The sequence below is a fragment of the Streptomyces camponoticapitis genome (assembly GCF_014646115.1).
GTDB lineage: Bacteria > Actinomycetota > Actinomycetes > Streptomycetales > Streptomycetaceae > Streptomyces > Streptomyces camponoticapitis.
In genome coordinates this window covers 1-55,326 of the sequence record NZ_BMMV01000019.1, presented here as the reverse complement: position 1 = coordinate 55,326, position 55,326 = coordinate 1, and the positions used below count along the sequence as shown (strand labels likewise).

Below are 55,326 nucleotides of genomic sequence, written 5' to 3'. Positions count from 1 at the left end.
GTACACACCCTCGGCGGCAACGGCCTCACCCGCGAGTACGGTCTGGCGTCCCTCATCACGGCCTCACGCGTGGCCCGTATCGCGCCCGTCAGCCGCGAAATGATCCTGAACTACATATCCCACCAGTCCCTGGGTCTCCCCAAGTCGTACTGAGACAGGCCATTCTGTCCGTCCACGCGTCGAAGGGGTCGTCGTCATGATCTTTCACAGCGAGTACGCGGATGTCGCACCGGTCGACCTGCCGATCCACGACGCGGTTCTCGGCCGCGCGGCGGAGTTCGGCGAGACCGTCGCCCTCGTGGACGGTACGAACGGCACCACCGTCACCTACGCCCAACTGGACCTCTTCCACCGCCGTACCGCCGCCGGCCTGCGGGAGGCCGGTCTGCGCGAGGGCGACGTACTGGCCCTGCACAGCCCCAACACCGTCGCGTATCCGGTCGCGTTCTACGGGGCCACCCGCGCCGGGGCCTCCGTCACCACCGTCCATCCGCTGTCCACCGCCGAGGAGTTCGCGAAGCAGCTCCGGGACTCCTCCGCGCGGTGGATCGTCACGGTGTCGCCCCTGCTCGAAGTCGCCCGCAGATCGGCGGAGTTGGTGGGCGGCATCGAGGAGATCTTCGTCTGCGACCGGGCGCCGGGCCACCGTTCGATCCTCGACATGATCGCCACCGATACCGGCGTGGCCGTCGACATCGCCATCGACCCCGCCGAGTCCATCGCCGCCCTCCCGTACTCCTCCGGCACCACCGCCTCCCCCAAGGGCGTCATGCTGACGCACCGCTCGATCGCCACCAACCTCGCGCAGCTCGACCCCGTCATGCCCATGCGCCCCGGCGACCGCATACTCGCGGTGCTCCCCTTCTTCCACATCTACGGCCTCACGGCCCTGATGAACGCTCCCTTGCGGAAAGGCGCGACCGTCGTCGTACTGCCGCGCTTCGAACTCGACCAGTTCCTCGGCGCGATCGAGACGCACCGGATCAACGGCCTGTACGTCGCCCCGCCGATCGTCCTCGCGCTCGCGAAGCACCCGGCCGTCGCCCGCTACGACCTCTCCTCCCTCGACTACATCGTCAGCGCCGCCGCGCCCCTCGACGCCCGCCTCGCCGCGGCCTGTTCGGCCCGGCTGCGGCTGCCGCCCGTCCGCCAGGCGTACGGCATGACCGAGCTGTCACCGGGCACGCACGTCGTCCCGCTCGACGCCGACGACCCGCCCGCCGGAGCCGTGGGCAAGCTCCTGCCCAGCACCGAAATGCGCGTGGTCTCCCTCGACGACCCCGGCAAGGACGCCCCCGTCGGCACCGACGGTGAAGTACTCATCCGGGGCCCGCAGGTGATGAAGGGCTACCTGGGCCGCCCCGAGGAGACCGCCCACATGATCGACACCGATGGCTGGGTCCACACCGGCGACATCGGCCGCGTCGACGCCGACGGCTGGCTGTTCGTGGTCGACCGGGTGAAGGAGCTCATCAAGTACAAGGGCTTCCAGGTCGCCCCCGCCGACCTCGAAGCACTGCTGCTGGCCCACGAGTCCATAGCCGACGCGGCGGTCATCGGCGTCCAGGACGAGGACGGCAACGAGATCCCCAAGGCGTACATAGTCCGCCAGTCCGGAGCGGCCGGACTGACGGAGGCGGACGTCATGTGCTACGTCGCCGAACACGTGGCCCCGCACAAGAAGGTGCGCCGGGTCGAGTTCATCGGGGGAGTCCCCCGGGCTGCCTCCGGCAAGATCCTCAGACGCGAACTGCGGACACGGGAGGAGCGCGAGAGTCAGCCGGAGACCACGTGACGGCCCACGGGGTTGTCCGGTGAGTCCAGCCAAGCCCGCTCGCCGTCGGAGTCCACGGTCAGGCCGAACCGGTCGAAGCCGGGTCGTTTCTGCTCCACCCACCACCTGTGCGCGGCTTCCACTTCGTCCCACAGGCGCCGGGGGCCCGATTGGTACACCTTGGCTTCCTTCCGGCCGTCGCGGAACACCACGACCGCCCACGACGTGTCCGAGAGTCCGTAGAACCACACGGCCCGCCTGCCGTCACGTTCGCGGTCGACGGTGTGCGCGACGTCGGGCACGCGCAGGCCCAGAGCGAATCCGGTCACGTCGAAGGGTCCCGTGCCCCGGAGTTGGGCCTCGGCCATCGTTGTGAACGACGTGTCCGCGGCGTCCATCGCGCCCGCCGGTACGTGGGCGTCATGCCGGGGCCACACGAACCGCTGAGAGCGCATGCGCATGAATGCCACCGGCCGGGAGAACGGTCCTGACGCACTCCGGCGGTCTTCGGCGACCACCAGGCGGGCCGTGGCTTCGCCAGGCCCGTAGTAGGTCCCCCAGGGAACGAGGATCACCCCTTGCGGGCTGGACTGCTCCACCCACGCGAACGGAATCCTTCGCAGACCACAGATGGCGATCAGACGGTCGTACGGGGCCCGTTCCGGGTACCCGAGGAAGCCGTCTCCGTGCACCACTTCCACCGGGAGTCCGAAGCGGTTCAACGACTCCTGTGCCCCGGCCGCGACGGCGCGGTCCACTTCCACGGTGACGACGTTCCCGGCACCGAGACGATGGGCGAGAAGCGCCGCGTTCCATCCCGTGCCCGCGCCGATCTCCAACACGCGCTGGCCTGGCCTCACATCAAGGTCGGCCAGCATGGAGAAGACCAGGCTCGGCATGGACCAGGACGAACTGAACACCTTTCCGGGCTCGTTGCCGTCGTGCGCGCCCTCGTCCCATTGGGTGACGATGGGGGCGTCCGAGTCGGCGTACCTCTGCCAAGCCTGTGGGTCCTGCCCTTTGTCGACGGTGACATTTCGGCCGGTAGTCATGTCGTGCGGCCACATCACGTCCGGCAGGAAGCGGGAGCGGGGCACGTCCTGATAGGCCCCGGCCCAATCGGGCGCCACAGAACCCTCGTTCAGGAGGAGACGGCCCAACTCCTCACGGGTGGGCCGCCCCGCCTGCTCATCGGAGGTCGTCACTTCCGGTGGTCTCCGTCGCCGGGAGGCGTCGTACCGTCCGGGTGCGGCTCGTCGGTCGGTGACCACGGCTGACCGGGGTGCCCGTCCCCTTCGCCCTCGTCTCCGCCCTGCCCGCTGCCGTGTGCGAATTGGGTGCTCAGTCGAATGTTCACTGTTCTCCTCCGTGCGAGGCATGGAGCCTCATTGTGTGGTCCTCCCGTACGCCGACGAGACCTTCGCGACTACGGGTGTTGACGTCGGCGACGCGGGCGCTGAGCAGTTCGGCCGGGGTCAGCAGCCGGACGTGGGCGGGGTCGGCGTCCCACTCGCGTCCGCCGCCGAGCGGGCGGAGCTGGACGTACGGGCCCTGGCGGGCCATTACGACGCCGACGCGGTCCCGGGCCGTGTCGTGGACGGTGTCCCCGACCCGGACACCGTCTGTCACCGGCCGGCGCCTTCCACGATCACTGCCGCGAGCGCGAGGGCGACGGGTGCGGAGCAGACACCGAGATGGACCAGGGCGTAACGCGTGGCTTGTCCGGCGTCGCTGTCGTCGGTGACCGGCCACGGCGTACGGACATCCATCGCGGGCAGTTGAATACCGACGCTCGTCAGCGCCGCTGCCGGCACATCCCGCGCGTCGACCGCCTCCTGAATCTTGTCGGTGGCGACGCGCTGCGGGGTGCGGCGGGGGAGCGGGGGCTTGGAAGTCGCTGGCGTCATGGGGGGGGGGCTCCTTCGGCTGATCGTTGTGCGGTTTCTCCGCCCGGCACGCTTGACGTGAATTACCGTGCGTGAGGGTCTCGTTACGAGGATGTGCCCGCCGGGGCCCCGACATCGCCGTTGGCCTTCGCTGCTTCCGGCGCGGGCGGAGCAACTTCCACACCTTCCACGGAGGGCAGCGCCATGCCGACCAGACGAGTGGTCACGGGCCGCAGCAGGGAACCCCCCGCGCGGTTCGCCGAGGAACTGCGCTTACTGCGCACCGCGCGGGGTCAGAGCCTGCGTCAGCTCGGCGAACGGCTGGGCTGGGACTGGTCGTTGTTCGGCAAGATGGAGAAGGGCGAGACGCTGGGCGGCCCGGAGGTCGTCCAGGCGCTCGACACGTACTACGGGACCCCGGGGTTGCTGCTCGCGCTGTGGGAATTGGCGGTGAGCGACAAGTCGCAGTTCCGGGAGGGCTATCGGCGCTACATGGCGCTGGAGGCGGAGGCGACGAGCCTGTGGCACTTCGCGGTGAGTGTGCTGCCGGGGTTGTTGCAGACGGAGGGCTACGCCCGGGAGTTGCTGGCGGCGGGTGGCCTCAAGGGCGAGGAGCTGGACCAGCAGGTTGAGGCGCGGATGGGGCGGCGGGAGCTCCTGGAGGGGGACAGCGCGCCACCGTTCCGAACGATCCTGTCGGAGTCGGTGCTGCGGACGCCGCTGACGGATGTGGGGGAGTGGCGGGGGCAGTTGGAGTACTTGGGGGCGATGTCGGAGCGGGCAGGGGTGACGGTTCAGGTATTGCCGTTCGGCGCAGGGCTGCATGGCCTGGTGAGCGCCGACATGTGGTACCTGCGACTTCCGGACGGTCGCACGGTGGCGTACACCGAGAACGGCTACCGGGGTGAACTCATCGAGGAAACAGCGCCTGTTGAGCGGTTGCAGCTCACGTACGATTCAGTACGCGACCTCGCGCTGTCCCCGGCAAAGTCGAGGAAACTCATCCTGCGTATGTTGGAGGAATTCTCGTGCGAACCGTCGACCTGACCGCCGTGACTTGGCGTAAGAGCAGCTACAGCAACCAGGACGGTGGCGCCTGTGTGGAGGTTTCCGACGACCTCGCCCCCGTCGTCCCCGTCCGCGACAGCAAGAACCCGCACGGCCCGGTGCTCATCTTCCGCGCGCCCCGCTGGGGCGCGTTCGTCGCTGCCCTGAAGCACGGCGCCTTGGGCGCCTGACCTCCCGGGCCCGGGCCCGGGGGTCGGCGTCGTTGAGTTACTCGCGGACCTGAGCGTTCAGTGTGGGATGCGCGTCATCGGTGTCCGGACCCAGGCTCGCGAGCAGGCGCAGTCCGTCCTCGGTGGGGCTGCCGGGGGCCGCGGAGAGCACCAGCAGCTCCATGCCTGATTCGTCCGGTAGCGCGAAGTTCTCCTGGTGCAGTTCCAGCAGTCCGACCAGCGGGTGCCGGTACGCCTTGCGTCCATGGGTGCGGGCGCGCACGTCCGCGCGGGCCCAGAGGCGGCGGAAGCGCTCACTGCCCATCGCCAGCTCGCCGATGAGTGAAGCCAGGCGGGGGTCATCGGGGTATTTTCCGGCGGCCAGGCGCAGATGCCCGACCACGTCGAGGGTGCATGTCTCCCAGTCCGCGTAGAGGCCGCGCTCGGCCTCATCGAGGAAGATGTGCCGGGCGGTGTTCAGGCCCGGCAGCGGTCGGCCGTAGAGGAGCCCGGCGAGGCGGTTCCCGGCGAGCACGTCCAGGCGGTGGTCCATGATCAGCGCGGGTGCGTCGGCGACCAGGCCGAGGACGCGCAGCAGCTCCGGCCGGACCCGCCCGCCCGGCGCCTTCGCGCGGCGGCGGCGCTGCCGCGCGAGCCGGTCAAGGTGCCCGCGTTCCGTCTCGTCGAGGCCGAGGACGCGGGCGAGCGCGTCGAGGACCTGCTCGGAGGGCTGGGTGGCGCGGCCCTGCTCCAGGCGTACGTAGTAGTCGACGCTGACTCCGGACAGGTGCGCGACCTCTTCACGGCGCAGCCCTTCGACCCGGCGGCGGCTGTCGGTGGGGATGCCGACGGCCGCCGGGTCGACCCGGGAACGCCTTGTCCGCAGGAAGCCCGCGAGATCGTCCATGTCCCGAGTATGGCTCCGGTAAGGCACGTGAAGGTGGCCCTGAAGGTGGTCCTGCCGGTACCAGGAAGTCCCGTCCGATGGAAGAGGCGCCCCTGTACGACGCGGCCTCGGCGGCCGAGCATCTGTGGCGACACCTTGTTGAAGGGAACAGCCATGAAGACGCTCATTGTCCACGCCCACCCCGAGCCGCATTCGCTGAACGGCTCACTGAAGGACCTCGCCGTGTCCACTCTCGAAGCCGCCGGGCACGAGGTGCGGGTGAGCGACCTGTACGCGATGAACTGGAAAGCCGTGGTGGACGCGGCGGACTTCGGCGAGCACGCCACGAGCCCGCTGCGGGTGGTGCCGAGTTCGGCCGGGGCATACGACGCCGGCGCGCTCACACTCGACGTGGCGGCCGAGCAGGAGAAGCTGCTGTGGGCCGACACGGTGGTCTTCCAGTTCCCGATGTGGTGGTACACGATGCCGGCGATCCTCAAAGGCTGGGTGGACCGGGTGTTCTCCTTCCACTTCGCGTACGGAGTCGGAGTGCACGACGAGACGCGGTACGGCGAGCGTTTCGGTGAGGGGACGCTACAGGGGCGGCGGGCGATCCTGTCGGTGACCGTCGGGGGTCCGGAGTCCCACTACACCGATCGCGGGATCAACGGCCCCATCCAGGACCTGCTGTTCCCGATTCACCACGGGATCCTGTACTACCCGGGATTGGAGGTGCTGCCGCCGTTCGTGCTGTACGGCGCCGACAAGATCACCGGCAGCGACTTCGAGGACGCCGCGAAGGCGTGGACGGAGCGGCTGCTGTCGCTGGAGACGACCGAGCCGATCGCGTTCCGGCGCCAGAACTTCGGTGACTACGAGATCCCGTCACTGCGTTTGAAGGAGGGCCTGGAAGTGCCGGGCCGCAAGAGTTTCGGCCTGCACGTGCGCGGTTAGCCGACTCGCCCAGGACCGCTGACCAATACCGTCCAGCGACACCGTTCAGCCCCCACGCTGATCACCGGGGCGTACGGAAGGAGCCGGTGTGGGGCGGGACTTGGGTCCGGTCGGGTCGGCGGGGCGGGAATACCGTGGGCTCGCTTGATTGATTCCGCGCACGCTGTCACTCTCTGAACCTTCGCATCCGGACCGCGAAAGGGAGACGGAGACCACGTGACGCTGGTCGCGACCGCGCACGAGCGCGGTATCACCACCTTGACCATGGACGCGCCCGCGAAGCGCAACGCCCTGTCGGCGCGGCTCGTCGACGAGTTGGCCGACGGGCTCAGTGGCTGCGCCGGGGATCCGTCCGTACGGGCCGTGGTGCTCAGCCACACCGGTACCACCTTCTGCGCGGGCGCCGATCTGAAGGAGCCGCCGAACCCGTACACCTTCGTCGCGCTCATGCGGCAGATCGTCGCGCACCCGAAGCCCGTCGTCGCCCGTGTCACCGGCCATGTGCGGGCCGGTGGCCTGGGGCTGCTCGGGGCGTGCGACATCGTGATCGCGTCCAGCGACTCGGACTTCGCCTTCACGGAGGTGCGGATCGGCGTCGCGCCCGCCGTCATCTCGATGCCCCTGCTGCCCCGCATGGCGCCGCGCGCCGCCGCCCGCCACTACCTCACCGGGGAGACCTTCGGCGCGGCCGAGGCCCTGACCGACGGGCTGATCACCGAGGTCGCCGACGACGTGGACACCGCGCTCGCCCCGCTCCTCGACGCCCTGCGAAGAGGCTCCCCGCAGGGCCTGGCCGAATCGAAGAAGTTGCTCAACGCGCGGGTGCTGGAGACCTTCGAGCAGTACGCGGAGGATCTCGTACAGCGCTCCGCGTCGCTCTTCGCCACGGCCGAGGCCCGCGAGGGCATGGCGGCGTTCGTCGAGCGGCGGGACGCGGCATGGGTTCGGTAGCCGCGCCCAAGCAGGACCGCAGCCGTGTCACCCGCAGGCGACTGCTGGAGGCCGCGGTGGCATGCCTGGCCGAACACGGCTGGGCCGGTTCGACCGTCTCGGTCGTCGCCGAACGCGCCGGGGTGTCGCGCGGCGCGGCGCAGCATCACTTCCCCACCCGCGAGGACCTGTTCACGGCGGCCGTCGAGTACGTCGCCGAGGAGCGCACCAGCGCCCTGCGCGGCCTCGTGCCGACCGGGCCCGACCGCCGCCGCGAGGTGGTCGAGGAGGTCGTGGCGCTCTACACCGGCCCGCTGTTCCGGGCCGCGCTGCATCTGTGGGTCGCCGCGTCCAACGAGGAGCAGTTGCGGGCCCGCGTCACCGAACTCGAAGGGCGCGTCGGGCGCGAGGCGCACCGGATGACCGTCGAACTGCTGGGCGCGGACGAGTCGGTGCCCGGCGTGCGCGAGACGATCCAGGGGCTGCTGGACATGGCGCGGGGGCTGGGCCTGGCCACCCTGCTGACGGACGACACGCAGCGGCGGAAACGGGTGGTGGCGCAGTGGGCGAGCATCGTGGACACGGCGCTCGGCTGACGGCTCCTCATGTCCGCTTGCGGTCAGGTTGACGAGGCCGCCCTTCCGGCGGGCTGGTACCTGCTCGACGCCTGATCCGGTCGGATACGCCGGAAGGCACCGCGCGCCACGCGGTGCCTTCCGGTCGGTGACCGAGGACGTCTCCGTCAGGACGCGATGTCTTCGTAGCCCTCGATCTCACGCGGGTCGCGCGGCCCCGGACCCACGTACCGCGCCGACGGCCGCACCAGCCGCCCCGTCCGCTTCTGCTCCAGGATGTGCGCCGACCAGCCCGCCGTACGCGCGCAGGTGAACATCGACGTGAACATGTTCGCGGGCACCTCCGCGAAGTCCAGCATGATCGCCGCCCAGAACTCCACGTTCGTCGCCAGCACCCGGTCCGGACGGCGCGCGTGCAGCTCCTCCAGCGCCGCCTTCTCCAGTGCCTCCGCGACCTCGTAACGCGGCGCGTCCAGCTCCTTCGCCGTACGCCGCAGCACGCGGGCGCGCGGGTCCTCCGCCCGGTACACGCGGTGGCCGAAGCCCATCAGCCGCTCGCCCTTGTCGAGCGCCTGCTTCACATAGGCCGTCGCGTCGCCCATCCGCTCGATCTCCTCGATCATGCCGAGGACGCGCGACGGGGCGCCGCCGTGCAGCGGGCCGGACATCGCGCCGACGGCTCCCGAGAGGGCCGCGGCGACGTCCGCGCCGGTCGAGGCGATGACGCGGGCGGTGAAGGTCGAGGCGTTCATGCCGTGCTCGGCCGCCGACGTCCAGTACGCGTCGACCGCCTTCACATGCCGGGGGTCGGGCTCCCCGCGCCAGCGGATCATGAAGCGCTCGACGACGGACTCCGCCTTGTCGATCTCGCTCTGCGGCACCATCGGCACGCCCTGCCCGCGCGCCGACTGCGCCACGTACGACAGGGCCATCACCGCGGCCCGCGCCAGGTCGTCGCGGGCGGTGCGCTCGTCGGTGTCGAGGAGCGGTTTGAGGCCCCAGACGGGGGCGAGCATGGCGAGCGCCGACTGGACGTCTACGCGGATGTCGCCGGAGTGGACGGGGATGGGGAAGGGCTCGGCCGGCGGCAGCCCGGGGTTGAAGGCGCCGTCGACGAGCAGGCCCCACACGTTCCCGTACGAGACGCGGCCGACCAGGTCCTCGATGTCGACGCCCCGGTAACGGAGGGCGCCGCCCTCCTTGTCCGGTTCGGCGATCTCCGTCTCGAAAGCGACGACTCCTTCGAGCCCGGGTACGAAATCGGACATCAGGCGGCTCCTCTGGTGTGACTGACGCGGAAGCGGTCGGCTGAACCGGACGACGGCTGACGGCCTACGGCCCGCGCATCCGATGTCAGAAGTTGTCGGAGCCGATACGGATCCACGGTCGAACTCGTACGACTCGCGGTCCGGAACGGTCATCCGTTACCACCGTCCTGCCCAGCACGGACATCGAATCAACCATGCCACGGCTCCGGCATTGCGGGAGTATGGGTCGCGTGCCTCACACTCCGTCCGCCGAGACCCCCGACCCCGCCGTGATGCGCGAGCAGTACCGCGCGGCCGCCTTCCTGGAGACCGACCTCGCCGCCGAGCCGATGGACCAGTTCGCGAGCTGGTTCAAGGACGCGGTGGCCGGCGGTCTGCACGAGCCCAACGCGATGGTCGTCTCCACCGCGACCCCCGACGGCCGCCCGTCGTCCCGCACCGTGCTGCTCAAGGCCTACGACCGGCGCGGCTTCGTCTTCTTCACGAACTACGGCTCCCGCAAGGGCAGGGAGATCGAGGCGAACCCGTACGCCGGCATCCTCTTCCCCTGGCACGCGCTGGGCCGCCAGGTCGTCGTGACCGGTACGGCGTCCCGTGTCGGTCGCGCGGAGACGGCGGCGTACTTCCGCACCCGCCCGCACGGCTCCCAGCTCGGTGCCTGGGCGAGCGAGCAGTCCTCGCCGGTCGGCTCGCGCGCGGAGCTGCTGGAGCGGTACGAGGACCTGGCCGCCCGCTACCCGGCGGGCGAGCCGGTGCCGGTGCCGCCGTACTGGGGCGGCATACGGGTCGTCCCCGAGACGGTCGAGTTCTGGCAGGGGCACGAGAACCGGCTGCACGACCGGCTGCGGTACGTGGCGGAGTCCGGCGGCTGGCGGGTGGAGAGGCTCTGCCCGTAAGCGTGCCGTCACGGGCGGGGCTCCTGGGCGGGAACGCAGACGACCCGCGTGCTCAGGTTCCTCCGGGGAGGAGCCGGCCGGACTTACCGGCGAGCACGCGGGTCGGGTGACTGCTTGGATTGGGCCGGTGGTTCACCGGCACCGCACGAGTGCGACGACGGGCGTCAGCCCGCAGCCACCTCACTTGTCCGGATTGAAATCACTTCCGAACCACCTCCCTTCTAGTGTGCTCACCACCCTAGGAAGTGGTCCCGCGCCCCACAAGTGATTATTTGGATTTCCACCGCACAACGATTTCGGTGAACAAGGTGTGTGCTGGGTCACCCTGGAGTTGAATGATCGTAGGTATGACCGAGCAGGCGGCAGGGGGTGCCAGGGATGAGTGCTTCCCGGAGTGAGACCACTCGCCCGCCCGGCTCCGACGGACCGGAATCCGGCGCGGCCGAGGTGGAGGGCCCGGGCGGCGGGCCCGGCGCGGATCTGCTCGCCGCGCTGCTCGACGGGATGGACGCGGCGCTCTGCGCGTTCGACGCCGACGGCGTCATCACGCACTGGAACCGCGAGGCCGAGCGGATACTCGGCTGGTCCGCCGACGAGGCCGTGGGCCGGCGCGGATTCGCCGGCTGGGCCGTGCGCAGTGCCGACGCGGACGAGGTGCACGGGCGCCTGATGTCGGCGATGGGCGTGCCGGGACGGGTGGTGCACGAGTTCGCTCTGCTGCGCAAGGACGGCAGCCGGGTGCTCGTACGGACACAGTCGGCCGGTGTGCGCGGGGCGGACGGCAGGCCCGCGGGGGTGTACTGCGCGTTCAGCGAGGTGCACGCGCTGATCGACCTGGAGCGGTCCATCGCGCTCAGCGAGGCGCTGTTCGACGACGCGCTGTGGGGCGTGGTCCTGGTCGACGTGGATCTGCGCCCGACCGTCGTGAACGGGCATGCCGCGCGTGCGCTCGGCTCGGGCCGTACGGCGCTGCTCGGGCGGCCGCTCGGCGAGACCGTCGTGCAGGGTGTCGAGGAGCTGGAGGGCGCGCTCCACCACGTACTGGCGGAGGGCGCGCCGCGCTCGCTCGCGGAGCTGTGGGTGACGCTGCGCACGCAGGACGGGAGCGAGCGGCGGCGGTGCTGGCGCAGCGGCTTCGTCCGGCTGGCCTCCCCGCTCGCCGAGGAGCCGGTGCCGCTGGGGGTCGGCTGGCTCTTCCAGGACGTCACGGAGGCGAGGCTCGCGGCGCAGGAGGCGGACAAGCTGCGCTTCCGCACCAGCCAGCTGCACCGCGCGGGGCGGGCCGCGGGCGAGTGCGAGGACCCGATGGAGGCGGCGAGGGTCTGCCTGGACTTCGCGCTCGTGGGCTTCGCGGACCACGCGCTGATCGATCTGGTCCTGGACGGACCGGCGCCGGCCGCGCCCTACGGCGCCACCTCGACCGGCGACGTGCCGCCCACCCGGCTCGTACGGGTGGCGGCGACGCCGGGCGGTTCGGCCGGGCCCTGTCTGCCGGTCGCGGCCGGCGGGATACCCGTGCGGTACCGGGAGGGGCACCCGGCCCTCCAGGCGGTGGCCCGCACGGGCTCGGTGCGCGCGAGCGCGCCCACGGGCGCGTCGACGACCCCGACCTGGTCGGTCTCCCGCCAGTGGCCCCCCGACTCCGTGCACGCGCTCTGCACGGTGCTGCGGAGCCGGGGCAGGACGCTGGGCGTGGTCACTTTCCTGCGGGGCGCGACCCGCCCGTCGTTCGAACGCCAGGACGCGGTGTACGCGGAGGACGCGACGTCCCGCATGGCAACGTCCCTGGACCTCCTGTCCCAGCTCCACCCGGAGGGCCGTCCGGACACCTGAGAGCGCGGGAGCGGGGCCCGTGTCCACCGGCCAGGAACGCCTGACGGCCGCGAGCCCGGCGCTCACCGGTGAGCCGGCCGGACGCCGATCCGGCTGGTGCCCCGCCCACCGGCCTCAGTGGCGGTAGAAGATCCGGTCCCCGTACTCCGTCATCACCCGGCCGTTCCACGCGTGGCCGCCGTCCACGTTGCCCGAGCGCAGCAGTGGCGGTTCGATGCCGCGTTCGACCAGGCCGCCTGCCGCCGTCGCCACCATCGCCTGCATCAGCGCGCTCGTCACGACCGTCGACGCCGGCGCGAACGGTGCCTCGATGCCGTCCGCCGACAGCTCCGCGTCGCCCACCGCGATCTTGCTGTCGAGGACGATGTCGCAGTGGTCCTTGAGGTATGTCCCGGACGCGTGACGGGACTTCGTCTCCGTCGCGTACGCCACCGACGTCACGCCGATCACCTTCAGACCCAGCGCCCGCGCGTTCAGCGCCATCTCCACGGGGAGCGCGTTGCGTCCCGACAGCGAGATGATCACCAGGACGTCGCCGGAGGTCGCCGGGCTGGAGTCCAGCACCGCGCTCGCCAGACCGTCGACCCGTTCCAGCGCGGAGCCGAGCGTCGCGGGCATCACGTCGACGCCCATCACCCCCGGCACGTTGAGGAGGTTCATGACGGCGAGACCGCCCGCCCGGTAGACGACGTCCTGCGCGGCGAGCGAGGAGTGCCCGGCGCCGAAGGCGAAGACACGGCCGCCGGAGGCCACGGTCTCGGCGATCGCCTTGCCGGCCGCTTCGATGTTCGCGGCCTCCTCGTCGCGTACGCGCTCCAGCAGACCGATCGCGGCGCCGAAGAACTGACCGGCCAGCGTGCTCTCGCTCATCGAGAGACCCTTCCGTAGGGGGCGGAGAAAAGGGCGGAAAAGGAAGACGGACAGGGGAGGGAATGCCTGTGCCGCGGATCACGTTGCGGTCTGGACCTTTACCGTGTCAATACGGCTTCGCCTTCGGCGGCTTCCCGCACGGCACGGTTGTCGGTGCGATGCGTCAGAATTGAGCACGGGGCCTGCGCACGGTTGTTTTCATGTCACAGCATCGAGGGGCACGTATGTCCGGACTGATCGACACGACGGAGATGTATCTCCGCACCATCCTCGAACTCGAAGAGGAAGGTGTGGTCCCCATGCGCGCCCGGATCGCGGAGCGGCTGGATCAGAGCGGGCCGACGGTCAGCCAGACCGTGGCGCGCATGGAGCGGGACGGACTGGTGCAGGTCGCGGGCGACCGGCACCTGGAGCTGACCGAGGAGGGGCGCCGGCTGGCGACGCGCGTGATGCGCAAGCACCGCCTCGCCGAGTGTCTCCTGGTCGACGTGATCGGCCTGGAGTGGGAGCAGGTGCACGCGGAGGCCTGCCGCTGGGAGCACGTGATGAGCGAGGCGGTCGAGCGGCGGGTCGTCGAGCTGCTGCGGCACCCCACGGAGTCGCCGTACGGGAACCCGATCCCGGGCCTGGAGGAGCTGGGCGAGCACGCCGGGGCCGATCCCTTCCTCGACGAGGGCATGGTGAGCCTGGCCGATCTGGACCCGGGCGCCGAGGGCAAGACGGTCGTGGTGCGCCGGATCGGCGAGCCGATCCAGACCGACGCCCAGCTCATGTACACGCTGCGACGGGCGGGCGTGCAGCCCGGCTCCGTGGTGAGCGTGACCGAGTCGCCCGTCGGCGGGGTGCTCGTGGGCAGCAGCGGAGAGGCCGCCGAGCTGAACTCCGAGGTCGCCTCGCACGTCTTCGTCGCCAAGCGCTGACTCCTCCCGGGGACCCGGACCTCGGTCCCGGGTCCCCGGGTCGGGGGTCCTGGCACCCGGGCTCGGCTGCGGAGAGTATTCCTCCCGCGACGGAGAATACGAATTCCCGGCGGAATGGCAGCGGGCGGGCGATTCGCGTGCCAGGCTGGCTCGGGGGCATATGACCTGAGGGCAGCGGTCGCGGACTTTCGATACGCGGCCGAGGAGGGAGCGGGGCTGTGCGCCTGACGCTTGTCGCTGTGCCTGTCGCCGTGTCCGGCGCGCCCGCCGCGGCCGGGGTGCCGGACGGCCCGCCCGCGTGCGCCGTACGTGCCGTACGCCCCGGACCCGCCAGGACCTCGTACTTCTCGCACTCGTCGCACGGCAAGGGCCCCGGCGCCTTGCGGCGCCGGGGCCTGTCCTCCCCGCTTCCGACCCGGAGCCCCGAGCTCCCAGGGTCGGTCCCCACGGACCCTCATCCCCGAGTGGTCCGCCTCCCGCTGAAGATCTCCCCCGCCCCGCTCAGGACAACCATTGACCACCGTCACTCGAACGAGCGGTGTTGGGCGCGGCAGCCACGTTTTCGAATGGGAGTTCGATAGTCTGGGCAGCCGCACGACCGAACGGCACGGAATCGGGCCGGTGCCATCGGACTCGACCACTCAGGACCGAAGGGGGTGCCAGGACACATGGTGCAGCGTATCGATGTGAGCGGATTCGACGGGCTGCCACTCGCAGCCTGGGAGTTCACCGACCAGCCCAGGGAGCGGGACGAGACCGGGCGCACCCCGGGCGTGCTCCTGCTCCACGGCCTGATGGGCCGCGCCTCGCACTGGGCGGCCACCGCGCGCTGGCTGTCCGGGCGCCATCGGGCCGTCGCGCTCGACCAGCGCGGCCACGGCCTCAGCGCCAAGCCTTCCGAGGCGGCGTACACCCGCGAGGCGTACGTGTCGGACGCCGAAGCCGTGATCGAAGAGCTCGGCCTCGCGCCCGTCACCCTCGTCGGCCACGCCATGGGAGCGCTGACCGCCTGGCAACTCGCGGCGAAGCGGCCCGACCTGGTCGGGGCGCTGGTCATCAGCGACATGCGGGCGTCGGCGCTGGGGGCGGCGTCGCAGCGCCAGTGGGACGACTGGTTCCGCTCCTGGCCCCTCCCGTTCGAGACGCTCGCCGACGTACGGAAGTGGTTCGGCGAGGACGACCCCTGGCTGGAGGGGCCGAATCCGGGGCGCGGCGAGTTCTTCGCCGAGGTGATGACCGAGCGCGCCGACGGCTGGTGGCCGGTCTTCTCCCGCCGCCAGATGCTCACCTCACGCGCCACGTGGGTCTACGACGCGCACTGGGAGGAGCTGGCGCAGGTCCGCTGCCCCACCCTCGTCGTGCGGGGCCTGGACGGCGAGTTGGGCCGCGCGGAGGCGCAGGAGATGGTGCGCGTCCTGCCGCGCGGGCAGTACGCGGAGGTGGACGGCGCCGGACATCTCGTGCACTACGACCAGCCGGACGCCTGGCGCGCCGCGATAGAGCCGTTCCTGGACGGTGCGCTGACCCCGTGACGCGTTCCTGCGGCGACTGTTCTGAATCGTTTCGGATCAGACCGCCGCGCTGCCGGTGAGCCGCTGCGGGGTGATCCGGATCGTGACGCGTACGGCCTCGGGCGGCAGGTCCAGATACTCCTGCCCGGCGCCGGGGCCCTCGTACTTCTCGGCGAGGGTGACGGCCGTCCGCCGACCCGTGTCCTCGGTGACGGTGGCCGTGCCGCGTACCTCGACGTAGCTCTGCGGGTCGGACTGGTCGAACACACTGAGGCTGACCCGCGGTTCACCGGACAGGTTGGTCACCTTGCGCCGCCCGGCCTGCGAGGAGATGACCAGATCGTCGCCGTCGGTACCGACCCAGACCACGGAGGACTGCGGACTGCCGTCCGGGTTGACGGTGGACAGGACGGCGAGGTTGCGGCCGTCGAGGAGCTTCCGGGCGGTAGCGCTGAGTGTGACAGTCATACCGGCGAGCTTAAGGCCCGTGCCCGCCGGGGCTCCTGGCACCGCCCTCCTCAAGCGCTGCCCCCCTGAGCACCCGTCCCCTCAGCCCTTGCTCACCGCCGTCAGGATCTCCGGCAGCCTCGACGCCGTTCGCGGCGCCGCCAGGCGGACCCCCGCCCACGCGATCAGCGCGCCGTACGCCGTGCCCACCGGGAACACCAGCCACGTCCAGCCGTTCGCGCCCGACGCGTGCAGCGCGATCGTCAGTCCGATCACCGGCGCGCACAGCAGCGCGCCACCGAGCATGCCGCCGAGGATGGAGATCCACGCAAGCCCCGCCTGCCCCGGAGCGACGTTCTTGTACGCGCTGTCCTGCGGGATCGAGTACGGGAAACGCGCCGAGGCCACCGCACCCGTCGCCATCATCGCGCCCAGCAGCGCGAAGGAGAGCCCGAGCGCCTCGGGCAGCGCCTGCCAGTCGCCGAGCAGCGCGGCCGTGAGGATCGTCACCAGCGCCGAGTACGGCAGCGTGATCACCAGCAGGGCGAAGGCCCGCGCCCGCAGCTCCAGATACGCGTTGTGCGTCGAGGAGATCGTCAGGGCCACCATCCAGAACGCGGAGGTGTCCTGCCCGAACTGGTTGTACATCTGGATGCCCAGCATCCCCGCCGCGAAGCAGGCGAGATAGATCGAACCGTTGCCCTGAAGGGCGTTCACCAGCGGCACGATCAGACCGACCGCCAGCGAGGTGACCCACGCCGCCTTGGTCTTGGGGTCGCGCCACACGTACCGCAGACTGCGCTGCATCACCGTGCCCGTCCGCCCGGCGGGCAGCAGCCCGCTGAGCCCGGACGCCGACTCCTTGCGGGCCGGTCCGGCGGCCGCGGTGATCGTCGAGCCGTCCGGGGCGGTCATCAGCTTCACCAGCGACCGGCGCCACCAGTACAGGAGCGCGGCCAACGCGCCCAGCGACAGCAGCAGTTGCGGCACCGCCCGCCCGTACGCGCCCTCGCTCACCGAATCCACCGCGCCGATCGCCGACGCGGGCGGCAGCCACCGCACGACGTCCGCCACCGGGTCGAGCGCCGAGAGCCCGCCCGCCTCGTTGAGGCGCTGGACACCGAAGTTGACGAACTGGATACCGACGGCGATCACCAGACCGCTCAGCACGGCCAGGTCCCGGCCCTTGCGCGAGGTCAGCAGCCGGATGTTCGCCGCCGCCACGGCACGCGACAGCGCCACGCACACCAGCAGCGCCAGCGGTACGGCGAACACCGACACCACCACCGCGGCGGCGCCGTGCGCGACGGCGATCGCGGAGCCGAGCACCAGGCAGAGCGTGAACAACGGCCCGATCCCCACCAGGGACGCGGCCAGCAGCGCGCCGATCAGAGCCTGCGGCCGCAGCGGCAGCATCACGAGCCGGCTCGGGTCGAGCGTCTCGTCCCCACTGGGGAAGAAGAGCGGCAGCATCGCCCAGCCCAGGGCCACCAGCGCGGTCAGTACGACGACGAGGGTGGCCGCGCCGTCGTTCCCGCGCAGCAGGATCAGGCCGAGCAGCTGGCCGGCGGCGATCAGGAGGGCGAAGACGACGGAGACGACGTACGCGGCGGTACGGCCGGAGGACTGGCGCAGCCCGTTGCGCAGCAGCGACAGCTTCAGCCGTACGAAGACGGGCGCGAGCGCGCGCGTCCCCAGGGTCACGACGGGCGTCGTACCGGAACCGACCGCGCCGACGGGATCGGCCGCGCCCACCGCCCCCGACAGGCCCGCGCTCATCGGGCACCGCCCAGCCAGTCCAGGGACTCGCCGGTGTCGCGCCCCTGCGCGCCGACCAGTTCGAGGAACGCGCTCTGGAGCGACGGCGCGTCGCCCCGTACCTCCGCGAGGGTCCCCTGCGCGCGGATACGGCCCGCGGCCATCACCGCGACCCAGTCGCACAGCGACTCGACCAGCTCCATCACATGGCTGGAGAAGACGACGGTCGCGCCGGAGGCGGTGTAGCGCTCAAGCACGCCGCGGATCGTCTGCGCCGACACCGGGTCGACGCCCTCGAACGGCTCGTCCAGGAAGAGGACTTCGGGGTTGTGCAGCAGCGCGGCCGCCAGGCCGATCTTCTTGCGCATACCGGTCGAGTAGTCCACGACGAGCTTGTGCTGCGAGCCCGCCAGGTCCAGTACGTCGAGGAGTTGCGTGGCGCGCTTGTCGACCTCGTCACCGGGCAGCCCCCGCAGCCGCCCGGTGTAGCCGAGGAGTTCGCGTCCGGACAGCCGCTCGAAGAGCCGCAGCCCCTCGGGCAGGACGCCGATCCTGGCCTTGACCGCGGCCGGGTCGCCCCAGACGTCGTGCCCGGCGACCTGGACCCGGCCCATGTCCGGCCGCAGCAGGCCGGTCACCATGGAGAGCGTGGTCGTCTTGCCCGCGCCGTTCGGGCCGACGAGCCCCACGAACTGGCCCGCGGGCAGGTCGAGATCGATCCCGGCGACGGCGACCTGCTCACCGAAGGTCTTCCACAGCCCCTCCACGCGTACGGCGGGCGGCGCCGCCGTACGCGCCCCGCCCGCCGCCGCCTCCGGCGTCGCCGCCCGCTCTGTCCGCTCCGCCGTTCGGTCCGGTACGTGTTCCGGCATGCCGCACTGCCCTTCGGTGTCCCTTTTCGAGGTGTCGAGAAGACCCACCATAAGACCGCCCCCGCGCGGTGCTCAGGGGCGAAGGCCTCGCGCTGCCGCCGCGTCCCGCCCGCACGCGTACGCCAGCGGGCTGATCAGCTCCTCCACGTCGGGCAGCCAGCGGTTGGCCGGGGTGGGCCGCCGGGCCCACTGCACGGCGCCGAAGCCGCCGACCCGGGTGGGCGGCGCCGCCACGTAACGTGCCTCGCCCAGGGCCGACAGATCGATCGCCGGCGCCGACCAGCCCAGCTTCCGTACGAGGTCGTCCACCTTCAGCGAGCCGCCCGGCAGGACGAAGAAGAGCATCCGGCGATCGGGGGTGCAGGTGACCGGGCCGAGCGTCATCTCCATCCGCTCCATCCGCGCGAGCGCCAGGAAGCCCGCCGACTCCGGCACGTCCAGGGCGTCGAACGTGCGGCCGGTCGGCAGCAGGATCGACGCGCGGGGCTGTTTCGACCACAGCCGGCGCACGGCGACCGCGCTGCCCGTCGCCTGTGCCGCCCAGTCCGGCCGCGTGGGATGCGCCCCGGGGGACGGGCAGTCGGAGCGGGCGCACGAGCACCGCTCCCTGCCGCCCACCGCCTCCAGCCAGGTGCCGGGGAACACGTCCCAGTGCCGTTCCTCCGCGTACCGAACGGCGGTCTCCAGCAGCAGGTCGCCCCGCTGCTTGGGGATCTGCGCGGCGTCCGTGACGCCCGTCACTCCGATGGTCTTGTCCACGAAGAGCACAACTCCCGCCCGCACCCCGGGTTACGGGCGGCACGGACCGTTGCGCAGGGGCATCGATCCTGCACGCGGGGCGCACTGATGCATGGGCGGGGGCGCGTACGAGGTTGCGGCGCGTGGATGGGTAACCACAACCGGTGACCGAGGGTTGCCATTTGGGAGGCGTGAGGCGAGTCACACACACCTCGACGCCAAGCGGGCGGCGTTTCCCGAAAGTTACCGAAGATTGCTGATTTCGACCATCGCACGCATTCACGGCATCACTGCCGGGCAGTGATCACTCAGTCGATCACTGCGGCCACAGGGGGTATCCATTGGCAGCCAGGCCTCTCGTCGCCCGTCAGCCGAACGAACGGCTGCAAACACTCATCCAGGAGGCCGGCTGTTCCAACGCCGGTCTCGCCCGGCGGGTGAACATGGTCGGGACCGAGCGCGGTCTCGACCTGCGCTACGACAAGACGTCCGTCGCCCGCTGGCTGCGCGGGCAGCAGCCGCGGGGCCGGGCCCCGGGCATCATCGCCGAGGCGCTGGGCCGCAAGCTGGGGCGCACGGTCACCATCGACGAGCTGGGGATGGCCAACGGCAAGAATCTCGCCTCCGGCATCGGCCTGCAGTTCTCGCCGACCGTGATCGGCGCGATCGAGCAGGTCTGCGAGTTGTGGCGCAGCGACGTAGGCCGGCGGGACTTCCTCTCCGGATCGGCGGTGGCCTCGTCGGCGCTCGTCGAGCCGAGCAGGGACTGGCTGATCACGGGCGCGGACCCGTCGGTGGCGCGCAACACCGGTGCGCGGGTGGGGGATTCGGACGTCGCGGCGGTCGCCGCCATGACCGAGGCGCTGGTCGACCTGGACCACCGCTTCGGCAGCGGCCATGTCCGCCCGGTCGTCGTGCACTATCTGAACAGCGTGGTGTCGGGCCTGCTCTCGGGCTCGTACCGGGAAGCGGTCGGCCGCAGGCTCTTCGCCAATGTCGCCCGGCTCACCGAGCTCGCGGGATACATGGCGGTGGACACCGGCCAGCCGGGGCTCGCCCAGCGCTATTACATCCAGGCGCTGCGGCTGGCGCAGGCAGCGGGGGACCGGGGGTACGGCGGTTATGTGCTGGCCGCGTCCATGAGCCATCTCGCGGCCCAGCTCGGAAACCCGCGCGAGATCGCCCAGTTGGCGCGGGCCGCGCAGGAGGGCGCGCGCGGACAGGTCACCCCGAGGGCGCAGGCCATGTTCCTGGGCGCCGAGGCCCGGGGGCACGCCCTGATGGGCGACGCGAGCCAGTGCCACGCGGTCGCGGGACGCGCGCTCACCGCGCTGGAGCACGCCGATCCGGAACACGACGACGACCCGGTGTGGATCGCGCACTTCGACCACGCCTATCTGGCCGACGAGTTGGCGCACTGCTACCGGGATCTGGGAGAGCCCGAAGCGGCCGCCCGCCACGCGGCCGACTCGCTGTCGGGACACCCCGAGTCCCGGTCCAGGCGGCGCGCGATCGGCCTCGTCCTGCTGGCCACGGCGCAGGTCCAGCAGCGCGAGGTGGAGGAGGCGTGCCGTACGGGCACGCGCGCCGCGGAGCTGCTCGGCACGCTGCGTTCCAGCAGGGGGGCGGAGTATCTGGACGACCTCCAGCAGCGGTTGGAGCCCTACGGCTCGGAGCCCGCGGTACGGGAGTTCAGTGCCCGGCTGGAGATCCAGGCCGCGTGACACGGCTTTGCTACAACTTCCGCCGGGGGCAGGGGCGGTAGTGCTGTCGTGCGGTGGTCGTACGGCCACCGCACGGAGTTGGCGCGGTGGCCGACGGGGCGTGAGGAGACCCGAGTGCGGCTCCGTGACCGGGACGGATGGGGGGCGAGGGCGGTCGTGGGGCCGGCGGGACGGGGATGTCCGATTGACGCGCATCGCCGGAAGCTGTCTTGAACAGGCGGATGGTGACTGGATCCGGGCGCGTAGCAGGGCCGCTGGAACACCCGGTAGCGTGAACTGACGATTCCGTAGGTCCACACTAGGAGTCCCGGTGACGCAAAGCGGACAAAGGGACGAGCCGCAGTCGCCTGCCGCTCGGCCCGCGCACGAAGGCATCGTGCTGCCCGCCGACGGCGGTCCCCCCTTGATCCCCGGAGCCCCGGCCGACCAGTCCGCCCCGGCGGGCGGGCAGCCGTGGGGGCAGCCCTGGGGCCCGGGTGCGCCACAGCCGCAGCCGGAGCCGGAAGGCCAGCAGCCACCTCCCCAGGACTCGGGCGCCTACGGGTCGTACGAGGCGCAGGGGACGGGTGCGTACGGAGGCGGGGGCGGCGGCTACGGCTACCCGCAGCAGCCCCAGCAGCCCCAGCAGCAGTACCAGCCCGAGCCCCAGCAGCAGTCGTACCAGCAGCACCAGCAGCCTCTGCCGGCCGCCCACCCGGGGCCCCTGCCACAGGCGTTGCCGCCGCACCAGGAGCCGCAGCAGTCCTACGGGGCGCCGGGGCCCGGCGCGTACGGCGCACAGCCACTGCCTGCCGAGGCGCCTCCCGGCGGGAGCGGGGACGCGACGCAGTTCATACCGCCGGTGCCCGCCGCGGCCGGGCCCGCCGACGCGACGCAGTACATACCGCCGGTGCCGCAGTATCCGCAGGGCCAGACCTCGGGCGGGCTGCCGCCCGAGCGTCCGGCCGAGTCGACCCAGTACCTCGGCACCGCCGAGCCGGGCCGGCACGCGCAGGGCACCTCGGACGCGGACGCCACGCAGTTCATCGCGCCCGTCCCCGCGGCGGATCCGAACGACATCCCGGCCGTGCCCCAGGGCGCGCCGTACGGCATCCGGCCCGGCGCCCCCGGCGACCGCCAGCCGCCCGCCGAGTTCGACAGCCTGTTCCGTACGGAGGCACCCGGCGGGGGCGGTGCGGTGCCGGACGAGACCCAGCAGCTGCCGCACTTCGATCCCGGTGCGGGGCCGGTCGCCGGGACCGGCCGCAGGCGTGGCGGGCAGGGCCGTGCCCAGCAGGGTTACGGCCAGGGCGGCACTCCGCCCCCGTACGCGCGGCCGGGCGGCCCGCAGGAGCCCTCGGGCCCACAGGGCCGGGCGGCCGGGCGCCGCAAGTCCTCACCGGTCCCGCTGATCGCCGCCGTCGTCATCGGCTGTGCCGTCCTCGGCCTCGGCGCCGGCTGGCTGATGAGCGGCGACGACTCCGAGAAGCAGGACAAGAACCAGACGGTCTCGTCGGAGACCTCACAGTCCGGCTCCGGCGGCGACCCGGCCGAGGAGGACCCGGCCAAGCCGCAGGCCGAGGAGCTCGACAAGCTTCTCGCCGAGAGCAACGACAGCCGGTCGGCGGTGATCAGCGCGGTCGACTCCATCAAGAGCTGCAAGAACCTGGACCAGGCGGTCACCGACCTCCAGGACGCGGCCGACCAGCGCCGCGACCTGGTCTCCCGCCTCAAGGAACTGACCGTCGACAAGCTGCCGCAGCACGGTCAGCTCTCGAACTCGCTGACCAAGGCGTGGCAGGCGTCCGCGTCGGCGGACGACCACTACGCGACGTGGGCGTCCGAGGCGAAGACGAAGAAGGGCTGCCGCGACGGCAAGGCCCGCACGACGAAGGCGGCGGCCGAGGGCAACCGCGCGAGCGGCGAGGCGACGGCGGCCAAGCAGAAGGCATCGGGCCTCTGGAACGGCATCGCGTCCAAGTACGGCCTCACGAAACGCGCCCCGACGGAACTGTGACCCCACGCCGTACGGCCCGGCCCGGGGCCACGCCCCGAGCCGCGCCGCCGGGCACGCTCGGGAGAGTCGCCGTTTCCCGCCGTGCGACAGCACGCACCCACCGCCGTGAGCCGCGCGGTGAGGACGACGCGAACGAGGGCAACAGCGGCTCGAAGAACCGCCGTTCCTCTCCGCGGGCGGGCGCCCCGGCCCGCCTACCGGCGGCCAGGGCCTGACTTGAAAGTCCCGTCCGGCAGACGGCGCCCGGCACGCACGCCCCCTGCGGCGTCCTCGGCGCCCGGGTACGTCCGGTACGAGACGGCGGTCCTCCGGCGTGCCCCCGCCGGGAGGCGGCTACGCGCTGGTGTCCGCGTCGCTCAAGGTGCCGCGGACGTCCACGAAGCCGTCCTTCAGGGCCACCAACTGGCCGTCGCGTACCACCTGGAACGTGACCTCGCTGTTCACGATGCGCGGGAAGCCCGGCAGGCCGAGCATGTCCTCGTAGCGCCAGCGCAGCGGGGGCGTCAGGCCGCCCGTGTCGACCTTCGCGCCCGTGTCCAGCGCGTGCGCCAGCGTTGCCGGGGAGATCGAGTCCCGGTCGATCGACTCGATGACCGACTTGAGCGCGGTGTAGGCGATCCAGGTGGTCTGGACGCCCGGGTCCGACGGGTCGATGCTGTCGTCGCCGAAGGCGTGCTTCCTGAGCACGTCGCGCATCGGCTGCCAGGCCGGGTCGGAGGCCTGCGGGTACCAGCCCGTGACGTACGCGCCCTCGAAGAGGCCGTTCGAGCCGCCCGTACGGTCCACCAGCGGCTGGCCGACGCTGCCGAGCACCGAGGAGATGCGGACGTTCCCGCCGTCCGCCGGGAGCCGCCGGTAGGAGTCGAAGAACGTTTCCGTGCGGTCGCCGAGCACCGCCGTGACGCAGCCGTCGGCCGCGTTCTCGCGGGCCTTCTCCGCCGAGGAGGTGTAGTCGGTGGCGTCCTCCGCCGCGCGGACGTCCGTCGCCTTCTCGTCCTCCCCCTCGCCCTTGTCCTGCTCCGTGCTGAGACCCGAGTTGAGCAGTTCCGGCATCGCGTCACCGGTGATCGTGTCGGGCCGCACGATGGAGACCCGGCCGCACTCCCCGCCCAGTTGCATGCCGTTCCCGGCCAGGAGCGCCGCCTGGCCGCCGTTGACCGGGTAGGAGACGAAGCTGGTGAACTCGCGCTCGGCGATGCCGTAGCCGCCGAGGTACGGGATGCCCGCCGCCTCCAGGGGCGCCATGAAGGCGTTGCCGTGCTGGCTGTACGAGCCGACGACCGCCGTCACGTTCTTGTCGGCGGCCAGGCGCGCGCAGTCGGCCGCGCCCGCCGAGGTGTTGTGCTCGTTGCAGGTCAGCACGCGCAGCTCGTGGCCGTTGATACCGCCCGCCGCGTTGACCCACCGCGCGTATGCCTTGGCCATGGCCGGCATGCCGGGCATGTTCGTCGCGCTGGTGCCCTCGGGCGCCCATGTCATGACCGTGACGGGCTCCCTGGAGCCCCCCGGGTCGCCAGGGAGCACGCCACATCCGGTGACCACCGACACCCCGGCCGCCACCGTGCACAAGGCGCGGACCACGGGATTCCGGCGGAAGTCGCGAGGGAAGGACGAGCGCTGCTGCCTACCGGTCATGTATCCGCACACTTCCGGCTTGTGGGTAACGGCCAGGTGGGGCTTGTTCAACCGGACATGACCGCGAGGTGAATTACGGGGGGCCAACGTCATCACTTCCGGACTGACCGTACGATCTGCTGCTGTGCAGCAAGGTTCGGATAACTCTTCCCGTCGGCCCCGTCGCTCCTCCACCATGGGCGGCATGCCGCTCAATGACATTCCTTGGTGGCGCTGGCGCAGCAACGTGCGCTCGGCGCTGCACATGCTTTCCGATCCCGTCTTCCACCAGGAGTACTGGCTGGCCGGCCGCGAGGGGTACGGCGACGTCACCGACGCCGTGTACCGGCTGGTCGAGGACACCTGGCTGGACAACTGGTCGGCGGAGAAGTACGTCGGGACGATCTTCCGTGACTCCGGCGAGGCCGCGCTGGTCGACGTCGCCGTCCTGCGGGTGCTGCGGATCATGCACCAGGTGGGGCCGGACGCCCCGATCGCGGTGTATCTGGAGCACCACGGCTGGCCGGAGGCGGTGCGGGCCGCGCGTGAGGCGCACGTCAGGCTGGCCGTGAACGACGGCGAGGACCCGGACACGGTGCCGCGCTCGCTGGACGTGCTGCGGATCCTGACGCGGTCGGCCTGAGGCGCCCGAGGGCGCATGCTCTCCCGGCGGTTTCGAGTGCCCCGTGCGGGTGCCCGTCCCGTGTGGAATCCTCAGGGTTCATGAGTGCCCCGCAGCAGCCCGAGGCCGTGCCCGACCGGCCCGCCGCCCTGTCCGACCAGTACGTCCTGACGCTCTCCTGCCCGGACAAACAGGGCATTGTGCACGCCGTGTCCAGCTTTCTGTTCATGACCGGCTGCAACATCGAGGACAGCCAGCAGTTCGGCGACCGTGACAGCGGTCTCTTCTTCATGCGGGTCCACTTCTCGGCCGAGACGCCGGTGACCGTGGAGAAACTGCGCGCGAGCTTCGCGGCCGTGGGCGACTCGTTCCGGATGGACTGGGAGCTCCACCACGCCGGGGACCGGATGCGGATCATCCTGATGGTCAGCAAGTTCGGCCACTGCCTGAACGACCTGCTCTTCCGGTCGAGGACCGGCGCGCTGCCGGTGTACATCGCCGGCGTCGTCTCCAACCACACCGATTTCGCCGAGCTGGTCGCCTCGTACGACATCCCCTTCCACCACATCCCTGTGACGAAGGACACCAAGGCCTCGGCGGAGGCCCAGCTGCTGGAGCTCGTACGCGCCGAGGACGTCGAGCTGGTCGTGCTCGCCCGCTATATGCAGGTCGTCTCCGAAGACCTGTGCAAGCAGCTGAACGGCCGGATCATCAACATCCACCACTCCTTCCTGCCGAGCTTCAAGGGCGCCAAGCCGTACCACCAGGCGCACGCCAGGGGTGTGAAGCTGATCGGCGCGACCGCGCACTATGTGACGGCCGACCTCGACGAGGGCCCGATCATCGAGCAGGAGGTCGAGCGCGTCGGCCACGAGGTCACCCCGGAGCAGTTGGTGGCGGTCGGCCGCGACGTGGAGTGCCAGGCGCTGGCCCGCGCGGTCAAATGGCACGCCGAACACCGCATCCTGCTCAACGGCACCCGCACGGTGATCTTCGCGTAGCCCCGCACGCCCGCCCGGCCGGGCCGGCGCCGGTCGCCGTCCTCAGGCGCCGGGAGCCGGTCGGGAGGGTGAGGGCAGCGGTCCTACAGCCGGCTCAGCGACGCCGCCGCGCACAGGACGTCGCGGATCGCCTCGCGGTCGCCGTCCTGGCCCGCCGCCGCTTCCTCGGGCGAGATGTGGCCCGCGACCAGCTGGCAGAACTCGACGCCGTCCAGCGCCACTTGGGCCACCGTGCGCTCGGCCGTGCCGACCGCGGCCGGTGAGTCCAGCGCGATGTACCAGTCCCCGCCGCCCGCGCCCTCGACCTCCAGATGCAGCGACCGCCCCGGCGAACCGGGCGCGACCAACTGGCGGGCCGGTGACGCCAGGCCCACGCGGCGGCGGGCCGCGAGGGCGGACGGGATCAGCTGCGTGGCGAGGTCGATCATCACGCGCAGATGCGGACCGCTCGGCGCCGGATACGGGTAGTCCACCGCATCGGCGATGTCCCAGCCGTGGATCCAGCACTCGAAGGCCCGGTCGATCAGCGCGTCACGCAACGGCAGGGCGAACTCGCCGTACGAGACGGAGAGTTCCGCCACCCCGCGCCCCGCGAAGGACACCGTCCTGATCAGCTCGTGGCTCTGGTCGCGCCACGGCTCGTGGATCGTGCGGGTGGGCGGCGGGTGCGCCGTACGCCAGAACGCCTCGGTCCGGTCGGTCGGCGAGCGCACCGCCGCCGGGCCCAGCGGATCCTCAAGCCCCAGGGCCGACGCCACCAGGCCGTCCACGCTCATGAGATGCCCGATGACCCCGGCCACCGTCGCCCGGCGTGCGGCGGGCTCCTCCTTCTCGAACCATCTGAGCTGGAGCGGCGCGTGCCACTCCGCGTCGCCGAAGTCGCGCAGCAGCGCGTCGAGCCGGGCGGTCTCCGCGTCGTACGGGGTGGCCCACACCGGCACGGGGATACGGGCGGCCCGGCGGTCGAGGCAGGTCTCCAGCACCCGGGAGCGGAGCAGCGGCGGGAGATCCAGATTGTGGTCGGTCTGCAACAGACCGACGGCGTCGCGGAGTTTGAGGGCCTCGTCCGCGCACGGCGCGCACTCGGTGAGGTGGTTCTCGACGTGGATCGTCTCCTCGGGCGAGCAGGCGGCCAGGGCCCAGGCGCCGAGCAGGGACTTGAGTACGGAGTGCGAGGGCGGCGGACCGGTCGGCTCGGTCGGGGGCCAGGGCGGGGCCGGACTCCGCGGATACCGGCCTCCGGTCATGTCCCGCTCCTCGGCCGGATCCGGCGGATGGGCCGGTTCGCGGGGTCTGTCGGGGGCCGCGCCCGCAACTCCGCCGGCCCCGGCCGCCGTGTCGCGCGCGTCGTCCGCGCGCCCGTCGTGCCGGTCGTCCGCACGCCGGTCGCCCGCACGCCGGTCGCCCGCGTCGCCGCGGTCCCTCGCGTCTGCCTCGTTCGCCTCATCCGGCTCTTCCCGTTCGCGTCTCCCCTTCGTCGCCTCCGCGGCGCGCGCGGCCCCCTCGACGGCCCGGCGCAGTACCTCCGCCGCGGGCGGCTCCAGGTCGTCCGCGGCGGCGCGCTGGCCGGGTATGCGCGGGATGCCGCGCACCTCGTCGGGGTCGTCCGGGTTGCCCCGGCCGCCGTCGAGCGTCCCACTCACAGCGACCGTCCGTTGCCGGGCGGCGAGGAGCCCTCCAGCGGCCGGGTGTTCGCCGACGAGAGCAGTTGCAGACCGAGCCGCAGCCGGCGCCGCGCCTCGTCCTCGGTGACCCCGAGGTCGGCGGCGGTCTGCCGGTAGTCGCGGCGCTGGAAGTACGCCAGGTCGAGCGCGGCGCGCAGTGGCGCGGGCATCGAGGTGACGATGTAGTCGGCGCGTGCGGCGGCGGACGCCTCGCGGATCTTCTGCTCCAGTTCCTCCGCCGTGCCCTCGCCGGTGGCCTGGTGCGCGGCCGTCTCCAGCTGGCGCAGCCGGTGCACGGCCCGGTGGCGGGTGAGTGTCGCGATCCAGGAGCGCATCGAGCCCTGCTTGGGGTCGAAGACCTCCGGGTGCTCCCACACGTAGGCGAAGACCTCGCGGGTGATCCGGTCGGCGGCCTCGTCGTCGTCCAGCACGCGGTGGGCGAGGCTGTGCACGAGCGAGGCGAAGCGGTCGTAGAGCTCGCCGAGCGCCGCGGCCTCACCCCGTGTGAGCCGCTGCTGCATCTTGCGGTCCCAGCGGGGCGGTGTGTCCTTTGCCATGAGACCCCCAGCCCCTGTCACTGCTCCGTCACCCGACTCCGTGAGCTGACCCCGCCCTTTTGAATGTACTTGCCAGTGTCATCGAAGTGCGCCCCTTTGAGTCAAGTGAGCCCCCCGAGGCCGTCCGAGATGATAAGGAATTTCCCCGGCCGGTGTCCGTTGTGTTTCATGAGAGGCGGGAAGGGCAGCCGCGAGAAAGAAGGACGATCTCCGGTGAAGGTCCGGAATCTGGGAATCCGCTACCGGGTCCCCGGAACGGTGCGAGGGAAGGTCCAGGCATGACGCTCAAGGTGGACAAGGACGAGCGCGGTCTGTGGACCGTGCTGCACATCACCGGGGAACTGGATCTCGTGACCTCGCCCGTGGTCCGCCAGCACGTCCACGACGCGGTCGCCGCCGGCCGCCGTGAGCTGGTGCTCGATCTCTCCGAGGTGTTCTTCTGCGACTCCAGCGGCGTCGGCGTACTCATCGCCTCCCGCAAGTTGATGCGCTCCTGCCAGGGCCGGCTCCATCTCATCCTGCCCGCCCACGGCGCGGAGGAGGGCTCGCACGTCAACCGCGTGCTCGCGGCTCTCGGTGTGCGCCGTCTTTTCGACGTCTACTCGGACGTCTCCGAAGCCGTCGACGAGGAAGCACAGCCCCTGTCGGCGTAGGGCGGATACGGGCAGGCCACCGGTGATGTCCGTGGCTGATGTCCGCCGGACAGACGTGAAGCCACCACACGGTGGCCCCCCGGCGTCGTACGCTCCCAGTCATGGACAGCGCAGAGTACGAGGGCAAGATCGCCTCCCGATTCGCCGCCTTCGACCAGGACGGCAACGGCTACATCGACCGCGAGGACTTCAGCGGAGCGGCAGCGGCACTGCTCGCGGAGTTCGGCGTCACCGCACGATCCGACAAGGGGCAGGCCCTCTACAGCGGGGCCGAGGCCTTCTGGCAGGGCATGGCGGGGATCGCCGACGTCGACGGTGACCAGCGGGTCACCCGGCAGGAATTCATCACCGGCGCGGCGAAGAGGCTGCGCGACAGCCCCAAGCGCTTCGCCGAGATCGCCCGGCCCTTCCTGCACGCGGTGATCGCCATCGCGGACGAGGACGGCGGCGGTGTCACACCCGCGGCGGCCGAGCGTGTGCTGCTCGTGCTCGGCACGGAGCAGGCCAGGGCGGCGGAGGTCGCGCGGGACCTGGACGGCGACGGTGACGGCCGGATCTCCGAGGAGGAGATCCTGACGGCGTTCGCCGAGTACTACGTGACGCCGGAGCCCTAGGAGTCCCGGGCCGACGGTCCCAGCCGGCCCGAGCCCGGGAGGAGCCGTACCGGAGAGCGTCACCGTGCGTGACGAGACGGCCTGCGCACAGGTCGATACCGGGTTGTGTCCTTCCTGCGACCCGTCACGGGCCGGAGTCGGCGGCGGGCTCCGGTACGCTCGCTCGGGTGCGAGTTTCGGTGGAACGAGACGGATCCGGTGTGGCCAGTACGGCGACGCCGGACCGGCGAATGCCCGCCGATCGCCCGGTTCGAAGGCGCTCCACGCGCCGTTGTTCGACTCCCCGCAGAGTGCGTCGCACAGTATGCCGCACGCGTACTCCTTCGCGTTGGAATATGCCCGAAGCGCTTGTTGCGGTGACTGTACGTCAACCATGCTGTCCCACAAGGGAATCACGTTCTGTGACCTTGTCGTGGACCTTGTCGAGGCGCGAGGCGATGTGCCCGCCGGTTCGGATGGTGTGAGCGGTGCAGGTACTTCAGATGCAGTTGGAGGTCGGGGCCGATCCGGCGGAGGTCGGGCGGGCCCGCCGATGGGCGCGTTCGCGCCTCATCGGTTCCGGAATGAACGACGACGAGCCACTGGCGGAGACGCTGATCCTGCTGATCTCCGAGCTCGTCACCAACGCCGTGGTGCACACCGGCTGTCCGGCCGTGCTGCGGATGCTGTTCGGATCGGGGGCCGCCGAGGCCGGGACCGTACGGGTCGAGGTCGCCGACACCAGCGCGCGACCGCCCTGTCCGCGCCACGCGCAGGGCGAGGACACCAACGGGCGTGGCCTGGAGCTGGTCGACGGCCTCGCCGACAGATGGGGCTGGCAGCCGGAGGGCTCGGGCAAACGCATCTGGTGCGAGGTGGACCGCTGTGAGCCCGGCCCGAGCGTCGAGTACGAGCCGCCGACGGCCGCGCACGCGCGAAACGGCGTGACCGGACGGTACGCGATCGACCTGACGGTGACGACCGGGCTTCCCGTGGACGTGGACCGCCCGGCCGACGGCACGTCGAAGGCCGTCACACAGGCCTGAGCGCTGCCGCCGCCGTCGCCCTTCCGGCGGCCGTGCCCTTCGCGTTGCCGTTCCCGGCATCGGTGTTCCGGGGGCCGTCGGTCACCGGCGTCCGCTGTCCGGGGACGGCACGGAACGTCCGGCGGTAGACGGTCGGCGCGACACCGAGCGCCGCCTGGAGATGCTGCCGCATGGACTGCGCCGTACCGAACCCGGCGTCCTTGGCGATCTGGTCGACGGAGAGATCCGTCGCCTCCAGCAGATACCGCGCCCGCTCGACCCGCTGGAGGACCAGCCACTGTCCGGGGCTGATCCCCGCCTCCTCGCGGAAGCGGCGGGTGAACGTGCGCACGGACATCGACTCCTGCTCCGCCATGTCCCGCAGCTGGATGGGCTCGTGGAGCCGGGCGAGCGCCCACGCCCTCGCCTTGGTGGTGGTCGCCAACTGGACTTGCGGGACGGGGCGTTGGATGTACTGGGCCTGGCCGCCGTCCCGGTGCGGCGGGACGACCGTGTGCCGCGCCACGTCGTTGGCGATCGCCGAGCCGTGGTCCCTGCGCACGATGTGCAGACAGAGATCGATCCCGGCGGCGACCCCGGCCGAGGTCAGCACGTCGCCGTCGTCGATGAACAGGACGTCCGCGTCGACCTTGATCCGGGGGAAGGTCCGCTGGAAGTGCGCGGCCGACGACCAGTGGGTCGACGCGGGCCGGCCGTCCAGGAACCCGGCTGCGGCCAGTACGTAGCCGCCGGTGCAGATGGCGACAAGACGGGTGCCGGGGCGCACGTAAGCGAAGGCGGCGGCGAGTTCGTCGGTGAGCCTGCCCGACTCGTAGACCTGGCCGAGTTCGTACGAGGAGGGGATCAGCACCGTGTCGGCGGTGGCGATGGCCTCCGGGCCGTTCTCCACGACGATGTCGAAATCCGCGTCGGTACGGACCGGGCCGGGCGGGCGGACCGAGCAGGTGATCACGTCGTACAGCGGGGCGCCCTCGGGGCTCTTGGCGCGGCCGAAGATCCGCTGGGGGATGCCCAGTTCGAACGGGAGGACCCCGTCGAGCGCCAGGACCGCGACGCGGTGGCGCGGCCGGCCGGGGCCGCTCTCCGAACTGTTCCCCGAACCGCTCTCCGCCATCGTCCCGCCCCTCCCGTGCCGTTGGTCTGTGCTGTCCGTCATACGGAAACCCCTGGTGGTCCAGACCAGTACTTGATATCTGTCGACTCTGTGACTCCTAAGCGTCCGACGGACCCTGCCATTCCCGGCCCGACCGGGGAACCCGTGAGAACCAACGCCGGATCCATCGCGAGATCCACCGGTGAGCCGGACGGGACGCCTCTTTGGAACCGTAACTTCCGGCTCTTCTTCCTGGCCAGGACCGTGGCGCGCTTCGGCGACGGCATGGTGCCCGTCGCGCTGGCCGCCGGACTGCTCGACGCCGGACACGGCGCGTCGTCCGTCAGTTTCGCGCTCGGCGCCTGGATGGTCTGCTTCGCGGGATTCGTACTCTTCGGCGGGGTGCTCGCCGACCGCTTCACCCCGCGCCGGATGATGGTTCTCGCCGATGTGATGCGGCTGTTCGGGACGGCGGCCCTCGCGGTCCTCTTCGCCGGGGGAGCACCGCCGCTCTGGCTCGTGTACGTACTGAGCGCCGTCAACGGGCTCGGCGCCGCGCTCTTCCAGCCGGGCGTGGCCAGCATGCTGCCCGTGCTCTCGCCCGACGTACAGCGCGGCAACGCCGTGCTGCGGGTCACCGAGTCCCTGGCGACGATGGCGGGTCCGGCGGCGGCGGGCGCGCTGGCCGGCTTCGGCGGGCCCGGCACGATCTTCGCGGTGAACGCGGCCACGTTCGGCATCAGCGGCATCTGTCTCTTCCTGGTCCGGATGGAGACCATGAAGCCGGTGGTCGGTGACTCGATGCTCACCGAACTGATCGGCGGCTGGCGCGAGTTCAGGGCCCGGTCCTGGCTGTGGGGCGTGATCGCGGTCTGGTCGGTGTACGGCGTCACGGTGCTGGGGCCGATGGTCCCGCTGGAGGCGGTGGTGGTCACCGAGCGGTACAGCTCGACCATGTTCGGGCTGATGATGACCGTGCACGGCGCGGGCAACGTGGCGGGCGGGCTGCTGGCACTGCGACTGCGCCCCGCCAGACCGCTGTTCGCGGGGACGATCGCGCTGCTCGCGGTCGCCGGGAACCTGCTGGTGCTGGCGTACGACGTCCCGCTGGCGCTGCTCGCCGCCGGATTCTTCGTGGGCGGGGTGGCCCTGGCGTTCTGGCTCGTGATGTGGTCCACGACGGTCCAGACGATGATCCCGCCGGAGGCGCTGAACCGGCTGCACGCGTACGACGTGGCGGGCTCCCTGATCATGCTGGCCGTCGGCCGCGCGCTGGCGGGCCCGGTGGCGGAGGCGGTCGGGATGCGCGAGGTGCTGGTGGGCGGTGCGGTGGTGAACATGCTGGTCTGCGGGGCGCTGTTCGCCGCTCGCCCGATCCGTGAACTGACCCGCGTCGAGCGCGCGGGCGGCGTGGCGGCCGGTCCGCGGGCGGCGGATGAGGCGAAGCCTCTGGCCCGATCCTAGTGGCCGCTGTCCTTCGGGCCACTCGTGCGCGGCGCCCGCGCCACGGATCCTTCCTTACGTGACACAGACAGCCGAGACCCCAGCCCAGGTCCCCGCCCCCTCTCCGAAGCCCCGGCGTCGGCCCCGTATCCACCGGGCCTGGTTCGTCGCCGCCGTCACCTTCGTGACGATCATCGGCGCCGCCGCCTTCGCCTCGCTGCCCGGCCTGCTCATCGACCCGCTGCACTCGGAGTTCGACTGGTCGCGCGGCGAGATCGGGTTCGCCGTCTCGGTCAATCTCGCGCTGTACGGGCTGACCGCCCCGTTCGCCGCCGCGCTGATGGACCGGTTCGGGATACGCCGGGTCGTCGCCGTCGCGCTCACCGTCATAGCGACCGGCTCCGCGCTCACCGTCGTCATGACCGCCGCCTGGCAGATGGTCCTCTACTGGGGCGTCCTCGTCGGCCTCGGCACCGGCTCGATGGCGCTGGCCTTCGCCGCCACCGTCACCGACCGCTGGTTCGTCGCCCGGCGCGGACTGGTCACCGGCATCCTCACCGCGGCCGGAGCCTCCGGGCAGTTGGTGTTCCTGCCGCTGCTCTCCTGGCTCGTGGAGAACCACGGCTGGCGCCCCGCGTCCATCACCGTCGCGATGTCCGCGCTCGTCGTCGTCCCGTTCGTCTGGCTGCTGCTGCGCGACCACCCGGCGGACGTGGGGCTCCCGGCGTACGGCTCCGAGGAGTTGAAGCCCAAGCCGGCCCCCGTCACCGGCGCGGCGCGGCGGGCCGTCACCGTCCTCTTCCAGGCGGCGCGCACCGGCCCCTTCTGGCTGCTCGCGGGGACGTTCGCGATCTGCGGCGCCTCCACGAACGGCCTGATCAAGACCCACTTCATCCCCGCGGCCCACGACCACGGCATGCAGATCACGGCCGCCGCGTCGCTCCTCGCGGTGATCGGTGTCTTCGACATCATCGGCACGATCGCGTCGGGCTGGTTCACCGACCGCTTCGACGCGCGCAGGCTGCTCGCCATCTACTACGCGCTGCGCGGCGTCTCGCTGCTCTTCCTGCCGATGCTGCTCGCGCCGGACGTCCGGCCGCCGATGCTGTTCTTCATCGTCTTCTACGGCCTCGACTGGGTCGCGACCGTCCCGCCGACGATCGCCCTGTGCCGCGAGTACTACGGCAAGGACAGCGCGATCGTCTTCGGCTGGGTGCTCGCCTCGCACCAGATCGGCGCCGGCGTCGTCGCGTTCGCGGGCGGTGTCGCACGGGATGTCACCGGCTCGTACAACACGGTCTGGTACGCGTCGGGCGCGCTGTGCGCGGCGGCGGCGCTGATGGCCCTGCTGATCAGGAGCCGTACGAAGGCCGAGCCGGCCGACGTGGTCAACGTCCCTTGAGAGCCTGGGACTTGATCACCTTCGCGATCCGCTCCGCGTCCATGGACAGCTCGCGCAGCATCCCGCTGATCGGATTCGTGAAGCCCGTGAAGTACAGCCCCGGCGCCCGCTCGGACGTCCGCCCGCCCCGTACCACCGGGAGCCCGCGGTCGTCGAGCACGCCGAGGTGGCCCACCAGGCCCTCAAGGCCCCGGCGGTAGCCGGTCGCGGCGATCACCGCATCGGGCGAGATCCGCGAACCGTCCGCCAGCACCACCTTGTTGTCGTCGAACGACTCGACCGCCGCGACCGGTTCGACCCGGCCCTTGCGCACCGCCGCGATCAACCCCACGTCCTGCACCGGGATGGCGCCTTCGCGCACCCGTGAGTACAGCCCGGTGTCGGGGCGCGGCAGCCCCTGGGCGGCGAGATCGGGCACCGCGATCCTGCTCATGATCTCGCCCGCCCGGTCGACCAGCCGCGTGGGCAGCCGCCGTACCAGCATGCCGGTGCGCTGGGCGGGCCAGCCAAGGGTCGAACGGCGCACGATGTGCGGGACCGTACGGATGGCGAGTCGTACCCGCGCCGCGCCGCCCTCCACCAGGTCGACCGCGATCTCGGCGCCGGTGTTGCCGACGCCGACGACCAGGACGTCCTTCCCCTTGTACGGGGCGGGGTCGCGGTACTCGCGCGCGTGCAGCAGCTCCCCGCCGTACTCCCGCGCGCCCGGCCAGGACGGCACCCGCGGCGTGTGGCTGTAGCCGGTGGCGACGACGACGGCGCGCCCGGTCAGCTCCCGGCCGCCGGTCCCGTGCAGCAGCCAGCTCTCCGCGTCCGCCGAGCGCTCGATGCCGGTGATTTCGACGCCCGTCACGATCTCCAGACCGTGGAACTCCGCGTACTTCTCCAGATAGCGCACCATGTCGTCGCGCGAGACCCAGCGTCCGAAGGACCGTGGCATCGGCAGTCCCGGCAGCGCGGACAGCTTGCGGGTGGTGTGCAGATGGAGCCGGTCGTAATGACGGCGCCAGGAGGCCCCCACGGCCTCGGACTTCTCCAGTACGACCGCTCGTACGCCCTGCGCGCGAAGCGCGGCGGCGACGGCGAGACCGCCTGGGCCACCGCCGATGACGTACACGGGACGGTCGTTGGTGAGGTCGATGTCGCTGGCCATGAGAGCTGAGCGTAATCGAGCGAGCACTTGTTGGGTCTCGGTCAAGATGGGAATCGATTGCGAATCGGTTACGTGCGGGTAAGTCCTGCGCCACGGGGCTGAAAACGCTGTGAAGGCGGCGCGAATCCGACGTCCCTCGGGCTCGCCGGGTCCGGTGCGCCGGGGCCGGAGGGCGGACGGATCAGTCGATGACGGCGGTCGCTTCGAGTTCGACCAGATGCTCGGGTACGTCGAGGGCCGCGACACCCAGCAGAGTGCCCGGCGGTACGGGGGTCACCCCGAGCTTCGCGGACGCGCGGGCGACCCCCTCCAGGAACAGGGGCATCTTGTCCGGGGTCCAGTCGACGACGTAGACGGTCAGTTTCGCCACGTCCTCGAAGGTGGCGCCGACCCCGGCCAGGGCGGTGGCGACGTTGAGATAGCACTGCTCGACCTGGGCGGCGAGGTCGCCCTCGCCGACCGTGGCCCCGTCGGCGTCCCACGCGACCTGCCCGGCCAGGAAGACCAGTTTCGACCCGGTCGCGACGGCGACCTGGTGGTAGACGTCGATCTCCGGAAGTCCGGTGGGGTTCACCAGGTTGATGGCCACGCTGCTGCCCGCCTTCTGTTCGGTGTCCTGCTCTTTGGTCTCTTGTGGTTACTCGGGAACCGTAAGAGAGTGAACGCTCACATGGAAGAACGCACTTTTCGGTGACTGGGGAACCTGATGGGTACCAAGCAGCTCAGCGGCTCGCCCGAGGACGCGGACCTCACCCGCGCGGACTCACTGGCGCGGGAGATCTTCTCGGACGTGGCGAACAAGTGGGCGCTGCTGATCATCGAGGCGCTGGGGGAGCGCACCCTGCGCTTCGGCGAGGTGCGCGACGAGGTCGAGGGCATCAGCCACAAGATGCTCACCCAGAACCTGCGCATGCTGGAACGCAACGGCCTGGCCGAGTGCACGGTGTACCCCACGGTGCCGCCGAAGGTGGAGTACACCCTCACCGAACCGGGCCTCGCCCTACGGGAGACGGTCCACCGGATGTGCGACTGGACCCACCGGTACATCGGCCACATCGAGTCCTCCCGCGACCGCTTCGAAACCGTCTGACGGCTTACGGCCAGAGCAGCTCGCGCGACCAGCCGCCGGTGGTGGCCGGGTCCGCGCGGCGGTAGCGGAGCCGTACGTGCCGGCGCCGGTCGTCACCCTGGAAGAACTCGACCTCGTCGGCCGCCAGCACGTACCGCGTCCAGGTCGGCACGGCCGCGTCCGGCTCGGAACGCGCCCGCTCCCACGCGGCCTGCGAGGCGCGCGCCAACTCCTCCGCGGAGCCCAGGACTTCGCTCTGCCGTCCGGTGAGCGCGGCGGCGAGCGCACCGGTGGACCGTACGGCGAGATCGGCCCGGCTCTCCTCCTCCCCGAGGGCACTCACGGCCCCCCGCACCCGCACCTGCCGCCCAGGCGTCGGCCAGTAGAACCCGAGCGCGGCCCACGGCCGGGCCGCCAGCTGCCCGCCCTTCGCGCTGGTGGCGTGCGACGCGAAGTGCCATCCACGCTCGTCGGCGTCGTGCAGCAGCAGGGTGCGTACGTCGGGCCGACCCTCACCGTCGACGGTCGCGAGGGTCATGGCGTGCGGCTCGACCTGCCCGCTCGCGGCGGCCTCGACGAACCACCGCTGGAACAGGACCATCGGCAGATCGGGCACGTCCTCGGGGTCGAAACCGGCCAGACCGCTGTCCCAGACCCGCAGATCCTCAAGGGCCGCCCGAAACGCCTGCTGCTCATCGCCGCTCATGGCCTCATTCAACCCCGCGGGACGCGACCGCGCGGGCCGGGCACCGGCGCCGTAAGCCATGAGCCGCGCCGCCACTTAGGGTGTAGTACTACACGTGAAGTGGTGTCAAAGAGTCAAGTCGAAGAGTCAACAGAGAAGGGTGTGACCGCCCCGATGCGACAGAACCTGGCCCGTCGTTCCGCGCTCGTCGACGCCGCCATCGAGGTGCTCGCCCGTGACGGTGCCCGTGGGCTGACCTTCCGGGCCGTCGATGTCGAGGCGGGCGTGCCCAAAGGGACGGCGTCCAACTACTTCGCCAGCCGGGACGAGCTGCTCAATCAGGTCGGCCACCGTGTCTACGAGCGGCTGATCCCGGACGAGGCCACCGCGGCCCAGATGGTCGCCGGGCCTCCCACGCGGGAGCGGACGGCGGAGCTGGTACGGCTGGTGGTGAAGCGGGTCGCCGCGTTCCGGACCGGGTTCCTCGCTCTGCTCGAACTGCGGCTGGAGGCCACCCGGCGTCCCGAGCTGCGTGACGTGCTGACCGCGCGCGTGGCCGAGGACGTCGAGGAGAATGTCACGCACCATCTGGCGTCCGGGCTTCCCGGTGACGCCGACGCGGTCAAGATGATCTACCTGGCCGCCAACTGGCTGGTGGTGGAGCGGCTCACGCTGCCCGGCGTCTTCTCGGAGGAGGAGACCGCGCGGCTGATCGGCGGCCTTGTGGAGCGGGTGCTGCCGTCCGACCCGTGAGACGCGACCCGTGAGACGGGAGCGCCGGCGGGGATCAGTTCACTGATCCCCGCCGGCGTGACAGGACGGAGGCCCGTGGGCGCGGCTACTTCGCCGGCTTCTTGCCCGTGATGCCCAGATGGACCAACTGGGCCAGGTTCGGCTTCAGTTCGGCCTGTTTCACGCCCCAGGTCTGGAAGCCCTTCTGGTGCCCGGCCACCGCGGCGAGCATGACGACCAGTGAACCGGCCATCGCGGCGGGGTTGACGTCCTTGTCGACCCTGCCTTTGGACTGGAGCTCCTTCACGGAATCCGTAAGGGAGTTGGTGACCGAACTCAAGATCTTCATGCGGATCTTGTAGAACCGCTTGTCGCCCTCGGCGGCGCCGAGATCGATGACCCTGAGGATCGCGTCGTTCTTGCGCCAGAAGTCGAGGAATCCCTCTACGAGTTCTTCCGCCGTCTGGCGTCCCGCTTTACCGGCCCAGGAGCGGCCGGAGACCAAATCGGTCAATCCGGTGCCCTCCTTGGCCATTTCCTCGGCGATCTCAAGGACAGCGCCCTCGACGTCCGGGAAGTACTGATAGAAGGTCGCGGGTGAAGTGCCTGCCTTCCGGGCCACGTCGATGACTTTGACGTCCCGATATGGCGAGGTGCTGAGCATCTCGCTGAGGCAGTCGAGCAGCTTCTGCCGCGTCGCCTGGCCGCGCCGACCGGCCACGCGGCCGTCGACGGTACGTACTTGTCCTGTCATGCCGTCAGCTTACCGAGGGGTGATCGGAGCGCGATTCGGCCGACTGCAAATGGGGAACCGCCCGCTGATCGCGGGGCCCGGAAGAGGCCCGGCCGGAGCCCGTGACCAGGAATAGTGTTATCAACAGCCTGTGGACAACCGCGGTGGACAACTCAATGCGCACAAGCCCTCACCGGGAGACAATTAGCCAATTGTTCGATTTGTCCCGCCCTGCGCCTACCGGAATGCGCCATTAGCGTGGCCGGAAGACGCACCCCTGGGGTGGTGCGCACGCGCAGGAAGGATCCGGGCTCATGGCCGCATTCGCGGAAGGCACGCCCTGCTGGGTGGATGTGTCGCTTCCCGACGTCCAGGCGGGCAAGCGTTTCTACGGCGAGCTGTTCGGCTGGACATTCGGCGCGGACGGCGGTGCGGCATACGGGTACTACACGAATGCTTTCAGTGACGGAAAGCGAGTGGCCGCCCTCGCCGCGAAGCAGGACGGGCGTATGCCGACCGCCTGGGGCGTTTATTTCGCGACATCGGACGCCGCCGCGCTCAGTGCGCGAATCAAGGAGGCCGGCGGCGGAATGGTGAGGGACCCGACAGCCGTCGGGCCGTACGGCACGATGGCACAGGGCGTCGATCCCGGCGGCGCGGTCTTCGGCCTCTGGCAGGCCGGTGCGCACTCCGGCTTCGAAAAGCAGGGTGAGCCGGGATCTTTCTGCTGGACAGAGGTCTATACGAGGGACAAGGAGAGCGTCGACCTCTTCTACGAGTCGGTATTCGGCTTCGTCGGGAAGGATCTCCCGGACGAACCGGCCGACTTCCGTACCTGGTCCCCCGCGGGGTCCGAGCCGGGGACCGACAGCGCGATCGGCGGGCGAAGTGTCATCACCGACGCATTCCCCAAGGAGATGCCGGGGCATTTCCTCGTCTACTTCTCCGTGGCGGACTGCGACGAGACGGTCGCCGAGACCGTACGGCTGGGCGGCCGGATCCGGGAGTCCGCCGCCGACACCCCGTACGGCCGGATCGCCGTCCTCGCCGACAACCAGGGCGCGGTTTTCGCCGTCCTGGCCGAGCCGGCGGCGGCCTAGGGGCTGTCGTTCGGATCGGGCCCGGCCCCCGGGGCGGAAAGCGGAGCAACCCGCGTTGGCCAGTACGCGTCAAGACTGGTGCGGGCGTGATACTCACTCCGTACGAGGCCGTTCGCTCATTTCCTGTCCGAAACGGGGTGAGACACCCCGATCCGCCCCCGGGTTCGCAACCAACGAGCCAGACAGGAAGAATCAGGGGGCAGGGGGCCGTACCTTGGTGGCCCGTACGGGGAGGTGGCAGGCAAGTGGAGCAGCTGACGCAGCACGATCCGAGACGCATCGGGCCCTTCGAGGTGCTGGGACGCCTCGGAGCCGGCGGTATGGGTCTCGTCTATCTCGCGCGCTCGGCCTCGGGCAGGCGCGTGGCGATCAAGACCGTGCGCACCGAACTCGCCGAGGACCAGCTGTTCCGCGTCCGGTTCACCCGCGAGGTGGAGGCCGCCCGCGCGGTCAGCGGCTTCTACACGGCCGCCGTGGTGGACGCCGACCCCCGGGCCGCCGTGCCGTGGCTCGCGACCGCCTATGTGCCCGCGCCCTCGCTCGAAGAGATGGTCAACCGGTGCGGGCCGCTGCCCGCGCAGGGCGTGCGCTGGCTGGCCGCCGGTATCGCCGAGGCGCTCCAGTCCATCCACGGCGAGGGCCTGGTCCACCGTGACCTCAAGCCGTCGAACGTGCTGGTGGTGGAGGACGGACCCCGCGTCATCGACTTCGGTATCGCCTCCGGCGTCTCCAACACCCGGCTGACCATGACCAACGTGGCCGTCGGCACCCCGGCGTACATGTCGCCCGAGCAGGCGCGCGACTCCCGGAGCGTCACGGGCGCGAGCGACGTCTTCTCGCTCGGCTCGACCCTCGTCTTCGCCGCCACCGGGCACGCGCCCTTCCACGGGGCCAACCCCGTCGAGACGGTCTTCATGCTGCTGCGCGAAGGGCCGAATCTGGAGGGGCTGCCCGAGGAGCTGCGCCCCCTCATCGAGTCGTGCATGCAGATGGACGCCACGCAGCGCCCGTCGCCCGCCGATCTCCAGTCGCAGCTCGCGCCGCATCTGTTCGCCTCGGGCAGCGACGACAGCGGTACGGCTTCGGCCTGGCTGCCCACGTCCGCGACCGAGATGATCGAGGAACGGCGGGGTGGCGGGCGCATCAACGCGGCTGCCGCCGCCGCTGCCGCGCGTCCGCCCGTACCGCCGCCGCCCTCCCACCACCCGCCGCCACCCGCGCACGCGCCCGACTGGGATTCCGCGTGGCGCCGCGACGGCGAGGGCCAGGGCGGCCGGCGAGGCAATCAGGGCGGTGGCGGTGGCGTGCCCGCGGCTGTCGTACCGGGCCCCGGCGGCCCCGTCAGGCTCTCCGGCTCCCCGGTCCCGATCGGCCCCGGCCCCCGCGCCTCCGACCGCCGTGGCGCCGGCGCCGCCTCCGCCGACGCCGGACCGGCCACCGGCTGGATCCGGCCGCCCGCCGGGCTGACCGGCGGCGAGCTGCCCACCAGTGCCGTCGCCCCCGCCGGGCCGCCGATGACGGCACCGGCGGCCCCCGACGGCGGCGCCGCACCCGGCCGCTGGCGGCCCTGGCGCTTCCGGATGTCCAACGACGTCTGGGGCCCCCCCGTCGTCGACGGCGATCTGCTCTACGTCACCTCGTTCGAGGTGCACGCGCTGGACGTCGGCAGTGGCCGCCGGCAGTTCAAGACGCGCGACGTCGCCTGGGCGATGGCCGTCGCCGGAGGCCGTATCCACGCCTCCGACGGCCCCACGCTGTACGCGCTGGACGGCAAGGACGGCACCGAGCGCTGGCGGCTCCAGACCGACGCGTGGGTGTACTCGCTCAAGACCGACCGGGGCACGGTCGTCACCGGTACGCGCGGCGGCGGTGTCCAGGCGTGGGAGGCGTCCAACGGCGAGAAGCTGTGGGAACTCACCGGCGCCCAGACCGACTTCGAGACACCGGAGGCGGGGCCCGCGATCTTCGACGGCATGGTGTACGTATGGCAGAACGCCCGCCTCAGGGCGCTCGACGCGCGCACCGGCAGCGAGCGCTGGTCGTACCCCATCGGCGACGGCGCGGCCTGCGGTGGCGTACCGATTCGCCTGGTGCCCGCGCCGGACGGTCACGTGTACGTCTCCGCCGGCACCCGCGTGCTCTCGATCGACATCGCGAGCGGCCATGTCCGCTGGCACTTCGAGGCCCCCGCCGTCTTCCTCTCGCCGCCCGCCTTCGCGCCGGGTCCCGCCGTGACCGGCGGCGGTGTGTATCTCGCCGACTATCTCGGCACGGTGTACGCGCTGGACGCCACCACCGGCAAGGACCGCTGGCGCATCGCCACCGAGGCCCGCCAGTCACTCGAACCGGTCCTGGTCACGGCCGGGAACGTACACGTGGGCAGCGGCAGCGCGCTCTACACGCTCGACGCCGTCGCCGGCACGCCCAAGTGGCGCTTCGCGGCGGGCGGCGAGGTCGTCGGCGCACCCGTGGTGGCCGACGGCAGACTGCACTTCGGCTCGGCCGACCATGTCCTCTACACACTGGACGCCGGCGGGGGACAGCTCCGCTGGAAGCTGGCGACGGGCGGCGAGATCACGGGCTCGCCGGTGGCGCGCGGGGGAGTCGTGTACGCGTGCAGCAAGGACCGCTGTGTGTACGCGCTGGACGCGATCAAGGGGACGGCCACGGGCCGCGGCAACCGCTGAGACGCGGGGGCAGGGTCCCGATCGAGGTGGGTCAACTCCCTCACCGGCGGCGGCTGGTGTCGTCCGGCGGTGGCGGTGCCCACGGCTGCTCCCTGGTGTCCCAGGACTGCGGCTGCGGCGGCCAGGCGCGCTGCGCCGTGCTCCCCGTCGGGGGCGGGCCGGCGGGCGGCTCGTTCTCGTACCGGTCCCGGTCGTACCCCTCACTCCGGCCGTAGGGCTCGTACGGCTCATAGGGTTCGTACGGCTGCTGTTCCACCTCCCCGTACGGCTCGTGGTACCGCTTGGGGGCCTGGTCGTCCCCCACGTACCGATGACCGCCGCGGCCGACTCCGCGGCGCGGCCGGCCGCTCATCACCGCCGCCGCGATCAGCAGCAGCGCCCCTCCGCCCAGCGCGGCGAGGACGCCGAGACCGATGCCGTCACCGTCACCGTCCAGCGTGAGGCTCCCGGTGTCCTGCGCCTGCCGGACCATCCACAGGATGCTGAAGCCGAGCACGATCAGTCCGGAGAGCGCCACCACCAGCCGTGAGCGCAGCACCAGCCCGACAAGGGTGACCAGAGCCGCGAAGACGAACGGCAGAAACAGCGAGACCCACAGGTCGGAGCCGGTGCCGGTGATCCCGTTGAACAGGTCTTCGACGCGGTAGTCCTGGCCGTGCCGGCCGTTGTACCAGGCCTGGAACGGGCTCGCCACGGCCCCGGCGGCCCCGATGACGGCGAGGACCGACCCGATGATGTTGCGGACCATCGACGGCCTCCTTGGACGAGCGTGCGGAGCGCACGGCTTCCAAATTCCGACGCTACGCCCGGGAACCAAGGGCCGCCAGATTTGGTCCCGTGCAGGGAGCCCTCCCACCTGCTGCTAGGGTGACATGCGCTCGACAAAAGACCACCAATCATGAGCAACCGCACCATATTCAACGGGGGTTGAAGTGAAAATCCGCCATGTCCGCGCCATAGCCGTCTTCGGCATCGCCGTGTTCGCGCTGACCGGCGCACGCGGCTCCAGTGGCGGCGGCTGTTCCAGCAGCAGCTCCAGCAGTAGCAGCAGCGGCGGCAGCCACTCGGACAGCGACTACGACGACGACTACGACAGCGACTACGACAGCACGTCGGGCTCCTCCACCACCGGGGGCTCCGTGACGGGCGGCAGCACGGCCGACGCGGGCCGCGACCTGACCATCGACAGCTGCAAGTACGACACCGCCCGCGGCTTCGTCGCCGAGGTCACCGCGAACAACAGCGGCTCGGTGGAGTACTCCTACTCGTTCACGGTCGACTTCACCGACTCGGCCGGCGCGACGGTCGGCAACACCGTCGGCAGCATCCCGGACGTCCTCGCCGGCGGCACCAAGACCATCGAGGTCACCGCGGTCGACCTGTCCAACGACGACGGCGCGTCAGGCGGCGAGTGCAAGGTCGACAACGTCGTCCGCCTCGCCACCTGAGGACCCAGGACAACAGCTGAAAGAACAGAAGACAGAAGAACGACGGTCGGCGGGGCCCCCTGAACGGTCCCGACTTCCGTCGTTCTTCTGTCTTCTCACGCCCCCTGGACCGGGTGGCCCCTGGCCCAGCCACCCCCGGACGGCTGAGCACGGTCGCGGCAGCTCCCCTCCCCCGCCGCCGCGACCGTCACCCGGTCCTGCCCGCCTGCTACTTCGGCGGTGCGGGCGCGTGGTGGTCGCCCTGGGTGGTGGCGCCGTCCTTCGGTGGTGCGGGCGCGTGGTGGTCGCCCAGCGTGGTCGCGCCGTCCTTCGGCGGTGCCGGCGCGTGGTGATCGCCCTGAGTGGTGATGTCTTCGGCGTTCTTCTCGGTGCTCATCGCTTCCCCTTGGGTCGCCCTACGACTGACGGAAGGCGGCCTTCTGCCCGGATACTCCCCCGAGGTCGCCGGGCAGAAGGCCTGGGGGGACCGCCCGTCCCCTAGGGGAAGTGGTGGTCCCAAGCGACCCGTCTGCCCCCCGAGGCGACGGATCGAATATGCACTGGAGCATGCCGAACGAGCATAAACATTCGATGAACGCCCAGGCCGGGCACCCCGTACCTCATCGGACACCCCACCGGACCGACCCGTCCCCCCTGACCGGACCCCGTGCCACAGGAAGATCAGGCACCACGCGGCGCCGGGTTCGTAACCCCTACGCCGCGCTGAGCGGGGCGTCGAGCAACTCCCGTACCTCTTCGGCCTCCGCCGCGCCCGACTCCTCGTGCAGTGCGAGCGCCTCGCGCCAGCACACCCGCGCACGGTCCGCCTGCCCCAGGTTCTCCAGCGCCTTGCCCAGCGTGATCAGGACGTTGGCCCTCGTCCGGTCGCCGCCGATGCAGCCGATCGCGAGCGCCTGCTCGGCGTGCTGCGCCGCCGAGGCGGCACGCCTGGCCGCGAGATGAGCCTGGGCGATACGGAAATGGGTCGTCCCCTCCCACAGCCGCTGCCGGTTGGTCTCGAACCCCTCAAGCGCCTGGGCGAGTTGCTCCAGGGCCTCCTTGTGCCGCCCGGCGTGCGTGAGCGCGATCCCCAGCGCGAAGCGGGCGTTGGAGAGCCGCAGCGTGTGACCGATGCTGTCGTAGACCTGGACCCCCTGCTCGGCCAGCGCTATGGCCCGTGACGTACGGCCCAGGGAGTGCTGGATGCGCGAGAGGTTGCACAGGGCGCTCGCCTCGCCGGGGCGGTTGCCATCGGCGCGGGAGCCTTCCATCGCCTTGAGCAGATGCGCCTCGGCGTCCTTGAAGCGGCCCTGGCCGAGGGCGATGATGCCCCGGTCGTTGTCCGACCAGTAGACCGGCGCCGGGTCCTGTACGGACTCCGCCAGCGCCGCCGCCTGCCGGGCCTCCTCGTCGGCCTCCTCGTAACGGCCCGCGACCAGATGGACGTTGGTCATCGAGGTCCGGGCCCGCCCCTCCGTACGGGCGTCGCCCGCCTCGCGTGCCGCGGCGAGCGCCGAACGGGCCGCCGTCTCGTACGACTTGGAGTTGGCGCCCGACTCGGCGAGGTCCTGCGCCGCCCAGAGCAGATCGACGGCGACCCGCAGCCGGGCCCCGCCCGCCGCCTGCCGGGCGCACGCCAGCAGGCAGTCCGCCTCCGCATACAGCCAGTCCTGTGCCTCGTGCCGGTCGGTGAAGACCAGGCCCTCGTACTCCGTCGGCTCCAGATGGTCCTTGAGCCGGTCGCCCGGCCGTTCGATCGTGTACACCCGCGCGGCCGTCGCCAGATAGAAATCCAGCAGCCGGAAGAGCGCCAGGTCGATACCGGTGGGCGGCTGTTCGTCGCGGTCGGCGCAGGCACGCGCGTAGAGCCGCACCAGATCGTGGTAGCGGTAGCGGCCGGGCGCCGCGGACTCGACCAGGGAGGTGTCCACCAGGGACTCCAGCAGGTCCTCGGTCTCGTGCGGCGGCAGGTCCAGTACGGCGGCGACCACGTCCAGCGCGGCCTCGCGCTCGGAGCTGACGCGCTCCTCACCGACGATGCGGGTGAAGAGCTGAAGCGCTTCCTCCGGCGACATCACGTCGAGGTCGACCAAGTGGGCGCCCTCCAGGTCGACCATCCGCACCCGGCTGGTGACGAGCGCGGCGCAGCCCTCCGTACCGGGCAGCAGCGGGCGTACCTGCGCGGCGTCACGCGCGTTGTCGAGCAGGACCAGCACCCGGCGGCCGTCCAGCGCCGAGCGGTACAGCGCGGAGCGTTCGTCCAGCGAGTCCGGGATCGCGGAGTCGGGCGTGCCGAGCGCCCGCAGGAACGACCCCAGTACGGCCTCCGGTTCGGCGAACCGCGCACCCGCGCCCTGGAGGTCCACGTACAACTGGCCGTCGGGGAAACGCGGTCGGGCCGCGTGCGCGACATGCACGGCGAGCGTCGTCTTGCCCACGCCGCCGATACCGGCGAGCGCGGAGACCGCCATCACCGATCCCTCGGCGCTCGCGAGGCGCCTGCCCAGCTCCCGTACGAACAGCTCCCGGCCGGTGAAGTCCGGCACCGTGGCGGGGAGTTGGGCGGGCCGCGTGAACGTCACGACCGGCGCTGTCTCCTCCACGGGGCGGGCCAGTTCGGCGTCTGCCTGGAGGATGCGGTGCTGGAGCCTGGCGAGTTCGGGGCGCGGGTCCACACCGAGTTCGTCGGCGAGGAGGCGGCGCGTGTCCGCGTACACGGCCAGTGCCTCGGCCTGCCTGCCGCTGCGGTAGAGGGCGAGCATGAGCAGTTCGCGCAGGCGCTCGCGCAGCGGGTGCGCGGCGGTCAGCGCGGTGAGTTCGGAGACGGCCTCCGCGTGCCGGCCCAGCTCCAGGTCGATGTCCAGGCGGGTCTCGACGAGTTGGAGGCGCCACTCGTCGAGCCGGGCGCGCTCGGTCTCCGCGTACGGACCGGGGACGGAGGCCAGGGGCTCACCGTCCCACAGGCCCAGCGCCTTGTTGATCAGTACCCGGGCCTGCTGGCGGTTCCCCGCCGTCCGCTCCTTCTCGGCGGCGGCGGACAGCTCCTGCGCCACGCTCAGGTCCAGCGCGTCGGGTCCGGTGTGGAGGGCGTAGCCGCCCGACTCGCTGACCAGCACCCCAGGGGAGAGGACCTTGCGCAGGCGGGAGGCGTACGTCCGTACGGCGGCGAGCGCCTGCGAGGGGGCGGACTCGCCCCAGATCGCGTCGATCAGTTCGCCGGCGGTGGCGGTACGGCCCTCACGCAGAAGCAGGGCGGCGAGCAGCGCGCGCTGCTGGGGCGAACCGGAGGGCAGCGGTTCGCCGCCACGCCAGGCGCGTACGGGGCCGAGTACGCCGAAGCGCAGCTCGGTGCCGGGTGTGGGTGTCGTTTCCTCGGGGGCGCTGTCGGCCACGCTGACCGGTCCCGGTGCGCTTTTCCTGGTGCCGCTCGCGATGTCGCCCGTGGTGCTGTCCATCGCGGTGTTCGTCGTGGTGTTCGGTGTGGCCCGAGCCCGCTGCTCCGGTACGCGCGGCCCGCTGTCACGGTCCATAGCTCTCCCTGCCCCCGAACTGCCGGTATCGCCCCCGACAGTCTGCCTTGTCCGGAGTGGTGGCGTCAGCCTTGGGCGGGGGTCTGCACAAGCCCTCGACACGGTAAAGGACACGACCCCTTCGGGTAAATCGGGATCCGGACAGCCCATCGGTCACATCTGCGCGCCGGCATCCGTCAACACAGCGAAAGCGCCACTGAACGCGACAGCGGACGCGCCGGTTCGGCGGAGATCAGGAAAATCTTGAGGAGACGGCCATGGAAACACGTTCGATCACCCAGGTGGCACCGAAGGGCCCCCGGCTGGCGGAGGACCCGTCGAAGCTCGTCCCCGAGCTCGCGGAGGTGTCGGCGGCGCTGTTCAAGGCCGTCGGCAACGGCTCCGTACCGCGCACCACGATCAGCCTGGTCCAGCTGCGCGCGGGCCAGATCGTCGCCAGCACCTACCTCACCGTTCTGCACACGGGTTTCCTGCGGAAGGCCGGGGCGACGGAGGAGCAGATCACCTCGGTGGCCTCCTGGCAGGACTCGCCGTACTTCGACAGCGCCGAGCGTGCCGCGCTGGCGCTGGTGGAAGCGGTGCTCCAGCCGTCGGCGGACGGTGAGCGCGTCTCCGACGAGCTCTACGCCCGGGCGGCCGAGCTCTACGACCCCAAGGCGCTCGCGACGCTGATGAACGCCATCGGGCAGGTCGGCTTCTTCATCGCCATCGCGCTGATCGCCAAGCCGGTGGCAGGCCGGTCCTTCACCGACCCCTGGCAGTGAGACCGCCGCCCCCCGCCCGGGCGGACGGCCCCGGGGCGCCCGGTGCGGTGCACCGGACGGCCCCGGGCCGGTGCGAACCGGCGGTCGGCCAGGTCCTGTCCGGCGGATCTTCGCGGATCGGCCCGGGCCCGCCGCGGAGCGGCTGATGTCACGTGGTGCGGTGCGTCGCAAGGCGGAGGATCGTCCTCGTACTGGACGTACGTGGACGAGTCCGACAACGCGGCGAGGCACCGTGCCAGGTGCCCCGGGCCGGTGCGCGAAAACCCACCCGGCGGACAGGACCTACGCGCCTTCGCCGCCAAGGAACACCGGATTGGTCAGCGCCACGAAGTTCCCGGGCAGCCCCGGGAGCGTCGACGGGCGGCGTACCTCGGCGCGTACGTAGGTCGCGTACTCGGCCGTCGTACGCCACTCCACCGTGCCGGTGCCCGACGCCGGCAGCTCGGCCGTGTGCAGCGTCCCCTGATCGGTGACGATGCGCGCCGAACTGCCCGCCGGGGCGCCGGTGACCTCCAGACGCACCGTCACCGGGTCGTCGTCCTTCACCCGCAGCCGCTCACCTATGCCCGCGTGCCGGCCGCGACCGCCCGAGGCGCCGAAGGTCAGGGACACCGCCGACGACTCCGCGATGTAGCTCCGGCCCGCGCGGATGCCGGCCAGGATCGCCTCGCGGGACAGCTCGTCGGCGAGGACGACGGTCTGCGGTGTGCCGATCGGATCGGGGTCGCGGTGCGCGTCGCTGCTGCCCATCGCCGGTGTCCACGGCCGTCCCGAACGGGCCGACGACACAAGGGTGTTGTCCCAGGAGGCGAGGGCGACCTCGTCCTCCGGGGTGAACGGGCCGTTCCACACCTCGACCGCGTCGGCGTCGCCGAAACCGAACTTCCAGTTGCAGCCGATGCAGGTGGCGTGCGGGTGCGCGGGCACGACCAGACCGCCTGCCCGCCGTACCTCGCGGGCGTAGTGCCCGAAGCGGTTGTCCCGGGCGCGGTAGCGCCAGTCGACGAACGTGCCCGCGTCCATGCCGATGGCCACGACGTGGCCGTTACGGGTGGTGATCTCCTCACCGGTGAGGATGAGCAGGTCGTCGCCCCACAGCCCCTCCCACGCGGCGTGGCCCGAAGAGGTGTTGTGCTCGCTGGAGTTGATGAAGTCCAGCCCGGCGGCCCGCGCGCCCGCCGCGATCTCCGCGGGGGTGCGCCTGCCGTCCGAGTGCACGGAGTGGAGGTGGCAGTCGCCCCGGTACCAGGCGCGCCCGCGCCCCTTCGCACGCTCCGGCGGGTGGACCGGGCGTACCGTGCGGCCGGGTTCACCGTAGGTGAGGGTGATCGTCACCTCGTACGCGAGACCTTCGGGCGCGACGGTGTACGGGCCCAGCGCGATGTGCCACTTCCCGGAGCGCACCGGGCCGGGCAGATAGCCGGGGGTCGCCTCGTCGGCACGGATGAAGAACTCCGTACGCGCGCCGCCGGACCAGCCCCGGAAGCCCTCGCCGCCGAGAGCGGTGCCGCGCTCGTCGAAGATGCCGATGTCGAGGGCGTTGCCCTGGGTGCCGGCGGGGACGGTCGGCCGCTGGTAGGTGTACGCGACGCGGATCTCACGTACGCCGCGCGGGACGTCGACGGGCAGATGGACGAAGTCGGGGGAGCCGGGCGGCAGGGTGCCGCTGACGGTCCTGGTCTCCGTACCGCCGGAGGCGCTGCCGTCGCTGCCGGTGCCGGGGGCGGCGTTCGCGAAGCTCACGCTCCCCAACGTAAGGGCCGCGGCGGCCCCCGTCACGAGCAGACCGCGTCTGCCCATCGCGTGTTCCGTGTGGTCGTTGCACATGCGGACGGCTCCCCAGGGTTCGAGAGGGACAGGAGTGGTGGTTTCGAACCCTGGTATTGAGTCGTGAACGGCCGTACAAGGGAAGGGGGTCGGGAGATGGTGCGGACATTGCCGGTGATCGCGGGGGAAGGGGGAACACGGCGGAGCGGGCCGGCATGGCTGTCCCCGGCCCCGGGCACAGGTGTGTACGCCGCCGCCCCGTTGTTGGAACGCCCTTGAGGAGAGAACGCCCGTATGCGGATCGCGACCACCATCTTCCTCACCGACGAGACGATCGCCCCGGTGCGGCTCGCGCGTGAGCTGGAGCAGCGCGGCTTCGCCGGGCTCTATCTGCCCGAGCACACCCATATCCCGGTCGAGCGGACCACCCCGTTCCCGGCTGGCGGTGACCTGCCGCGTGAGTACGGCCGTATCCTCGACCCCTTCGTCGCGCTCGCCCAGGCGGCTGCCGTCACCGACCGGCTCGCTCTCGCCACCGGCGTCACGCTCATCGCCCAGCACGACCCGATCGACCTCGCCAAGCGGGTCGCGACGCTCGACCATCTGTCCGGCGGACGCTTCACGTTCGGGATCGGCTTCGGCTGGAACAAGGAAGAGGCGGCGGACCACGGTGTGGGCTGGACGACGCGGCGCGAACTCGGCTGGGACCGACTGGCCCTGATGCGCGCGCTGTGGGCGCCCGAACCGACGCTTTACGAGGGCGAGTTCGCCTCCGTACGCCCCAGCGAGGCCCATCCGAAACCGGCGAACGGCGCCCCGCGCATTCTGGTGGGCGGCGGGGCCGGCCCCAAGCTCTTCGCCCGCATCGCCGAACAGTCCGACGGCTGGCTCCCGATCGGCGGCCGGGGCCTGGGGCAGTCGATCCCCGTGCTGCGCAAAGCCTGGGAGTCGGCGGGCCGCCCCCCGGAAGCGCTCCACGTCGTCCCGTACGCGGTCCGCCCCGACCCGGGCAAACTGGCGCACTACGCGGACCTGGGCGTGGAGGAGGTGGTGCTGCAACTGCCGCCGGGCGACGAGACGGAGGTCCTGCGGACGCTGGACGAGTTCGCGCGGTACGTGTGAGCTGATCATCGGGCTGTCGTGCGGGTGAAAGAGTGTGCGCATGAGCGCGCCGTACGACCGAGACACCGTCACTCTGAGACTGCCCCCGGAGGCCATCCAAGAGCGGCGGCCACCCCCGCCGCCCGGCTCCGCCCCCGCTTCGCCCGCCCCGGCGCCGTCCGGGATCGGCAGGTCCAGCGCGCTCATGGCGGCCGGCACGATCGTCTCGCGTATCACCGGATTCGCCCGCACCCTGGTCATGGCCGCGGCCATCGGCGTCGGCACGCTCAACGACTCCTACCAGGTCGCGAACGTCCTTCCCACCATGATCTACGTCCTCGTCGGGGGTGGCGCCCTGAACGCCGTCTTCGTGCCGCAGCTCGTCCGCGCCATGAAGAAGGACGACGACGGGGGCGAGGCGTACGCCAACCGCCTTCTCACCCTCGTCATGGTCGTGTTGGCGGCCGTCACCGCGCTCTGCGTCGTCGCCGCGCCGCTCCTCGTCCACCTGATGTCACCGGAGATCGCGGACGACCCGCGCCGGATGGCCGTCACCGTGGCCTTCGCCCGCTACTGCCTGCCGACCATGTTCTTCATGGGCGCCCATGTCGTCCTCGGCCAGATCCTCAACGCGCGCGGCCGGTTCGGCGCGATGATGTGGACCCCGGTCCTCAACAACGTAGTGATCATCGCGGCGTTCGGCGGTTTCATCTGGGCCTTCGGCGGCTTCACCGGCTCCGGTGTCACGCCCGCCACGGTCACCCCGGAGGGCGTACGGCTCCTCGGCATCGGCACGTTGCTCGGTCTCGCCGTCCAGGCGCTCGCGATGCTGTCGTATCTGCGCGACGCCGGCTTCCGGCTCCGCCCGCGCCTCGACTTCCGGGGCCACGGACTCGGCAAGGCGATGGGCCTCGCCAAGTGGACGCTGCTCTTCGTGCTCGCCAACCAGCTCGGCATGGTCGTCGTCACCCAACTCGCCACCAAGGCGGGCGCGGCGGCCGAGCGGGCGGGCTTCACCGGCACCGGCATCACCGCGTACAACTACGCCCTGCTCCTCTGGCAGATGCCGCAGGCCATCATCACCGTCTCCGTCATGACGGCCGTGCTCCCGCGCATCTCCCGTTCGGCCGTCGACGGTGACGTGGCGGCGGTGCGCGACGACATCTCGTACGGTCTGCGGACCTCGGCCGTCGCGATCGTCCCGTGCGCCTTCGCCTTCCTGGCGCTGGGGGTCCCGATGGCGACGCTGCTCTACGCGGGCTCCGGCGAGGAGGGCGCACGCGGCATCGGCTTCGCGCTGATGGCGTTCGGTCTCGGCCTGATCCCGTACTCCGTGCAGTACGTGGTGCTGCGGGGCTTCTACGCGTACGAGGACACCCGTACCCCCTTCTACAACACGCTCGTTGTGGCTCTGGTCAACGCCGCCGCGTCCGCGCTCTGCTTCGCGCTCCTCCCACCGCGCTGGGCGGTGGTGGGCATGGCCGCGTCGTACGGCCTCGGCTACGCGTTCGGCGTCGGCATCGCCTGGCGCCGCCTGCGCCGCCGCCTGGGCGGCGACCTGGACGGCGGCCGGGTCCTGCGCACCTACGCCCGGCTGATCACGGCCTCGCTCCCGGCGGCACTGGCGGCGGGAGCGGTGGCGTACGTACTGACCCGCGAACTGGGCGGCGGCGCGCTGCCGTCCCTGCTGTCCCTGACGGCGGGCGGAACGGCGCTGCTGCTGGTCTTCCTGGCGATGGCCCGCCTGCTGCGCGTCCCGGAGCTGACCGCGCTGACGTCGATGGTGCGCAAGCGGCTGGGCCGTTGAGGGCTACGCTCCGACGGTCCCGTCGAGGCCCTCGCGGAGCAGGTCCGCGTGGCCGTTGTGGCGGCCGTACTCCAGCAGGACGTGCACCATCACCATCCGCAGTGACACGTCCTCGCCCCACCGCGGCTGATGTCCCGTCAGGTCGAGTGAGTCCGCCGCGCGTTCGATCCGCCGCGACGTCTCGACCTCTGCCTCCCAGGCGGTGAACGCCTCGGACCGGGTCGAGGCGCTCGCGTCGTACGCCCTCTGGAAATCGACAACGCCCGGGGGCGACCACACCATCGGCGCCGCGTTGTCCTCGAACACCCGCCGGAACCAGGCGCGTTCGACCTCGGCCATATGCCGTACGAGCCCCAGCAGGGACAGCGCCGAGGGCGCCATCGAAGGCTCCCGCAACTGGTCGTCGCTCAGCCCGGCGCACTTCATGGCGAGGGTGCCGCGGTGGTAGTCGAGATAGGCCCGCAGGGTCTCGCGCTCACCGCCGCGGTGGGGCGGGTCCACACGGGTGTCGGTGGTCTCGGTGGTCATGTGCCGGGCTCCTCGTCCACGCCTGGTCTCGCGCGATTCCAACGGCGAGGATAACGGGCGTTCGGACGTGGCCGGAGCGACGAGGGGAACGCGATGGAGCCGAGCGGCGCCATGACTCAGATGCGGCATCTGACGGGAGAGGTCGAGAGGATCGCCGTCGAAGCCGGCGTCGGCGCGCGACGGGCCCAGCGGCGGGGCAAGTTCTGGAACGCCACCCATCTGATGCTGGGCTTCCCCGCCGCCGTACTGGCGGCGGTCTCCGGCGCCGCGGGCCTCACCTCGCCCGACGCACGGGTACCGGCGGCGATTCTCGCCCTGCTCGCCGCGGGCTTCTCCTCGGGGGCGGCGTTCCTGCGGGCGGAGGCACGGCAACTGGCCAACCTGCGCCGCAGATACGCCTGGCAGGACCTGGAGGTCCGCGCCCGCCTGGTGCTGGCCCGCGAGGCGTACATGACGGAGGAGGACCTGTACAGCGCCCTCTCCCGGTTACTGGAACAACGACGGACGGTGCCGTCCAGCGCGATCGTCCTCTCCGAACTCCCATCCCCACCCACCCAACCGGAACCGCCGCAACCGGGCTGACGCGGAGATCTTCGGGCGTATGTACCCGCGGGGTTCTCGTGGCTCACCGCAGGCTTCACAACGTGCCTCGTGCGCGTTCGCCGTTGGGACGGTCTCCGATCTCCGGCGGCCGGTCAGTCGGCGGGGTTTCCTCCGTGCCCTCGAAGGCGAAGGTGGCGGCGAGGAGGGCGGAGGGGATCAGTGGGGGCGTACGGCTGCGGCGTCTTCTCGGTCCTGATCGAGACGCTGGTCACCCGTCAAGTGGCCGCCGCCGACGAGACGTCGATGCGTACGGTCATGGACACCGTCATGTGGACGACGGCTCCGACGGCCGAGGAACTGCTCAAGATCGCACCTCTCGCCCTCGCCGCCTGGGCGCTGCGCGGAAGGGTCCAGTGGGGCCGTGGGCACCCTGGAGCTGGGCTCCGCCACGGTGACCGTGCCGGTGGACAACCACATCGTGTGGTCGGCGCTCGGCGCTCGGCGGTCCGGCCGTGGGTCTGATCGTGTGCGGGCACCGCTGGTGGGTACGGGTGGCGGGGCTGCTGCCCCTGCTCGCGGCGATCGGCATCGGGGGGTGGCCCCAGCGGCGGGTGTATTCAGCGACACCTCCGACTTGGGGCCGTACGCCCAATGTGATCGAAGTCCGTCCTCCGTAGCGTCTTACCCGAGGCACAGAGGGTGTCCGACGGAAGGAACGATCATGATGCGTCGTAAGAACACGAGCCGCCCGACCCGGAGCTCCGAAGCCCTCCGGCTGGCGAATGTGCGCAAGGTCTACGGCACGGCCGAGAACGCCGTGACCGCCCTCGACGGTGTGTCGCTGACTCTCCCCGCCGGTTCTTTCACCGCCGTCATGGGGCCTTCCGGCTCCGGCAAGTCGACTCTTCTCCAGTGCGCGGCCGGTCTCGACCGGCCCGACAGCGGCCAGGTCATGGT

Annotated in this window: 54 protein-coding genes (1 of these 54 only partly in view); 31 read left to right on the top strand and 23 right to left on the bottom strand. The window is 71.3% G+C overall.

Translation table 11 applies throughout. The annotated features are described in order from the left end of the window. Together IEY79_RS25745 and IEY79_RS25740 are read left to right on the top strand one after the other, a co-directional pair. Positions 1-153: the 3' end of an acyl-CoA dehydrogenase family protein gene (locus tag IEY79_RS25745; protein WP_189109986.1), read on the top strand. It extends 990 nt beyond the left edge of the window; the window shows 153 of its 1,143 coding nt (coding positions 991-1,143); the start codon falls outside the window, past its left edge; it ends in the stop codon at positions 151-153. Positions 154-196: 43 nt separating this feature from the next. Next, positions 197-1,795: a 4-coumarate--CoA ligase family protein gene (locus tag IEY79_RS25740; RefSeq protein ID WP_189109985.1), complete on the top strand. Its 1,599-nt coding sequence runs from the start codon at positions 197-199 to the stop codon at positions 1,793-1,795. Here the strand turns inward: IEY79_RS25740 and IEY79_RS25735 are convergent. The 3 genes from IEY79_RS25735 to IEY79_RS25725 all read right to left on the bottom strand — a co-directional run bounded on the left by IEY79_RS25735 (position 1,777) and on the right by IEY79_RS25725 (position 3,681). Beyond that, a complete protein-coding gene (locus IEY79_RS25735) occupies positions 1,777-2,979 on the bottom strand; it encodes a methyltransferase domain-containing protein (RefSeq protein WP_229701120.1) in 1,203 nt (400 codons plus the stop codon). The two genes, IEY79_RS25740 and IEY79_RS25735, sit on opposite strands and share 19 nt — an antisense overlap. A 148-nt stretch (positions 2,980-3,127) precedes the next feature. Beyond that, entirely contained in the window at positions 3,128-3,403 is a 276-nt protein-coding gene (locus IEY79_RS25730) for a hypothetical protein (RefSeq protein ID WP_189109984.1), read from the bottom strand. Then, a complete protein-coding gene (locus tag IEY79_RS25725) occupies positions 3,400-3,681 on the bottom strand; it encodes a hypothetical protein (protein WP_189109983.1) in 282 nt (93 codons plus the stop codon). Before IEY79_RS25725 ends, IEY79_RS25730 begins: the two co-directional genes overlap by 4 nt. A 183-nt stretch (positions 3,682-3,864) precedes the next feature. On the opposite strand from IEY79_RS25725, the gene IEY79_RS25720 reads away from it, so the two are divergent. Together IEY79_RS25720 and IEY79_RS25715 are read left to right on the top strand one after the other, a co-directional pair. Then, positions 3,865-4,707: a helix-turn-helix domain-containing protein gene (locus IEY79_RS25720; protein ID WP_189109982.1), complete on the top strand. Its 843-nt coding sequence runs from the start codon at positions 3,865-3,867 to the stop codon at positions 4,705-4,707. Next, entirely contained in the window at positions 4,689-4,898 is a 210-nt protein-coding gene (locus IEY79_RS25715) for a DUF397 domain-containing protein (protein WP_189109981.1), read from the top strand. Before IEY79_RS25720 ends, IEY79_RS25715 begins: the two co-directional genes overlap by 19 nt. Positions 4,899-4,935: 37 nt before the next feature. Here IEY79_RS25715 and IEY79_RS25710 read toward each other — a convergent pair whose 3' ends face one another. Next, the gene (locus IEY79_RS25710; RefSeq protein ID WP_189109980.1) at positions 4,936-5,784 is read right to left on the bottom strand and encodes a helix-turn-helix transcriptional regulator; all 849 of its coding nucleotides are present in this window, start codon (positions 5,782-5,784) and stop codon (positions 4,936-4,938) included. Positions 5,785-5,937: 153 nt separating this feature from the next. On the opposite strand from IEY79_RS25710, the gene IEY79_RS25705 reads away from it, so the two are divergent. The 3 genes from IEY79_RS25705 to IEY79_RS25695 all read left to right on the top strand — a co-directional run bounded on the left by IEY79_RS25705 (position 5,938) and on the right by IEY79_RS25695 (position 8,243). Then, positions 5,938-6,717, top strand: a complete 780-nt coding sequence (locus tag IEY79_RS25705) for an NAD(P)H-dependent oxidoreductase (protein ID WP_189109979.1) — start codon at positions 5,938-5,940, stop codon at positions 6,715-6,717. A 216-nt stretch (positions 6,718-6,933) separates the two neighbouring features. Beyond that, positions 6,934-7,668 (top strand): enoyl-CoA hydratase family protein, encoded by a 735-nt coding sequence (locus tag IEY79_RS25700; RefSeq protein WP_189109978.1) that lies wholly within the window; start codon positions 6,934-6,936, stop codon positions 7,666-7,668. After that, on the top strand, positions 7,656-8,243 hold the full coding sequence (locus tag IEY79_RS25695) for a TetR/AcrR family transcriptional regulator (RefSeq protein ID WP_189109977.1): 588 nt from the start codon (positions 7,656-7,658) through the stop codon (positions 8,241-8,243). Before IEY79_RS25700 ends, IEY79_RS25695 begins: the two co-directional genes overlap by 13 nt. 146 nt (positions 8,244-8,389) lie before the next feature. Here the strand turns inward: IEY79_RS25695 and IEY79_RS25690 are convergent, their stop codons facing one another. Further along, a complete protein-coding gene (locus tag IEY79_RS25690; RefSeq protein ID WP_189109976.1) occupies positions 8,390-9,490 on the bottom strand; it encodes a citrate synthase 2 in 1,101 nt (366 codons plus the stop codon). Between the two features lie 272 nt (positions 9,491-9,762). Here IEY79_RS25690 and pdxH point away from each other — a divergent pair, with 272 nt between their 5' ends. Beyond that, on the top strand, positions 9,763-10,386 hold the full coding sequence (gene pdxH, locus IEY79_RS25685; protein WP_189110089.1) for a pyridoxamine 5'-phosphate oxidase: 624 nt from the start codon (positions 9,763-9,765) through the stop codon (positions 10,384-10,386). Between the two features lie 378 nt (positions 10,387-10,764). Next, positions 10,765-12,219, top strand: a complete 1,455-nt coding sequence (locus tag IEY79_RS25680; RefSeq protein WP_189109975.1) for a PAS domain-containing protein — start codon at positions 10,765-10,767, stop codon at positions 12,217-12,219. 114 nt (positions 12,220-12,333) lie between these two features. Here the strand turns inward: IEY79_RS25680 and IEY79_RS25675 are convergent, their stop codons facing one another. After that, a complete protein-coding gene (locus IEY79_RS25675) occupies positions 12,334-13,089 on the bottom strand; it encodes an SIS domain-containing protein (RefSeq protein WP_189109974.1) in 756 nt (251 codons plus the stop codon). A 224-nt stretch (positions 13,090-13,313) separates the two neighbouring features. Between IEY79_RS25675 and IEY79_RS25670 the strand changes: the two genes are divergently transcribed. After that, the gene (locus tag IEY79_RS25670) at positions 13,314-14,009 is read left to right on the top strand and encodes an iron-dependent transcriptional repressor DtxR (RefSeq protein WP_189109973.1); all 696 of its coding nucleotides are present in this window, start codon (positions 13,314-13,316) and stop codon (positions 14,007-14,009) included. A 668-nt stretch (positions 14,010-14,677) separates the two neighbouring features. Then, the gene (locus tag IEY79_RS25665) at positions 14,678-15,541 is read left to right on the top strand and encodes an alpha/beta fold hydrolase (protein WP_189109972.1); all 864 of its coding nucleotides are present in this window, start codon (positions 14,678-14,680) and stop codon (positions 15,539-15,541) included. Positions 15,542-15,577: 36 nt separating this feature from the next. Here the strand turns inward: IEY79_RS25665 and IEY79_RS25660 are convergent, their stop codons facing one another. From IEY79_RS25660 to IEY79_RS25645, 4 genes are all read right to left on the bottom strand, one after another. Beyond that, positions 15,578-15,988 carry a PPOX class F420-dependent oxidoreductase gene (locus tag IEY79_RS25660; protein ID WP_189109971.1) on the bottom strand — a complete coding sequence of 137 codons (411 nt, stop codon included), beginning with the start codon at positions 15,986-15,988 and terminating at the stop codon, positions 15,578-15,580. Between the two features lie 81 nt (positions 15,989-16,069). Next, on the bottom strand, positions 16,070-17,746 hold the full coding sequence (locus tag IEY79_RS25655) for a transporter (protein WP_229701119.1): 1,677 nt from the start codon (positions 17,744-17,746) through the stop codon (positions 16,070-16,072). Continuing rightward, on the bottom strand, positions 17,743-18,597 hold the full coding sequence (locus IEY79_RS25650) for an ABC transporter ATP-binding protein (RefSeq protein WP_189109970.1): 855 nt from the start codon (positions 18,595-18,597) through the stop codon (positions 17,743-17,745). Before IEY79_RS25650 ends, IEY79_RS25655 begins: the two co-directional genes overlap by 4 nt. Before the next feature lie 72 nt (positions 18,598-18,669). After that, positions 18,670-19,365: a bifunctional DNA primase/polymerase gene (locus IEY79_RS25645; RefSeq protein ID WP_373292626.1), complete on the bottom strand. Its 696-nt coding sequence runs from the start codon at positions 19,363-19,365 to the stop codon at positions 18,670-18,672. A 311-nt stretch (positions 19,366-19,676) separates the two neighbouring features. On the opposite strand from IEY79_RS25645, the gene IEY79_RS25640 reads away from it, so the two are divergent. Next, positions 19,677-21,059: an NsdA family TPR-like regulatory protein gene (locus IEY79_RS25640; RefSeq protein ID WP_189109968.1), complete on the top strand. Its 1,383-nt coding sequence runs from the start codon at positions 19,677-19,679 to the stop codon at positions 21,057-21,059. A 310-nt stretch (positions 21,060-21,369) separates the two neighbouring features. After that, positions 21,370-23,055 (top strand): hypothetical protein, encoded by a 1,686-nt coding sequence (locus tag IEY79_RS25635; protein ID WP_189109967.1) that lies wholly within the window; start codon positions 21,370-21,372, stop codon positions 23,053-23,055. Positions 23,056-23,388: 333 nt separating this feature from the next. On the opposite strand, the gene IEY79_RS25630 is transcribed toward IEY79_RS25635, so the two are convergent. Then, the gene (locus IEY79_RS25630) at positions 23,389-24,690 is read right to left on the bottom strand and encodes an ABC transporter substrate-binding protein (RefSeq protein WP_189109966.1); all 1,302 of its coding nucleotides are present in this window, start codon (positions 24,688-24,690) and stop codon (positions 23,389-23,391) included. Between the two features lie 175 nt (positions 24,691-24,865). Here IEY79_RS25630 and IEY79_RS25625 point away from each other — a divergent pair, with 175 nt between their 5' ends. Continuing rightward, complete coding sequence (locus IEY79_RS25625) at positions 24,866-25,312, top strand: SCO4402 family protein (protein ID WP_189109965.1); 447 nt, start codon at positions 24,866-24,868, stop codon at positions 25,310-25,312. A gap of 80 nt (positions 25,313-25,392) precedes the next feature. Further along, a complete protein-coding gene (gene purU, locus IEY79_RS25620; RefSeq protein ID WP_189109964.1) occupies positions 25,393-26,292 on the top strand; it encodes a formyltetrahydrofolate deformylase in 900 nt (299 codons plus the stop codon). 83 nt (positions 26,293-26,375) lie between these two features. Here the strand turns inward: purU and IEY79_RS25615 are convergent, their stop codons facing one another. Next, complete coding sequence (locus IEY79_RS25615) at positions 26,376-27,935, bottom strand: maleylpyruvate isomerase N-terminal domain-containing protein (RefSeq protein WP_189109963.1); 1,560 nt, start codon at positions 27,933-27,935, stop codon at positions 26,376-26,378. After that, complete coding sequence (locus tag IEY79_RS25610; RefSeq protein ID WP_189109962.1) at positions 27,932-28,513, bottom strand: sigma-70 family RNA polymerase sigma factor; 582 nt, start codon at positions 28,511-28,513, stop codon at positions 27,932-27,934. Before IEY79_RS25610 ends, IEY79_RS25615 begins: the two co-directional genes overlap by 4 nt. Before the next feature lie 278 nt (positions 28,514-28,791). Between IEY79_RS25610 and IEY79_RS25605 the strand changes: the two genes are divergently transcribed. From IEY79_RS25605 to IEY79_RS25595, 3 genes are all read left to right on the top strand, one after another. Beyond that, positions 28,792-29,166: an STAS domain-containing protein gene (locus IEY79_RS25605; protein WP_189109961.1), complete on the top strand. Its 375-nt coding sequence runs from the start codon at positions 28,792-28,794 to the stop codon at positions 29,164-29,166. 101 nt (positions 29,167-29,267) lie between these two features. Beyond that, positions 29,268-29,780 carry an EF-hand domain-containing protein gene (locus tag IEY79_RS25600; protein WP_189109960.1) on the top strand — a complete coding sequence of 171 codons (513 nt, stop codon included), beginning with the start codon at positions 29,268-29,270 and terminating at the stop codon, positions 29,778-29,780. Between the two features lie 467 nt (positions 29,781-30,247). Then, positions 30,248-30,805, top strand: a complete 558-nt coding sequence (locus IEY79_RS25595) for an ATP-binding protein (RefSeq protein WP_229701118.1) — start codon at positions 30,248-30,250, stop codon at positions 30,803-30,805. On the opposite strand, the gene IEY79_RS25590 is transcribed toward IEY79_RS25595, so the two are convergent. Beyond that, entirely contained in the window at positions 30,792-31,919 is a 1,128-nt protein-coding gene (locus IEY79_RS25590; RefSeq protein WP_189110087.1) for a GlxA family transcriptional regulator, read from the bottom strand. The genes IEY79_RS25595 and IEY79_RS25590 overlap by 14 nt on opposite strands. Positions 31,920-32,063: 144 nt before the next feature. On the opposite strand from IEY79_RS25590, the gene IEY79_RS25585 reads away from it, so the two are divergent. After that, positions 32,064-33,362, top strand: coding sequence for an MFS transporter (locus IEY79_RS25585; protein ID WP_229701117.1), 1,299 nt, complete (start codon positions 32,064-32,066; stop codon positions 33,360-33,362). 58 nt (positions 33,363-33,420) lie between these two features. Further along, a complete protein-coding gene (locus tag IEY79_RS25580; protein WP_373292625.1) occupies positions 33,421-34,743 on the top strand; it encodes an MFS transporter in 1,323 nt (440 codons plus the stop codon). Here IEY79_RS25580 and IEY79_RS25575 read toward each other — a convergent pair. Both IEY79_RS25575 and IEY79_RS25570 read right to left on the bottom strand, forming a co-directional pair. After that, complete coding sequence (locus IEY79_RS25575) at positions 34,730-35,896, bottom strand: flavin-containing monooxygenase (protein WP_189109958.1); 1,167 nt, start codon at positions 35,894-35,896, stop codon at positions 34,730-34,732. The genes IEY79_RS25580 and IEY79_RS25575 overlap by 14 nt on opposite strands. A 181-nt stretch (positions 35,897-36,077) precedes the next feature. After that, a complete protein-coding gene (locus tag IEY79_RS25570; RefSeq protein WP_189109957.1) occupies positions 36,078-36,485 on the bottom strand; it encodes a RidA family protein in 408 nt (135 codons plus the stop codon). 117 nt (positions 36,486-36,602) lie between these two features. Between IEY79_RS25570 and IEY79_RS25565 the strand changes: the two genes are divergently transcribed. Beyond that, on the top strand, positions 36,603-36,986 hold the full coding sequence (locus IEY79_RS25565) for a winged helix-turn-helix transcriptional regulator (protein WP_189109956.1): 384 nt from the start codon (positions 36,603-36,605) through the stop codon (positions 36,984-36,986). A 4-nt stretch (positions 36,987-36,990) separates the two neighbouring features. On the opposite strand, the gene IEY79_RS25560 is transcribed toward IEY79_RS25565, so the two are convergent. Continuing rightward, the gene (locus IEY79_RS25560; RefSeq protein ID WP_189109955.1) at positions 36,991-37,671 is read right to left on the bottom strand and encodes a pyridoxine/pyridoxamine 5'-phosphate oxidase; all 681 of its coding nucleotides are present in this window, start codon (positions 37,669-37,671) and stop codon (positions 36,991-36,993) included. 153 nt (positions 37,672-37,824) lie between these two features. Between IEY79_RS25560 and IEY79_RS25555 the strand changes: the two genes are divergently transcribed. After that, entirely contained in the window at positions 37,825-38,403 is a 579-nt protein-coding gene (locus IEY79_RS25555; protein ID WP_189109954.1) for a TetR/AcrR family transcriptional regulator, read from the top strand. Between the two features lie 85 nt (positions 38,404-38,488). On the opposite strand, the gene IEY79_RS25550 is transcribed toward IEY79_RS25555, so the two are convergent. Further along, complete coding sequence (locus IEY79_RS25550; RefSeq protein ID WP_189109953.1) at positions 38,489-39,136, bottom strand: TetR family transcriptional regulator; 648 nt, start codon at positions 39,134-39,136, stop codon at positions 38,489-38,491. Positions 39,137-39,429: 293 nt separating this feature from the next. Between IEY79_RS25550 and IEY79_RS25545 the strand changes: the two genes are divergently transcribed. Both IEY79_RS25545 and afsK read left to right on the top strand, forming a co-directional pair. Further along, positions 39,430-40,215: a VOC family protein gene (locus IEY79_RS25545; protein ID WP_189109952.1), complete on the top strand. Its 786-nt coding sequence runs from the start codon at positions 39,430-39,432 to the stop codon at positions 40,213-40,215. Between the two features lie 245 nt (positions 40,216-40,460). Continuing rightward, on the top strand, positions 40,461-42,902 hold the full coding sequence (gene afsK / locus IEY79_RS25540; RefSeq protein WP_189109951.1) for a protein serine/threonine kinase AfsK: 2,442 nt from the start codon (positions 40,461-40,463) through the stop codon (positions 42,900-42,902). A 40-nt stretch (positions 42,903-42,942) separates the two neighbouring features. Here the strand turns inward: afsK and IEY79_RS25535 are convergent, their stop codons facing one another. After that, positions 42,943-43,650 (bottom strand): hypothetical protein, encoded by a 708-nt coding sequence (locus IEY79_RS25535; RefSeq protein ID WP_189109950.1) that lies wholly within the window; start codon positions 43,648-43,650, stop codon positions 42,943-42,945. A gap of 184 nt (positions 43,651-43,834) precedes the next feature. On the opposite strand from IEY79_RS25535, the gene IEY79_RS25530 reads away from it, so the two are divergent. Then, positions 43,835-44,350 (top strand): hypothetical protein, encoded by a 516-nt coding sequence (locus tag IEY79_RS25530; protein WP_189109949.1) that lies wholly within the window; start codon positions 43,835-43,837, stop codon positions 44,348-44,350. A 208-nt stretch (positions 44,351-44,558) separates the two neighbouring features. On the opposite strand, the gene IEY79_RS25525 is transcribed toward IEY79_RS25530, so the two are convergent. Together IEY79_RS25525 and IEY79_RS25520 are read right to left on the bottom strand one after the other, a co-directional pair. Next, positions 44,559-44,726 carry a sigma-like protein gene (locus IEY79_RS25525; RefSeq protein ID WP_189109948.1) on the bottom strand — a complete coding sequence of 56 codons (168 nt, stop codon included), beginning with the start codon at positions 44,724-44,726 and terminating at the stop codon, positions 44,559-44,561. Between the two features lie 316 nt (positions 44,727-45,042). Then, the gene (locus IEY79_RS25520; RefSeq protein WP_189109947.1) at positions 45,043-47,859 is read right to left on the bottom strand and encodes an AfsR/SARP family transcriptional regulator; all 2,817 of its coding nucleotides are present in this window, start codon (positions 47,857-47,859) and stop codon (positions 45,043-45,045) included. A 257-nt stretch (positions 47,860-48,116) separates the two neighbouring features. On the opposite strand from IEY79_RS25520, the gene IEY79_RS25515 reads away from it, so the two are divergent. Beyond that, positions 48,117-48,623 (top strand): carboxymuconolactone decarboxylase family protein, encoded by a 507-nt coding sequence (locus IEY79_RS25515; protein WP_189109946.1) that lies wholly within the window; start codon positions 48,117-48,119, stop codon positions 48,621-48,623. Between the two features lie 282 nt (positions 48,624-48,905). Here the strand turns inward: IEY79_RS25515 and IEY79_RS25510 are convergent, their stop codons facing one another. Then, positions 48,906-50,450, bottom strand: a complete 1,545-nt coding sequence (locus tag IEY79_RS25510) for a CehA/McbA family metallohydrolase (protein WP_189109945.1) — start codon at positions 50,448-50,450, stop codon at positions 48,906-48,908. A 234-nt stretch (positions 50,451-50,684) separates the two neighbouring features. Here IEY79_RS25510 and IEY79_RS25505 point away from each other — a divergent pair, with 234 nt between their 5' ends. After that, complete coding sequence (locus IEY79_RS25505; protein WP_189109944.1) at positions 50,685-51,512, top strand: LLM class F420-dependent oxidoreductase; 828 nt, start codon at positions 50,685-50,687, stop codon at positions 51,510-51,512. Between the two features lie 40 nt (positions 51,513-51,552). Then, the gene (gene murJ / locus IEY79_RS25500) at positions 51,553-53,298 is read left to right on the top strand and encodes a murein biosynthesis integral membrane protein MurJ (RefSeq protein WP_189109943.1); all 1,746 of its coding nucleotides are present in this window, start codon (positions 51,553-51,555) and stop codon (positions 53,296-53,298) included. Between the two features lie 3 nt (positions 53,299-53,301). Here the strand turns inward: murJ and IEY79_RS25495 are convergent, their stop codons facing one another. Beyond that, positions 53,302-53,826, bottom strand: coding sequence for a DinB family protein (locus tag IEY79_RS25495; protein WP_189109942.1), 525 nt, complete (start codon positions 53,824-53,826; stop codon positions 53,302-53,304). A 111-nt stretch (positions 53,827-53,937) separates the two neighbouring features. Between IEY79_RS25495 and IEY79_RS25490 the strand changes: the two genes are divergently transcribed. From IEY79_RS25490 to IEY79_RS25480, 3 genes are all read left to right on the top strand, one after another. Then, a complete protein-coding gene (locus IEY79_RS25490) occupies positions 53,938-54,408 on the top strand; it encodes a hypothetical protein (RefSeq protein ID WP_189109941.1) in 471 nt (156 codons plus the stop codon). A 180-nt stretch (positions 54,409-54,588) separates the two neighbouring features. After that, positions 54,589-54,891, top strand: a complete 303-nt coding sequence (locus IEY79_RS25485) for a hypothetical protein (RefSeq protein ID WP_189109940.1) — start codon at positions 54,589-54,591, stop codon at positions 54,889-54,891. A 199-nt stretch (positions 54,892-55,090) separates the two neighbouring features. Continuing rightward, positions 55,091-55,326 (top strand): ATP-binding cassette domain-containing protein (locus tag IEY79_RS25480; protein WP_189109939.1); only part of this gene is annotated, 236 nt, incomplete at its 3' end.

Excerpts from the sequence above, each read along its gene's own strand:
- IEY79_RS25565 (WP_189109956.1), top strand. The coding sequence starts at position 36,603 with ATGGGTACCAAGCAGCTCAGCGGCTCGCCCGAGGACGCGGACCTCACC.
- IEY79_RS25575 (WP_189109958.1), bottom strand. The coding sequence starts at position 35,896 with ATGGCCAGCGACATCGACCTCACCAACGACCGTCCCGTGTACGTCATC.
- murJ (WP_189109943.1), top strand. The coding sequence starts at position 51,553 with ATGAGCGCGCCGTACGACCGAGACACCGTCACTCTGAGACTGCCCCCG.
- IEY79_RS25600 (WP_189109960.1), top strand. The coding sequence starts at position 29,268 with ATGGACAGCGCAGAGTACGAGGGCAAGATCGCCTCCCGATTCGCCGCC.
- IEY79_RS25560 (WP_189109955.1), bottom strand. The coding sequence starts at position 37,671 with ATGAGCGGCGATGAGCAGCAGGCGTTTCGGGCGGCCCTTGAGGATCTG.
- IEY79_RS25720 (WP_189109982.1), top strand. The coding sequence starts at position 3,865 with ATGCCGACCAGACGAGTGGTCACGGGCCGCAGCAGGGAACCCCCCGCG.
- IEY79_RS25650 (WP_189109970.1), bottom strand. The coding sequence starts at position 18,597 with ATGCCGGAACACGTACCGGACCGAACGGCGGAGCGGACAGAGCGGGCG.
- IEY79_RS25625 (WP_189109965.1), top strand. The coding sequence starts at position 24,866 with ATGGGCGGCATGCCGCTCAATGACATTCCTTGGTGGCGCTGGCGCAGC.
- IEY79_RS25655 (WP_229701119.1), bottom strand. The coding sequence starts at position 17,746 with ATGAGCGCGGGCCTGTCGGGGGCGGTGGGCGCGGCCGATCCCGTCGGC.
- IEY79_RS25590 (WP_189110087.1), bottom strand. The coding sequence starts at position 31,919 with ATGGCGGAGAGCGGTTCGGGGAACAGTTCGGAGAGCGGCCCCGGCCGG.
- purU (WP_189109964.1), top strand. The coding sequence starts at position 25,393 with ATGAGTGCCCCGCAGCAGCCCGAGGCCGTGCCCGACCGGCCCGCCGCC.
- IEY79_RS25675 (WP_189109974.1), bottom strand. The coding sequence starts at position 13,089 with ATGAGCGAGAGCACGCTGGCCGGTCAGTTCTTCGGCGCCGCGATCGGT.
- IEY79_RS25490 (WP_189109941.1), top strand. The coding sequence starts at position 53,938 with ATGACTCAGATGCGGCATCTGACGGGAGAGGTCGAGAGGATCGCCGTC.
- IEY79_RS25725 (WP_189109983.1), bottom strand. The coding sequence starts at position 3,681 with ATGACGCCAGCGACTTCCAAGCCCCCGCTCCCCCGCCGCACCCCGCAG.
- IEY79_RS25510 (WP_189109945.1), bottom strand. The coding sequence starts at position 50,450 with ATGTGCAACGACCACACGGAACACGCGATGGGCAGACGCGGTCTGCTC.
- IEY79_RS25695 (WP_189109977.1), top strand. The coding sequence starts at position 7,656 with ATGGGTTCGGTAGCCGCGCCCAAGCAGGACCGCAGCCGTGTCACCCGC.
- IEY79_RS25740 (WP_189109985.1), top strand. The coding sequence starts at position 197 with ATGATCTTTCACAGCGAGTACGCGGATGTCGCACCGGTCGACCTGCCG.
- IEY79_RS25545 (WP_189109952.1), top strand. The coding sequence starts at position 39,430 with ATGGCCGCATTCGCGGAAGGCACGCCCTGCTGGGTGGATGTGTCGCTT.
- IEY79_RS25665 (WP_189109972.1), top strand. The coding sequence starts at position 14,678 with ATGGTGCAGCGTATCGATGTGAGCGGATTCGACGGGCTGCCACTCGCA.
- IEY79_RS25520 (WP_189109947.1), bottom strand. The coding sequence starts at position 47,859 with ATGGACCGTGACAGCGGGCCGCGCGTACCGGAGCAGCGGGCTCGGGCC.
- IEY79_RS25705 (WP_189109979.1), top strand. The coding sequence starts at position 5,938 with ATGAAGACGCTCATTGTCCACGCCCACCCCGAGCCGCATTCGCTGAAC.
- IEY79_RS25550 (WP_189109953.1), bottom strand. The coding sequence starts at position 39,136 with ATGACAGGACAAGTACGTACCGTCGACGGCCGCGTGGCCGGTCGGCGC.
- IEY79_RS25690 (WP_189109976.1), bottom strand. The coding sequence starts at position 9,490 with ATGTCCGATTTCGTACCCGGGCTCGAAGGAGTCGTCGCTTTCGAGACG.
- IEY79_RS25630 (WP_189109966.1), bottom strand. The coding sequence starts at position 24,690 with ATGACCGGTAGGCAGCAGCGCTCGTCCTTCCCTCGCGACTTCCGCCGG.
- IEY79_RS25710 (WP_189109980.1), bottom strand. The coding sequence starts at position 5,784 with ATGGACGATCTCGCGGGCTTCCTGCGGACAAGGCGTTCCCGGGTCGAC.
- pdxH (WP_189110089.1), top strand. The coding sequence starts at position 9,763 with ATGCGCGAGCAGTACCGCGCGGCCGCCTTCCTGGAGACCGACCTCGCC.
- IEY79_RS25495 (WP_189109942.1), bottom strand. The coding sequence starts at position 53,826 with ATGACCACCGAGACCACCGACACCCGTGTGGACCCGCCCCACCGCGGC.
- IEY79_RS25525 (WP_189109948.1), bottom strand. The coding sequence starts at position 44,726 with ATGAGCACCGAGAAGAACGCCGAAGACATCACCACTCAGGGCGATCAC.
- IEY79_RS25515 (WP_189109946.1), top strand. The coding sequence starts at position 48,117 with ATGGAAACACGTTCGATCACCCAGGTGGCACCGAAGGGCCCCCGGCTG.
- IEY79_RS25535 (WP_189109950.1), bottom strand. The coding sequence starts at position 43,650 with ATGGTCCGCAACATCATCGGGTCGGTCCTCGCCGTCATCGGGGCCGCC.
- IEY79_RS25505 (WP_189109944.1), top strand. The coding sequence starts at position 50,685 with ATGCGGATCGCGACCACCATCTTCCTCACCGACGAGACGATCGCCCCG.
- IEY79_RS25660 (WP_189109971.1), bottom strand. The coding sequence starts at position 15,988 with ATGACTGTCACACTCAGCGCTACCGCCCGGAAGCTCCTCGACGGCCGC.
- IEY79_RS25670 (WP_189109973.1), top strand. The coding sequence starts at position 13,314 with ATGTCCGGACTGATCGACACGACGGAGATGTATCTCCGCACCATCCTC.
- IEY79_RS25555 (WP_189109954.1), top strand. The coding sequence starts at position 37,825 with ATGCGACAGAACCTGGCCCGTCGTTCCGCGCTCGTCGACGCCGCCATC.
- IEY79_RS25680 (WP_189109975.1), top strand. The coding sequence starts at position 10,765 with ATGAGTGCTTCCCGGAGTGAGACCACTCGCCCGCCCGGCTCCGACGGA.
- IEY79_RS25610 (WP_189109962.1), bottom strand. The coding sequence starts at position 28,513 with ATGGCAAAGGACACACCGCCCCGCTGGGACCGCAAGATGCAGCAGCGG.
- IEY79_RS25605 (WP_189109961.1), top strand. The coding sequence starts at position 28,792 with ATGACGCTCAAGGTGGACAAGGACGAGCGCGGTCTGTGGACCGTGCTG.